The following is a 57,671-nucleotide window of genomic DNA, read 5'->3' as shown; positions in this document are numbered from 1 at the left end:
CGCAATCATCAAATGGCAAAACGGGGACCATCGCGTCCCCGTTTTGATCGGCCAAATTCTTGATTTACTCTGCCGTTTGCATCCCCAAACGTTTCAGCACCCGGCGTTCGAGAACCACCACCACCTGATAAAACAGCACCGATAACAACACAGAAAATACCGCCACCGTCCAGATCATGCCGTAATCCAGATATCCGCGCGACTGGTTAAGCAAATTGCCCAACCCGCGCCCGGTCGCCAGCCATTGCGCAATCATCACCCCAAGCAAGGCCCGTGGCACGGTTAACCGGGTTGCGGCGAACAAATATGGCAAGGATGCCGGGATGGTCACAATGCGCATTTCCTGCCATGCCGATGCCCCATAAGCCTGCGGCAATTCCCGGGCCCCTTTAGGTACCATGGCAATGCCCTGTGCCAGCGTCACAAAGGCCGGAAAAAACGTTACCGAGATAGTCACCCACAAAGTCAGCGACACCCCACGCCCCAGCACTAAAACCAGCAATGGTGTTAAAGCGACCAACGGCATTGTTTGCGTTACAAGGGCAACGGGCATAAAGGCGTTCAGTATTTTGGGAAACAACCGTGTGGAAATGGCCAGCACAAAGGCAAAAAGCAACCCTGCCGCCATGCCGACAAAGGTAATGGGCAAGGTTTCATAAATGGCAGACCACAGCCGTTGCTGCGCATTTTGCGCCGCTGGCGACAAAAACAGATAATCCACCACGCCCCACGGGGTTTTCGAAATCATGGTCGGCACATTAAGCAAACGAATAAACGCCCACCATAAAACAAACGGCAAGGCAATCGTCGCGATACGCAAGAACAGCTGGCCCACAGGACCTGTATTGTTGGCCCCTACCGCATCGGGAATGGCTGTATTAAGGGTGACAGCACGGCTTGCGCCCATTAACCGTGTTGATAGCATGGCAAAGATAAAATAACTCAGCCCGGCAATAGAAGTGGCGACCAGACCAATGCCCCACAACCGATCAGGTTCGGCCCGGCCAAGCGAGCCCAGCAAATAAGCGCCCAGGCCCCAACGGCCCCCGCCGCCAAATTCGGCCAGAATAGCGCCGAGCACCGCATTGGGGGCCGCCACCCGAAACCCTGAAAGAATGGATGGCACCGCCCCGCGCAATTGCACCAGCCGCATGATCATCCATTTATTGCCGCCATAGGCCCGTACAACATCGGCGGCCCGGCTGTCAACCTGGCTAAGCCCCACAACGGTTGCCGTCATGGTTACAAAATAAACCCCCAGCGTTGCCAGTACCACCCGGGGCGTCATCCCCGACAGCGTCAATGCCAGAATGGGGGCAATTGCGATGGGTGGCAGGGCGAAAATAGCAATATTCACGCCGCGAAAAACGCGCAACGCCGTGGGCGACAATACAAAGACCACCCCGGCCAGCACACCGAGAAGATTGCCAATGACAAACCCCATGCCAGAGCCATAAAGCGTTGCCATAATATGTTGTGGATAATCGGCCCGGTCCCCCCATAAGCGGATCAGAATTTCCGAAAATCCCGGCAAGGCACCGCCCGCCACCAGATCGTAACGGCCGACAATTTCCCACACCACCAGCACGATAATTGTCGTGCGCAGCCCCCTTAAAACACTGTATCTATCCGACATGCAAAACCTCGGCGACGTGATCGCACATAAGATGAAAGTCGGGGTCGGAAAAAAGATTGGCCTGGCGGGGGCGGTCAAACGGCACATCCAAGATTGTTGCAATTTGGCCCGGTTTGGCATGCATGATTACGATGCGATCAGCCAGAAAAACCGCTTCATCAATACCATGTGTCACCAAAAACGCGGTCGATCCGGTTTCCAACCAGATGCGCTGAAGTTCCAAATTCATTTGCCGACGCAAAATCTGGTCCAGCGCGCCAAATGGCTCGTCCATAAACAATACGCGCGGATGCGTCACCAGGGCGCGTGCAATGGCAACGCGCTGTCGCATACCGCCCGAAAGCTCGCCAGGCAGCGAATTTTCAAATCCTTTCAGGCCAACCAGTTCAATCATGGCCTGCACCTGGTCCTTGTGGTCCTGTGGTTTTTGACGCAAAACCTCTAACGGGACTTCGACATTTTTGCGCACACTGCGCCATGGCAGCAAGGCGGCATCCTGGAACGCCACGCCGGTTAAACCGGCCCGGCTGGCCGCAGCAGGTGCCTGCCCTTCGATCAGGACCTCGCCGCTATCGGCGTCCTCAAGCCCCAGTGCAATCCGCATCACCGTTGATTTGCCGCAGCCCGATGGCCCAATGATGGCTGTAAAAGAACCGGCCGGGCAGCTCAGGGAGACATCCCTGAGCGCCTCGACCGTTTTGCCACGGCCCCGAAAGGTTTTGCTGACACCTGAAAGTGTAATCCCGTCGGGGGCCATGATCAGATCTCCTCAAGCAGGGTCGTATCAAACATGTCGCGATTGCCCTGAATGCCAATTTGGCCCAATGCTGACAGGCAGGCGTCAATGTCATTTTCAGACATGCTAAAAACGCCGTTCGGGCTTTCGATCAGCGGCTTTTGGGCTTTGTTGAAATAAATTTCATTGTCAATGGTCCGGCCGGTTCCTTTAAACCAGCTATCTTTCCATTGCGGCGGCCACGCTGCCGGGTCGGACAGGTTTTCGTCCCATCCCTTGCGCGATGCGCGTAACCACGCAACCAGTTCCTTGCGCTTTTCCTTCAACACATCTTCTGTTACCACAACGGTATCGTTGAAAATGGTGAAACCAAAATCATAAAGCAGGAATGAATGGGCCTCGTGTCCCTGCTGGGAAATCGTATAGGGAACGTTGGTGGTGAAATCGAGGCTGGCATCGATCTCGCCGCGCAAAAGCGGGGTTGGATCATAGGCATAAGGCACGATGTTAACGTCCGCCTTGTCAATCCCGTTCAGCTTCAACATGGCTTCTACCGAAATCACATTCACCGGCGGTACGGCCAGTGTTTTCCCCACCAGATCAGACGGTTTGGTCATCGGGTTTGATTTAAGCGAGACAATGCCAATCGGATTTTTCTGATATTGTGCGCCAATAATTTTAAACGGTGCGCCCTGTTCCGAAATCGCCTTGATGGTCGTATCGGGCGTGGTCAGGGTTAAATCAGCGCGTTTGGCAATGATGGTGCTTTCAGGGATAACATCCGGCCCCCCCGAAAGATATTCAAAAGCCAGCCCCTCATCGCCGTAATAACCCTGATCCATTGCCAGAAAATAACCGCAAAACTCGGCATCATTGATCCATGATGCCTGCAGGATCAGCGGCGACGCGGCACGGGCAGCAAAGGGACGAAAAGACATGGCTGATGCGGCAGTGGCAGCCGCACCCGCCGCAGCAACGCCCAGAAAACGGCGGCGATTCAATCTTAAAGTCATTGAAAGTCTCCTTGATAAAACGCTCAGGCTAAACCCTGAATGCGTTGAAGCTCCAAAAGGGGGGGCGTTTGCTCGATTTGTTTTGGGTCCAAAAGCGGCCATTTCACGCCGCTTGGGCGTTTCGCCCGCCGTCCGACCTCCAGCATGCGGGTCGGTGTGGCAATTCGATCGACAAGAATGTCGGTTTCAGAGGGCTGAAGCTGGTCTTCAACAACCTGAACATCATGCACAACCGCAGTAACTGGCGTTGTTTCATCCACCAGGCCAAGGTCGGTAAACATGCCCCATTCAAGGTCAAAAAAGCCATGCCCCTTGCCAAAGCGCACACCGTTGACCGACACAGCCGAAGCCCCGGTTACCATGAAATCAAACCGGGACCGCCGGGCGATTTCTTCAAGGGTGATCGGGCGGCCAAAATGCTCCATTCCGTCAAGCCAGGATGCATAAAGGGCGGCCCCCTTGGGCACCATGCCCGGTTCGATCAACAGAAAACCGCGATAAATGCCATAGGTTGACATGACAAAGGATTTGCCATCCTCGATCATACGGCGGCGCAAATCGGCCAGGCAATTATCTGGCGTGATGAAGGCAAATTCCGATTTCCGGTAGGCTTCTTCGGCAACCACCCGTTCCACAGCGGCTTCTGATCCTTCAAAATCCGGGATCACTTCAGCGAAGTTCAAATGAAACCGTGTGTCCGGTCTGGCTACGTCGCGCAGCTTCGTCCATATTCTTTCGCGTATCACCTTGGAGGTTGACATCTTGCAATCCCGCATCGTTTCATTGATTGTCGTTTCAGTGTTTCAAAAATAAGAAACTGTTGTTTCAAACGTCAAGCAAAATTTACGATGCCCCCCACAACAAGAGACAAAAATGGCCTCTCGACTGATCCTTAGAATTCATGAAAAACAGGCGAAACTGACCAGTGCAGAAAAGAAAATTGCGCAGGTTATCCTTGAAAATCATGATATTATCGAAACGCACACCGCGACAGAGCTTGCCAATCTTGCCGGTGTTTCAAAGGCGTCGGCGGCACGTTTTTTCCGCACCCTTGGTTATGCCGATTTCGAAGAAATCCGGTTACAAGCGCGCGACGAACGCAACCGAAAACAACCCTATCGTCAAACAGTTGTTTCAGGTGTGCCAACGACTCTGGGCCGCTCGATTGGCGACCATCTGGAACTGGAATTACGCAATCTGACCCGCAGTTTCGAAGAATTAAGCTCGCACAAGCTGATTGAAACAGCTGATATTCTGTCATCCGCACCGCGGGTCTGGTTTTTGGGCTTTGGCGCAGAGGATGGCGTCGCCCGAGTCGGTCGCGCCATGCTGTCGCGATTGCGCCACGACGTTCACTATATTTCCGGAATTGGTGAAGACTGGTCGAGCGACCTTGCGATGGCAGGCCCACGTGACGCGCTGATTTTGCTGACCCTCGACACCCGACCCAAAATTTTGCGCGCGATCATTGCCTATGCCCGCACATCACGCATGCGCATTATTACCATTACCGAACATGGTTACGAACAACAGGCCGCGCGTTTCTCCGAAGTTGTGCTGCCCTGCCACGTTGCCAATTACGGCCTTTTGCCCACCCATGCCACCATGCTGTCAATGTTACGTCTGGTTGGCATTACCTATGCTGGCAAACATCCCGACGCCGTCAAACAACGTGCCGAAACCCTTGATGCCATTATCGAAGAACTCGACATGATGGAATAAAGCATTTTTCCTTTAATATGACCCATTTTGCCAGCTCAGTCTGACGCCTGGCAAGGAGAAGCCCGCCGGGCGTAACGGGTTTACGGACAAGGATTTCGACGCGGCCAGGCGGCAGACTGAGCTGGCCCACAGGGTTTGTTTTTGGCGGTGTTTGGCGGCGTTACACCGCTCGCCCGATGCGCCGCATCGCGCAGCGCGCTGTGCCTTGCCAAACGACACGCCAAAATCAAACAAAATGGGTCATATTAAAGGAAACGTGCTTTAGAAACAAAAAAATCGGTCAGGCGCATTGGCACAAAAATGCTAACACCTTGGGGGAACCTGACCGGTTTGCGATCAGTAATGCCACTGCTCGCGATTGATGACTCACAGGGGATGCAGCAACGGCGCGTCCAAGCCGGGATAAATTCGCCATCAGGATCAGCCTGCAAACGCTGCGTCATGAGCTTTGCGCCATGGAATATCGCAAACTGTCGGCACAGCCACGCCATCATGCACAGAATAATGATGATGCCATTCCGACAGACAAAACCCCCGAAGGTTGATGTCCAACTTTCGGGGGTCCGTTCATTGTGCAAGGCCACTTTCGAATCAAAACGTTTTTGGTCAGCGTTTCTTTTTCTTGGCAAACGGGTTTTCACTACTACGCACAAAAATGCGGATCGGAACGCCCGGCATGTTAAAATCGTCGCGCAGCCCGTTAATCAGGTAACGGGTATAGCTTTCGGGCAATTCAGCCGCCTTGGAACAGTTAATGAAGAAACTTGGCGGGCGCGATTTGGCCTGGGTCATATAGCGCAGACGAATGCGGCGGCCACTAATCACCGGCGGCAAGTGACGTTCGGTAATTTCTTCAAGCCAGCGATTAAGCTGGGATGTCGGGATGCGGCGGCTCCAGATATCGTAAATATCAAGAACGGTCGGCATGATCCGGTCTGAGCCGCGCCCGGTCAGGGCCGAAAGCGTCACAACAGGAATGCCGCGTGCCTGCGCAAACGAGCTTTCCAGCGTGTCGCTAAGGTGCTTCATATAGGCGGGCTTGTCTTCGACCAAATCCCACTTGTTGACCCCGATGATCAACGCCCGGCCTTCTTCAAGCACCATACGCGCAATCGTCAGGTCCTGTTTGTCGATGGTGTTGGTGGCATCAATCATCAAAACCGCAACCTGCGCATAGCGAATAACACGCAAGGTATCGCTGACCGACAGTTTTTCAACACGATCATCGATTTTCTTTTTACGGCGCATCCCGGCGGTATCGACCAGCCGGATCTCGCGCCCGTCAAAGCTCCAGTCCACGGCAATCGCATCGCGGGTCAACCCGGCCTGCGGCCCGGTCATAACGCGGTTTTCCTTCAGAAGCTGGTTCATCAACGTCGATTTACCGACATTGGGGCGCCCGATGATAGCAAGCTGGATTTTGCCCTTGTCGCGGGGCAAATCGTCCAGATCTTCATCGTCTTCTTCGTCAAATTCGCCATCTTCTTCGGCCACGGTCAGAATGTCGCCCATGTCATCGGGCACATCGTCGTCGTCGAAATCGCTGTCGACATCATCATCGCTGATATCGTCGCCAGTGTCGTCTTCATCACCGCTGGCATCCGTCGTTGAACGCACCAGTTCTGCCTTGGCTGCCTTGCGGGCATCGCGTTCTTTCTGGCGGTCGTCTTGCCAGTAAGGCAGCAAAATATCAATTAACAGTTCCATGCCCTGGCCATGTTCCGACGAAATCGGCGCAACATCGCCCAAGCCCAGTCCATAGGCTTCGTACAGGCCCGGGTCCTGTGCCTTGCCTTCATGTTTGTTGGCAATGACATGAACCGGTTTTTTGCGCTTGCGCAGCCAATCGGCAAAATGATTATCAAGCGGCGACAGACCCGCGCGCGCATCAATCAGAAACAGGGCGACATCGCAATCTTCAAACGCGATTTCACTTTGCTGGCGCATCTTGCCTTCGATAGATCCGTCAAAGGCTTCTTCAAGGCCGGCCGTGTCGATAACGGTAAACGTCAAATGGCCAAGCCGGGCCTTGCCATATCGACGGTCACGCGTGACACCGGGCTGGTCATCGACAAGTGCAAGCTTCTTGCCCACCAGGCGGTTAAACAGGGTCGATTTCCCGACATTCGGGCGACCGATAATGGCAACTTTCAGGGTCATCTGACTTCAGACTCTTTATAAAAACGGCGATGTGCGCCACGATACATATATCGGTGGCGCACCCGCAAAAAACAGGGAAAGGCAAAGCCTTTCAAAACTTATTCTGATCGACGCTTTAGCGATAAGCAACCAGCGACGCATTTGCCGTCAAGAAATACAATGTATCCCCGGCAACAATCGGCGGCAATGTCAGCGGCCCTGGCAACGTATCGGTTCCGACAACTTTACCATCATAGGGTGAAATCGTTTCAACATCACCCTGCTGGTTTCCGACGATCAACCGATCCCCCACCAGAACCGGTCCGGTCCAGACCATCGCTTCGCTTTGGTCTTCCGGGTCAACATAGCGCGGCAATGACGACACCCATTTAACCCGTCCCGAACGCCGCTGCAAGGCAATCAGGTCGTTGGTATTCGATATCAGGAATACATAATCGCCAGCCACCCACGGGGATTGAATACCACCTTCTTCAACTTCCCACAAACGAACACCGGTCCGAAGGTCGATACCAACGGTCAAACCGGAATTGCTGGTGGCAATCACAAGGTCATTGTCAATCACGGGCAGGCCGCGAATATCGGCAATCGCAGAAACCGCATCCGTCCGTCCGGCTGACGCCAGAGTATCAGACCAGATCACCTGGCCGTTTTCGACCCGCAAGGCATAAAGTTCGCCGGTGCTATAGGCCGAAATCACCACACCCTGATCAACCGCCGGGCTGGCACCGCCCATAAAGCTGGCCCCTTCGGCAGCCCCGCGATGGCTCCACAGGATTTCGCCGCTATAGGCATTTAATGCCACAGTCTGGTTATCAACCGTGACCACAAAGACCCGGCCACCGCGAACGGTGGGGGCTGCGCGCATCGGCGCAGTCAGGCGTGTGCGCCATTTGACTTCGGCACTGGCGGCATCAATGGCAACGACTTCGGCAAAACCGGTGGTGGCATATACCATGCCATCGGCATAGGCCACGCCAGACCCCAAAAGCGAGCTGTCGTCTTCCTGATCGGGGGTGATATCCACGCTCCAGATCTGCTTGCCGTTTTTGGCACTAAAAGCACGCACATCAGCGTCGGCATCAATGGTAAAGACAACGCCTTTGGCAATCACAGGCTGATTAAGCAGCAAATCCTGATCAAGCGACCCTGTGCCAATACTGACATCCCACTGCTTTTTCATCGTTGCGTTATCAAACGCCAGATGTTGCAGTGAATGGCTCGGCACCCCGCCGTTCTGGGTCCAGTCTTCCTGCACCTGGGGCTTTGGCAGCACAACTTTCTGATCGCTCAAACCGGGATCAGGTACCAGCGTGCTTTGCAGCGACAGAACCGCCAGCCGTTCGCCCGGTAAAGGCGGATCTTCAGTTTCACCCATCCAGCTCGAGCACCCCGAAACCAGAACGGCAAAGCCCAATACGCAAAAAATGGATTTAAAACGGTCCAGACGGTGTAATTGCAAAACCATATCCTTTTAATCCTGTCCCGGCAGGCATTCCACAGGAACGCCCCTTGTCAGCCATCAGGCCTTGATCGCCTTCAAAAGCTCGCTCGCACGGCCACGCATGTCCGTTGGTGCTGTTTTATCATCGGCCAGCTCTGTCAAAAGCGATTTTGCTTCATCTGTCTTGCCAGCAGCAATATTTAACACAGCCATCATTTCACGGGCAGAATGATACCACGGGTTTTCCGGCACAGCGATCGGCTCTAAACGGGAAATCATCGCCTCGGCATTATCGGCATTGCCACTGTTCATGGCAATTTGCACCACGGCCAGGTCACGATAAACCTTGTCCACTTCGCTGTCCGCCGCAATTGCCTCAAGTTCCTTGACGGCATTCGCGGTATCGTTCTGGCTTAAATAGATACGTGCCTTCTGGAAGTGCCCCAGGGCGACAAAGCCGTCATTGCCCTTGGCAATGATGGTGTCGAACGCATCAAGGGCAGCCTGGCTTTTATCGGGGCCAGCATTGACCAGTTCCAGCGCATTGGCAAAACGCGTACCGTTTTCAAGACGGGTGGAATGTTCATAACTTTTCCAGCCTTCACGGCCCGCCACACCCAGTACAACAACGGCAGCCACCGCGATGACGATCTTGCCGTATTTGTGCCACAGGCGTTCTGTGCGCTCGCGCTTAAGGTCTTCTTCGACTTCCTGGAAAATATCGACCACGAAACCCGCTCCAATTCGATCAAAATAAAGCGGGCCACATGCCCGCCAGTCAGAATAAAATGACGGCAAGGATTTAACGCGCCACGGCCCAAGGGGTCAAGGGTGCTGCATGGTTCAGGTGCATTTTAACGGTTCTTGATGCCAATTTTCGCCAATTTCTCTGCCCCGGGTGCCAAATTGCCCGCTCTGGCAAAAATTTCGTGGTCCAAACATACCTGTTCGCCGTGGCCCTGCGTAAGGGCAGACTGAATATTGAACATCGCAATCATTCCCCGTCGTTCCGATATACGGTGAACCACCCCGGCAACATTACTGCGGCCATCCCCGTCATCAGGTTAATACCCTAACGACACTTAACTGTGTAAACGGCATAAAACTTGCTTTATCACCACAGAAGACCCTGGGGATCAGATCATAACAACCGTAACCCGGCAATTTTGTCCGGATTGCAAAGGGATTAAACCGCATGACCGGCAAATATTCACCCGCAGCCCTGATACAAGCCTGGCAAAAACACATGGCCGGTTTAGGCGCGCGGTATTTTCGCCCCATAACGGTTGCATGTGGATTATCAATCGCCCTGGCGGGTACAAGCGGCTGTTCCAACCTCGATAGCTCGGTTGCATCCGCCACCGGCACCGAGCTTTTGACCGCCGCCCAATGGTTTGTCGCCCTTGATGTTGTTTCAATCATCAATACCGATAAAACCATTGTCGATCATATTGTTTCCGCCTCGACCGGGCGCGATTGCTCGACCGTGCGATCCAGCATGGGCGAACCCTATTGTAAAACAGATCCGATACCCGAACCGCCGCTTTATTGCTATCGCACCCTGGCCTCTGTTACCTGCTATGCAACGCCTGATCCCTATAACACCGGGAAACGCACCGTAGATTGGCCGCCGACCCGCGGGCGCAGCCTGTAACCGCTTGTACAACACCGTTTGGCACCTGCAAACAAGTGCCGAAAATTTGCCGCCAAAATGGCCTTTGCGACTTGAGGGGCTTTAAAAACCGCGCTACCGTATTGATCGGTTGTAAATGCGAAATGACAATCGACAATTTCCACAGCCCGGAGTCCGGCATGGGAACACTTCTCAATCTGACACAATACCGCAAAGGCAAAACATTTGTTCATTTCAACCGGCTTGAATTGCAAAAATTGATGAACATCTATTCCCGGCAGGTTGCCGGTGGTGCCTGGCGTGATTATGCTATTGACCAACTAGACGGTATGGCGATGTTTTCCATGTTCCGCGCCACCCACGAAAACCCGCTTTTTGCCGTTATCAAACTGCCCGCAGACCAGAAAAATGCCGGTCAATATGTGGCCCTGCACAGCGGTGTAAAAATCAAGCAAAGTTCACAGCTTGAAACCATCCTTGAAGCCATCGAAAAACGTGCCCGAAAGGTTGTGCCGCTGTTTAAAAACCGTTAGACAAGGGGTCTAACCTCAACCGGTCGGATTAAAGCATTTTTCCTTTAATATGACCTATTTTGTTTGTTTTTGGCGTGTCGTCTGGCAAGGCACAGCGCGATGCGGCGCATCGGGCGAGCGGTGTAACGCCGCCAAACACCGCCAAAATCAAACCCTGTGGGCCAGCGCAGTCTGCCGCCTGGCCGCGTCGAAATCCTTGTCCGTAAACCCGTTACGCCCGGCGGATTTCTCCTTGCCAGGCGGCAGACTGAGCTGGCAAAATGGGTCATATTAAAGAAAAAGTGCTTTAATGTTGCAAAAATGTCTACGCCTTGCCCGCCAACGCCGGTCCCTGACGGGAAAACCCGGTCGACCTGTCGTGCGGGCACTTGTTGCCCTGCCACTGATGACCCTGTTTTCCATTGGGATGCCCACACCGGCCCAGGCGGATTACAAAGCCGGTTATCTGGCCTATAAGGCAGGCGATTTTAAAATCGCACAGCGCGAATGGCAAAACGCCGCCCCGACCGATCCACGATCCGCCTATGGGCTGGGTTTGCTGTATTATCGTGGTGAAATGGGACGTTCGGATTACGACAATGCCGCCAAATGGTTTTTGATCGCTGCCCGTGCGAACCATCCCAATGCCCTTTATTACATGGGGCTGCTTTATCTGAATGGCTGGGGCGTAGCCTATGACCAGTTCAAGGCCACCGATTTTTTAAAACGCGCATTTGATGCCAACAACAAAAACGCCAACGCGGCTTTTTTGCTGGGACAACAATATATGCACGGTCTTGGCGCCATTCAGAACTATGTCGATGCTGCACATTATTATCTTAAGGCCGCCCAAATCGGCCTGCCCGCCGGGCAATATATGATTGGCGCCCTCTATGAACGGGGCTGGGGTGTTACCCAGGATATGGCAGAAGCCTATTACTGGCTGCGTTTATCTGCACTTCATCCCATCAGCACACCGCCAGGCACCGAACTTGAAGCCGACCCGGGCAAGGCCATTGCCCTGCTGGAACAAAAGCTCAGCCCCGAGCAACTGCGCCATGTTGAAGAACGGCTGGAATCCGCAATACCTTAAATGTTTATATCAGCTCTCTATGAGACTAAAAGCATGTTTCCTATAATAATGGTTGGTCAGTGCCCCGTTCGAAGAATAATATTCTCCGCAAGGGGGATAAAACAAAAACCGCCCACAATCCGGGCGGCCTTCATCATTTCAAAATCAACGGGCAGAAACCGTCAGATCAATCAAAGGCCTCGCCCCAGGTGCCACGGGTTGCAGCCTTTGAATATTCGGTTGCCCGGTTTTCAAAGAAATTGGTGTGCTCAACCGCATTTAACATCGCATCCATCCATGGCAGCGGATTGTGTTCAATGTGATAAATCGGGTCCAGTCCCAACTGGGTCAGGCGACGATCGGCAATATAGCGGATATAAAGTTTGATATCCTTGGGGGTTAACCCCTCGACCGCACCAGCTTCAAACGCCAGGTCGATAAAAGCATCTTCATGCACAACAATGGTTTCGCAAGCTTCGAGCAAATCGGCCCGCATCGCGTCATCCCAGATTTGCGGATTTTCGCGGGTGAAGGTTTTAAACAGGCGAATAACGCTTTCGCAATGCAGGCTTTCATCGCGCACCGACCATGTCACGATCTGCCCCATGCCCTTCATTTTATTAAAGCGCGGGAAATTCATCAGCATGGCAAAGGATGCAAATAACTGCAAACCTTCGGTAAAGGCACCAAAAACCGCCAGGGTTTTTGCCATTTTGCGCATTCCGTCTTCGGTCAGGCGCAAATCACCGCAATCATCAATATATTCATCTTCGGCGGAAATCCCCCAAATCTGCATATAGTCGTATTTGTCCTTCATTTCCTTGTACTGAAAGAAGGCCTCATATTCGGTTTCGGGCATGCCGATGGTATCAAGCAAATGCGAATAGGCCGCAACATGGATGGTTTCCATGTTGGAAAAAGCCGCCAGCATCATCTGCACTTCGGTGGGTTTAAACACCCGCGTATAGTGACGCATATAGCAGTTATTCACCTCGATATCGGACTGGGTGAAGAAGCGGAAAATCTGGGTCAGCAGATTGCGCTCGGCATCGGTAATGGTGTGGTTCCAGTCTTTCACATCATCGGCCAGCGGCACTTCTTCGGGCAACCAGTGAATTTGCTGCTGTGTCAGCCATGCCTCATAGGCCCACGGGTAACGAAACGGCTTGTAGACCGGATTTTCGGTCAAAAGGTCCATGATTTTTTCGTCGGTCATATCAATCTCTTTTTCCAACCCCGGCCTTATTGGCACGCAAGGCATTCTTCATATTCGGTCTGGGTGCTGCCCTGATCGGCAACGGCGCTACCTGCGGCACGGGCGGCGGCAAGAACGGCCTCGATATCAAGATCGGCAGCTTTTTCCTTGCGCGCCACATTGGCGACCACTTCGGCCCGCTGGATCGATTTCGACCGGCAGTAATAAAGGCTTTTGACACCCTTTTTCCATGCCTGGAAATGGATCTGGTGCAAATCACGTTTATGCACGTTGGATGGCAGAAAAATGTTCAGCGACTGGGCCTGGTCAATTTTCGGCGCACGGTCACCGGCCAGCTCGATCAACCAGCGCTGATCCATTTCAAAGGCGGTTTTAAACACGTCCTTTTCGAGATCGCTGAGGAAGTCCAGATGCTGGACCGAGCCTTCATTCACCGTGATCGACGTCCAGACCTGTTCGTTATTCTGGCCTTTTTCTTCGAGCACCTGCGCAAGGTATTTGTTGCGCACATTAAACGACCCCGACAGGGTTTTGTGGGTATAGGAATTGGCCGCTGTCGGCTCGATCCCCGGCGAAGCACCACCGCAAATGATCGAGATCGATGCGGTGGGCGCAATGGCGGTTTTGTTGGAAAAACGCGCCTTCATGCCATAGTCGGCGGCATCCGGGCACGAGCCCCGTTCATCGGCCAGCTTTTCCGATGCCGCATCGGCGTGCTTTTTCACATGGTCAAAAATCTGGTTGTTCCAGACCTTGCTCATCACGCCTTCAAGCGGAATACCCTGCGATTGCAGGAAGGAATGGAAGCCCATGACCCCCAGCCCGACAGAACGTTCGCGCATGGCCGAATATTTGGCGCGCGCCATGCTGTCCGGGGCGTTTTTAATGAAATCTTCGAGAACGTTATCAAGGAAGCGCAAAATATCTTCGATAAATTGCGGCTCTTCTTTCCAGGTCTGATAATGTTCCAGATTAAGCGAGGACAGGCAGCAAACCGCTGTCCGATCGCCACCATGCTGGTCACGCCCGGTCGGCAGGGTAATTTCAGCACACAGGTTCGATGTCTTAACGCTAAGCCCGGCCATTTTGTGATGCTGCGGCACCGCACGGTTTACGGTGTCGATGAACAGCATATAGGGTTCACCGGTTTCCACCCGTGATGTCAAAATACGGATCCACAAGGACCGTGCGCTAACCTTGCGCACCACATGCCCGTCTTTCGGCGAGGTCAGTGCCCATTCTTCATCATTTTCTACCGCACGCATAAACGCATCCGATACCGACACCCCCTGATGCAGGTTGGGTGTTTTACGGTTCGGGTCGCCCCCGGTCGGGCGGCGCATTTCAGAAAATTCTTCAATTTCCGGGTGGCTGATCGGCAAATAAACCGCAGCAGACCCGCGCCGCAAAGACCCCTGGCTAATCGCCAGCGTCAAGCTGTCCATCACACGGATAAACGGCACAACACCGGATGTTTTGCCGTTTTTGCCAACTTTCTCACCAATCGAGCGCAAATTGCCCCAATAAGACCCGATGCCACCGCCGCGTGCCGCCAGCCAGACATTCTCGGTCCACAAATCAACAATACCAGCCAGATTATCGTCGGCTTCGTTCAAAAAGCACGAAATCGGCAGGCCACGTGTGGTGCCCCCGTTTGAGAGGATCGGCGTTGCCGGCATGAACCAATGCCTGGACATATAGTCATAGATGCGCTGAGCGTGATCGGCATTGTCGCCATAATAGCTGGCAACACGGGCAAACAGGTCCTGATAGCTTTCACCGGGCATTAAATAACGGTCGGTCAGAACCGCCTTGCCAAAATCGGTGAGCAATTCATCGCGGGTGCGATCAACAATAACCCGCGCGCCTTTTTCATGCTGCACGACATCTAGCATTTTCATGCTGGTATCCTTCAAACTGGACGTTCATTGGCCCAACGCCAATACGTCGCTAATCTCATCGCGACGGGCCACACCGCACGGTCTTGACCATGCACAAAATAATACTGTATCCGCCGACAAATGCCGCAGATGACATATTTTGATACCAGATCTGATCGTGTCTTACGGGTGTGTTCCCGTGTCCCATTTTCTTTATAACCGAAGTTTATGCCCGTTCTGGCCGACTTTGAAAACACTATATCTGGTGCATGAGATGAATTTTTTATCCATCAATTGTATCTGCTCCGCAACAAGCCCGGATAACCGGTGATTCGGGAGACATATGTAAATTTGCCCTGACCCGGTCAAGCAAAACATCAAAAAATCACGTCGCGCCATTTTATACGCGCACAGGCACAAAACCTGCCCGCGCCCGCAACCATCAAGATCAGATTCTCCCCGCATTTACATTGGAAAAATCAAAAATAGTAAACCATATCAAAGAATTACAAGAAAACATCATCACGCCCGCGCTAAAACCCCACAAAAGAATCGTATTTCGCGGCAAATCGATGCCACGTTGCCACGCCAACAAGCCCCGTTTACAGGCATGCGATACCACACCACCATAAAAACAGGCACCCGCCGCATGGCCGTGGTGCCTGTTCTTTAACGGTCATCCTGCCGGTATCGCAATGGTCCAGAAACCGGCAAGAAACGATTATTTATCTGGCAATTTATACGCCATCACATAATCGCCGGGCCTGGTGCCGATAGAGCCATGCCCCCCCGCAACAATCACAACATATTGTGTGCCATCGTCGGTGGTGTAGGTCATCGGCGTTGACTGGCCCCCGGCAGGAAGGCGGGCTTCCCACAATTGTTTGCCGGTTGTCAGGTCATAGGCGCGGAAATAGTCATCAACAGCCGCGGCAAGGAAAGCCACACCGCCCCCCGTGATGATCGGCCCGCCAATACCGGGAACCCCCAGCTTGATGGGCAATGGAAGCGGCGTCATGTCATAGACCGTACCGTTTTTATGCTTGTAAGCAATATCGCCGGTGCGCAGATCGGCCCCGGCAACATAACCCCACGGCGGTGACTGGCACGGCACGCCAATCGGCGACAGGAACGGCCCCATACTCACGGCGTAAGGTGCGCCTTTATTCTGATTGATACCCATTTCACTGGCTTTTTTCGAGCCCTGCGGCGGTACTTCATCGCGCGGGATCAGCCTGGATGTAAAGGCCAGATAGGTCGGCATGCCAAACATCACCTGACGTTTGGGATCAACCGCAACACTACCCCAGTTAAAGGTGCCAAAATTGCCCGGATAAATCAGCGATCCCTGCAAGGATGGCGGGGTATAGCGCCCTTCATATTTCAACTGATGAAAAGCAATACGGCAGGCCAGCTGATCAAACAGCGTAATGCCCCACATATCCTTGCCCGTCAGTTTGGGGGGCATGAAGGTTAAATCCGATAGCGGCTGGGTTGGCGCACTATGATCTTCAGGAATGGTGCCCCCCGGTGCCGCAACTTCGCGCACCTTGATCAAGGGTTCGCCAGTGCGACGGTCCAGCACATAGATATCACCCTGCTTGGTCGCGCCGACCAGGGCTGGCGTTTTGTTACCCATTTCGTCGGAAATATCGACCAATACGGGCTGGGCCGGCACATCCATATCCCACAAATCGTGATGAACGGTCTGGCGCACCCATTGCACCTTGCCGGTATCAATGCGCAACGCGACGATGGAGGATGAAAACTTTTCAACATTTGCGCTGCGGTTCATGCCCAACTGGTCTGGCACCTGGTTGCCCAGCGGGATGTAAACCATACCCAGATTTTCATCGACGGAAAAAACCGACCAGCTATTGGGGGAATTGGTGGTGTAGGTTTCCCCTTCGCCCAGGGGTTCGGTTTCTGTCGGGTTGCCGGAATCCCAGTTCCACAGCAATTCGCCCGTATGAATGTCAAAGGCGCGAATAACGCCAGATTGTTCCTGGGTCGAATAATTGTCGTTCACGGCCCCGCCAATGATGATTTTGCCGTCCACGGCAACCGGCGGCGATGTCGAGTAATAATACCCCGCCGGATCATACTGCATTTTCTGTTCAAGATGCAGCGTGCCATTATCGGCAAAACTTTCGCAAACACGGCCATCCTTGGCATCAAGTGCAATCAGGCGCGCGTCTGATGTTGGCAAATATACCCGTTCCGCACAGCGGTCCCCGGCCTGGGCCTGCGGATCGGCATAATAGGTCACACCCCGGCAGGTTTGATGCTGACGGTCGCTATTGGCGCCCACCTTGGGGTCGAACTTCCATTTTTCCGTGCCGGTTTTGGCATCAATGGCAATGGCCCAACTATGGGGCGTGCACACATACAGGGAATTCCCCACCTTAAGCGGTGTGACCTGATAGGTGGTTTCGGGCACATCACTTGATTGGCGCACATCACCGGTCTGATAGCGCCAGGCCTCGGTCAGCTGGCTTACATTCTGCGCGGTAATCTGGTTTAGCGGCGAATAACGCTGCCCATACTGGGTGCGCCCATATTGATGCCAGTCCCCATCGGGAATGGCATTACCCATGTCGGGGTCTTGCGCCACAATTGTGTCGTTGAGCTGACCGGTAACGGCATGTGGATCGTTGACCATCGCGCCAACGGCCACCACAACAGACGCCACAACAGCCATACTCAGACCAAAGCCGCCTGGATGTTTTACTTTACCACCCAAATCGGCATCACCGCTTGAACGGACAAGACCGCTTCGGACCCACGGCGTTAACAGCCACATGCCCAGCAACACCGGGATGCCGCCGCGCGGGGCCAGTTGCCACCAGTCAAATCCAACTTCCCATACCGCCCAGGCCAGGCTTGCGATCAGAAACGCAGCATAAAACCACAGAGCCATGGCCTTGCGACGGTGCAAAAGCCACGCGACGAGCAAAAAGACAATGCCCGCAATGGCGTAATACCAGCTGCCGCCCAACGCAATCAGCCATACACCGCCCGCAGCAAGTGCAACACCAATCAGCGCAAAAACGACAACACTCAGCAGATTAATCATCTATCTGTTCCATTTCGTTTTGCAACAACACAGCACACTGTTTACCCGCCCATGAAGACAGACCGTCAGATCGCCCCTATAAGGTCGCCAAAGGCCAGCATACCGTGCAAAATCCAGACTTCCGGCCCTATTTCGCAACGGCAAAATCATACCCGGCCCTGTCGCCTGCCAACCTTCATGCCTGTACTGACCAAAGGAAAGGGCAACTCCCCGTCCCCAAACCAGATCACAAACACAGAAAGCCGGGCACCCCGATCAAAAAAGCAAGGGATCACCGGTAACAGACGAAACAGGAAATTCGTTTAATAAAAAAACGCGAAACAGGGGGTTAGGTTCCATAGAAACCACATGATTTTCACATCACGCCCACAATGACGGCATCCTCCAAACCGCAGCACGGCCTTTGCACGATCATGGTGGGTATTTCAAACAGATGGCACAAGCAATCAGGTCAGAAAAATACGGTCACATATGGGAAGAAACACTTGTAAAACAGCAACATAGAACCTGAAAATGGATTTCCCGGTTGCTTAGTGGTGAGTTTCAATCACCATACCCGCTTTGATAACCTCGGTAATGGTCACGCCAAGCCGGTCATCAACAACCACAAGCTCGCCCCGGGCGACCAGCCGGTTATTGACGTAAATATCAACCGGCTCACCAACCTTGCGGTCAAGTTCCAGCACAGCGCCGCGCGTCAGGCGCATCAGTTGTGACACCTGGATCTGGCTTTTGCCAATCACGGTCGAAACCCGAACCGGAATATCATACGCCGCGCCGATTTCGCTTTCGCCGTGGCGTTTTTCGTAATGGTCTTTTTCTCTATCAGCCATATCGGTGAACCATTCCTGAAAATCCGGACATACAATGGGCAGTGGTAAGGGTGTTACTATAGCCTATCGCTGAAAATTTGGTTAGCAAACAGTTTTAAAAAACTACGGTGGATTTTTGTATAATTTTACCCTAAACAAAACCGCAGACCGCCGCCATTAAACAGCCCTTTATGACAGTTACAGGATTATCATGCCGCAAGATCGCCATTGGGTGGCCGATGCCATCGCCCGGATCGAAGCCGACTTCACCCGCTCCGCCGACACCCACCTGATCAAGCTCGATCTGCCGCAACTTGGCGACATTGGCCTGTATCTGAAAGATGAAAGCACCCATCCCAGTGGCAGCCTGAAACACCGGCTGGCACGTTCGCTGTTCTTATATGGCCTGTGCAATGGCTGGATCACAAAGGATACCCCGATTATCGAGGCATCAAGTGGCTCGACGGCGGTATCCGAAGCCTATTTTGCCCGTCTGCTCGGCTTGCGTTTTATTGCGGTCATGCCCAAAACGACCTCGCCGCAAAAAATTGCTAAAATCACCTTTTATGGCGGCGAATGCCATCTGGTTGATAATGGCGGGATGATTTATGACGAATCCCACCGCCTGACCCGCGACCTCAACGGCCATTACATGGACCAGTTCACCTATGCTGAACGCGCCACCGACTGGCGTGGCAACAACAACATTGCCGAAAGCATTTTTGAACAACTGGGTCGCGAACCCCACCGTGTCCCGCGCTGGATTGTCGTTGGCGCGGGGACCGGCGGCACGTCATCAACCATTGGCCGCTTCATTCGTTATGGCAAAATTTTGGCCGACGGGTGCGAATTGTGCGTTGCCGACCCGGAAAACTCCGTCTTTTACGATGCCTACGCCACTGGCAATTGCGACATTACCGGCACCTGCGGGTCGCGGGTCGAAGGTATTGGCCGCCCCCGGGTTGAACCCAGCTTTAACCCCACCGTCGTCGACCATATGATAAGGGTGCCCGATGCAGGCAGCTTTGCCGCCCTGCATTACCTTGAAAAACACCTTGGTCGCCGCTGTGGCGGATCTACCGGTACCAACCTTATCGCGACCCTGGCCCTGATCAGTGAAATGAAACAGGCGGGTGAAAGCGGCTCTGTCGTGACCTTGCTGTGCGACAGCGGTGATCGCTACAGCGACACCTATTACAATCCGCAATGGATCGCCGACCAGGGCATTGACCTTGCCCCCTGGCGCAAAGCCCTTGAAACTTTCGATCAAACCGGAATTTTCGATGTGAAGCTGGACCGGCACAGTGCCTGATAGCGGCATTCCCGCCGCTGCTATACATAGGCGAACCCGACCTGTCGGAATTGCAGATACCAGATAATGAAACGGGCGGGGAAAACCCCGCCCGTTTCATTATCAGATGCGTGTCGGTATGCTGTTATGCACCCGCAACCTCAATCTTGCGCGGTTCGGGCTTCTGCTCTGCAACCTTTGGCAGAGAAAGCGTGAGAACGCCGTTTTTAAATGTGGCCGCAATATTGTCGGCATCGACATTTTCAGGCAGACGGAAAGACCGGGTAAAGCTGCCATAACTGCGTTCAACAACACGGGCACCTTCATCGCTTTCGCGGACTGATTTCTTTTCACCCTTGACGGTCAGAACACCTTCAAGCACGGAAACATCGACATCGCCCTGTTCTACACCGGGAAGTTCGGCGCTCAGTTCAATCGCGTCTTCGCTTTCATAAACATCGATGCGGGGATTAAGGATTTTGGCGGCGTCGAATGCCTGGGCATCCCCTTGCACTTGTGCCGGGCGCATCGCACCACGGCCAAGGAACGACCCCAGCACGCGGTCAAGATCGCGGGAAAACACACCAAAAGATTCGCCAATTGCCGGAGCATTGGCAATACGACGCGACACACCGTTTACGTTTGAAAAACCGTTCATAATTACTCTCCATATAAGACGAGCATTCTTGCGCTATTGGTCCAGCCAGGCTGCAACCCTTGCGCGATCAGGGCCACCATGGCCCCTTCAGTTCAAAAGATAATTCGCCCGCCAAAAGTCGCAAGGGCATGAGGCATTTTTTTTCGATTTTCTTCGATTTGTTCCGCATTGCACGAAACACATTGGCGTTTGCCCCGGCCCCTCGTTAGGATTGCCCCATATGCAGGTACCACCAATGTGGCACCCCCACCTTTTGACTGGAATATAATCCCATGAGTCACCTTTTCACCCCGCTTGCCCTGGGCAAGCTAGAACTCGACAATCGCATCATCATCGCCCCGATGTGCCAATATTCGGCTGATAATGGCAAAGCCACCGACTGGCACACCATCCATCTCGGCAATCTGGCCCTGTCAGGCGCCAGCCTGCTTATCCTTGAAGCTACCGCAGTGGCGCCCGAGGGCCGCATCACCTATGCCGATCTTGGCCTGTGGGATGATGAAACCGAAAATGCCCTGGCACACACATTAAAGGCTGTTCGGGCCAATTCGGACATGCCAATCGCCATTCAACTGGGCCACGCGGGGCGTAAAGCCAGCACAGCCAAGCCGTGGGACGGCGGACACGCCCTTCGCCCGGATGACGAAAATGGCTGGCAGGTTGTTGCCCCCTCGGCCGTTCCGTTTCTTGACGGCAACCCGGTACCCGAAGCACTCAGCAAGGACCGCATTGCCGAAATCGTTGCCCGCTTTGCCAAGGCAGCAAAGCGCGCCGACCGCCTGGGCATTGATGCCATCGAATTACACGGCGCGCACGGCTATCTGATCCATCAGTTCTTATCTCCGCTCTCAAACCGGCGCAGCGACGAATATGGCGGCAGCCTTGAAAATCGCATGCGGTTTGCGCTGGAAATTTACGATGCCGTACGCGCTGCATTTGGCGCGGATAAACCGGTCGGTATTCGCATTTCCGCCAGTGACTGGGTAAAAGACGGCTGGGACATCGAACAAAGTGTGGTTCTGGCCAAGGCCCTGAAAGAACGTGGCTGTGATTTCATCCATGTCTCATCAGGTGGCCTTCATGCGGCCCAGCAAATTCCGGTTGGCCCAAGTTATCAGGTTCCCTTTGCCCAGCGCATCAAGGCCGAAACCGGGCTGACCACCATCGCCGTGGGCCTGATCACCGAAGCCGAACAGGCCGAAGCCATTATCGGCACCGGCCAGGCCGACGCCATCGCCCTGGCGCGCGGCATTCTTTATGATCCGCGCTGGCCGTGGCACGCTGCGGCCAAACTGGGCGCCACCATCACACCGCCCAACCAGTATTTACGCTGCCAGCCACACACCCTGAAACAGCTTTTCAAATAATCTCTCATGCGGCCCGAAGGCTTTTGTCATCGGGCCGTTTTTGTGTCTGCACCGGCTCAACAATCCTTCTTTTTCCCCAAGCGCCGAGTCGACTAACTATTTGCAATAAAACTATTTTCGCAAATATTCCGGCTGTTTGGCCTGTTTTGGAACGATAATATTCTTTAACCTAACACCCCGCTCCCAATAACGTTATCGGTGTCATCAATTCAAAGTGTGATCCATATGACACTAAAAAATTTGACCCTACCGACTGGAAAGCGATAGGCTTTTTCTACATCAAATGCAGTGTATTTATAAGGTGTCATCCGTACAAAAGCAGGCCAACAAAACGGCTCTCGAAAAACATCAAGTCTATACACCCCTCCCCCCAAATAAAGGAAACTCCATGAAAGCGCTTACATATCAAGGTCCGGGTAAAAAAGGCTGGATTGAAAAAGAAAAACCCGGCATTCAAAAACCGACGGATGTGATCGTCAAAATCACCAAAACAACGATTTGCGGGACCGATCTTCATATTCTTAAAGGCGATGTCCCCGCTGTAACAGAAGGACGCACCCTGGGCCACGAAGGGGTTGGCATTGTTGAAGAAGTCGGGTCTGCGGTTCGCAATTTCAAAAAAGGCGATGCCGTCCTGATCTCCTGCATCACATCTTGTGGTTCCTGCCCGAATTGCAAACGCCAGCTCTATTCCCATTGCTCCGATGGCGGCTGGATCCTGGGCCATTTGATTGACGGCACCCAGGCCGAATATGTGCGCATTCCGCATGGCGACAACTCGCTTTATCCCATCCCCGAAGGTTCAGACGAAGAAGCATTGGTCATGCTGTCTGACATCATGCCAACCGGGTTTGAAATCGGCGTTCTTGCCGGTCACGTCAAACCGGGCGACAGCATCGCCATTGTCGGCGCAGGTCCGGTGGGCATGGCGGTTTTGCTAACCGCACAGTTCTATTCACCCGGTCGCATCATCATGATCGACACCGACGAGGCACGCCTGGAAATGGCCCGTCAATTTGGCGCAACCGACACACTGACCGTCGGCAAGGATGACGTCATTGCATCGGTGATGGACATGACCGACGGCTTGGGTGTTGATGTTGCCATCGAGGCCGTTGGCGTTCCGGCAACCTTCGATACCTGCCAGAAAATCGTTTCCGCAGGCGGCAACATTGCCAATGTCGGCGTTCACGGCACCGCCGTAGAGCTGCATATCGAAGAGCTTTGGATTAAAAACATCAATATCTCGATGGGTCTGGTTAACACCAATACAACCCCGATGCTGATGAAGACCATGCAATCAGGCAAGGTTAAACCCGAACAGCTGATCACGCACCGCTTCAAACTTGACGAGATTGAACAGGCCTACGAAGTCTTTGGCAACGCATCGCGTGAAAAGGCGATGAAGGTTATTCTCGCCCAATAACCGGCACAGCCTGCCAGTTAACGCAAAGCGGGTACCGGAAGGGCATATCTTTATAAAAGGATGTGCCCTTTCTTCGTACCCTCATCAGGCAACATACCAGCCCTTGCCTTGTGACAGGCAACGACCGGCAAGATTATGCCAAACACCCATATGGCAAAAAAAAGGGCCCCGCATTGCTGCGAGGCCCCCTTCCTAACTGTAAGGTCGCGTGGTTGGTCTGGCTTAGAAGCCCATACCGCCCATGCCACCCATACCGCCCATGCCACCCATGTCAGGTGCACCGCCAGAAGACTTGTCTTCTGTTTTTTCAGCGATCATGCATTCGGTGGTGATCAGCAGACCCGCAACCGAAGCGGCATCCTGAAGGGCAGTACGAACAACCTTGGCCGGATCGATGATGCCAGCTTTGATCAGGTTGGTGTATTCGCCTTTCTGGGCGTCGAAACCGAATTCGACGTCGTCCTGTTCGAGCAGCTTGCCCGCAACAACGGCACCGTCAACACCGGCATTCTGTGCGATCTGGCGAACCGGAGCCTGCAGGGCGCGACGAACAATGTCGATACCGATGGTCTGGTCGTGGTTAACGCCTTCAAGACCTTCAAGCGCGCGGGTTGCGTACAGCAGAGCCGTACCACCACCAGCAACGATGCCTTCTTCAACAGCTGCACGGGTTGCATGCAGAGCATCGTCAACGCGGTCTTTACGTTCTTTAACTTCGATTTCCGAAGCGCCACCGATCTTGATCACAGCAACACCGCCAGCGAGTTTCGCCAGACGTTCCTGCAGTTTTTCGCGATCGTAATCAGAGGTGGTTTCTTCGATCTGTGCACGGATCTGGCCAACGCGGGCTTCGATCTGTGCTTTTTCACCAGAACCGTCAACAATGGTGGTTTCTTCTTTGGTGATGGTGATCGATTTCGCGGTACCAAGCATGTCAAGCGAAACGCTTTCAAGCTTGATGCCGAGATCTTCGGAAACAACCTGGCCACCGGTCAGGATGGCGATGTCTTCAAGCATGGCTTTACGACGATCACCAAAGCCCGGAGCTTTAACAGCAGCAATTTTCAGGCCGCCGCGCAGCTTGTTGACAACCAGGGTTGCCAGGGCTTCGCCTTCAACGTCTTCAGCAATGATCAGAAGCGGCTTGCCGGACTGAACAACAGCTTCAAGCAACGGCAGCATCGGCTGCAGCGAGGAAACCTTTTTGTCGAACAGCAGGACGTACGGTGCGTCCAGTTCGACAATCATCTTTTCCGGGTTGGTCACGAAGTAAGGTGACAGGTAACCACGGTCAAACTGCATGCCTTCGACAACGTCGAGTTCAGTGTGCAGACCTTTGGCTTCTTCGACGGTGATAACACCTTCGTTGCCAACTTTTTCCATGGCTTCAGCGATCATATCGCCAACTTCACGGTCACCGTTTGCCGAAATGTTACCAACCTGTGCGATTTCATCGCGGCCGGTGACTTTACGTGCACGGCTCTGGATCGATTCGATGACTTTGTTGGTCGCAAGATCGATACCGCGTTTCAGGTCCATCGGGTTCATGCCCGCAGCAACAGACTTGTTGCCTTCACGCACGATCGCCTGAGCCAGAACGGTTGCAGTGGTGGTGCCGTCACCCGCCATGTCGGCGGTACGTGAGGCAACTTCACGCAACATCTGTGCGCCCATGTTTTCGAACTTGTCAGAAAGTTCGATTTCTTTGGCAACGGTAACACCGTCTTTGGTCACGCGCGGTGCGCCAAAGGATTTTTCGATAACAACGTTACGGCCTTTCGGACCGAGGGTCACTTTGACAGCATCAGCAAGGATGTCTACGCCGCGCAACATTTTGGCGCGTGCTTCTGTCGAAAATTTTACTTCTTTAGCCATTCTATTCTTTCCTCTCTATGAGACGGATGAACATCGAACCAAAATCACCCAAATGGGCTGACTTAGGCCAGAATACCCACAATGTCAGATTCTTTCATGATCAACAGCTCTTCGCCATCAATCTTGACTTCAGTACCTGACCATTTGCCAAACAGAACCTTGTCGCCAGCTTTGACGTCAAGTGCGATGAGCGAGCCATCGTCTTTACGAATGCCATTGCCAACAGCAACGACTTCGCCTTCCTGCGGCTTTTCTTTTGCGGTATCAGGAATAATGATGCCACCAGCAGTCTTCTGGTCGGATTCGACACGACGTACCAGTACACGATCATGTAACGGACGGAACTTCATTTTCGACAACTCCGTGTAAAAATCTAGGGCTCGATTATTGAAACACTAACCGGGATGAGCCCACGTTAGCACTCACCCCCGGTGAGTGCTAACAGCAAGTAAGGGAATGGTCGGAAATTGTCAATAGCCCAATGGGGTAAGTCGCAAAAAAGTCATATTTTCCGCCGGTTTTTTCATGCCGTAGCAACGCCTGAAACGTCCTCGGACAAACACCCACCTTAAAATGCAGCATCCCCGTCATCATCACGGCGGAAATAATCATAGGGCATCGGGCCAAAGCGGTTTGGACCCAACTGGGTTGGTTTGCACCACCACACAATCAGAACAATAAGACCAATCAATGGCACCAGCGTTAAGAGCATCCACCACCCGGAACGATCTGTATCGTGCAGGCGGCGCACCGCCAATGCCAAACCGGGAACAAACGTGATCAAATTAAAAATACCCTCAAGCGTCCCCTGATCGCCCATACCCCATCCATCGATGGCGGAACACACAATCGACACCGCCAGCACAAACAACTGCCACCACCAAAAGGCAGACCGCGACGCCCGGTCGCGAAAATTAAAAAAGTTGTTAAACCCCGAACTAACGGCTTCCCCAAATTTCATGTCGTGTGTCCCGCCTGCCTTTAAGTATCCATCACATTCCTGTTTGTTTTACGGGATCAACCGGAGACTGAAAACCGCTTTCACATGCTCTATGCGGTATGATTTAATTATTTTTCGCCCTCGCAACCGATCTGCACTTATTTGCGCAAAACACACAAGAACCGGCGCTGTGCTTTCTTTGCGCCGGTTCTTGTCTCAATGCCGTCGGTTACTGGCGGGCAATACCGACCCTGCCGGTATCGACCAGTTTCAAGGCCCAGTTTTCCGCTGCCGTATCCTCAAGGTTCAAATACTGCGCCAGATAGGCCAGCCGGTCGGTATCATCACCCTCGGCCGTACAAAACCGGTCTTGCAGGTAAAACGGCGGCGTTGCCTGATAATAAAGCCGCGCTTGCACCTTGGCCGGTTCACCGGGGATGTCGGCCAGCTTGACCTCATAACGCAGGCTGTCGCCCCCGCTTTGGGTTGGTCCGCCATAGTCAGGATCGGTGCCAACGGCGGTAAACCCGGCATCCTCGGCCAAGTCGCTTCCGGCTCCCAGTGCCTGTGAAATCGCTTCACGTTGTTCCAGCGCCAGATAACCCGGTGGCGGCAGGCGGTTATCTTTGACCTCGGCACAGATCGACAGGAAACTGGTGGTCAACTCCCCTTGCGGGCGCACATTATGCCCGCAGGAAAACTGCGATCCATCACGCGGCGGCGTGCTGACCAGTTCCTGATAAATCTGGGTCTGGTCCTGCGCTGTGATCACCTCGAAATGGGGTTGATGCAGGCGCTTTTCCGGCGCGATCCGGTGGGTACAGGTATCATCCCACCAAAGCTCGCCTTTCAGCGGTTTGTTATGCTGGTCCACCAGCAGCCCGGCCTTGTTCACCCGGCCAGACGCCCACAAAACCTTATCATTGACGTCAAGCACCTCGAACTGGATAAAGGCACGGCGAAACCCGACCCCGGAGGGAAATTTATGCCCGGTATGGCTGTCAATTTTCACCACCGCGCTCAGTTTGCCGTCGGCAATGACCGGTTCATCGGCAAGGCTGATGCTAACAGTATCGTTTTGCGCCTGTTCCGTAATGGCGCGTGCGGTAAATTCCAGCGGATCAATCGCCATTTTCGAATTCATCATCGGGTCGGCGGTTGGAACCCCCATAATATCGGGGAATTGCTGGAACATTTTTACTAAAAACAGGTTCAGTCCCACCAGCGTATGGCGGGCAAATCCGTCACGCGGTTCCAGGTCAATATCTTTTGGTTCAAAGGTATTGGCCGCCGCCGGGAAGTTTGAATATTCCTGAATACTGGCAATTTTGCTTTTGAACGTGCCGCCAGCATCGCGTGATGGCATATGACAATTCTGGCAGGTTTGCGGCATATCCCCTGCCCCGCCGGGTAAAGCTCCGTCAATGGTGGTGCCGGTGCGATATGAACTAAACGCCCATTCGGCATAGGTCGTTTGTTCATAAATATGAGCAATGGTTTCGCCTTTGTGCAACACGGGCAAATGCACGGTATGGCAGGTGCCACACATTTCCGATGTCGAAATGGCGTCACCTTTTTCCGGTTTTATCCCCAAGGTGTAATCCATCGGGTGGGTTTTAGGTTTGTCAAACGGCCCAAACAGCTTGCCCGCAGGCCCGACCAGAAAACTGCCGGTAAAGGTTTTGCCAAAACCGGTGTTTTCCGCGTTCAACTGTGCCTGACGTTGCAACACACAGGCATTTTGCGGGTCATCGGCGTATTTCTCGTTCGCTTCTTTGCCCAGCACCATTTGATGGCAGGCCATGCACGAAATACCATCGCGTGCCAGCGCGCCATAGGATGCATGGGCCGCCGTCGGGTTCCCCGGTGGATAAGGCACCGCATTAACAATATCGCGGTCAAACACGCCGCAATCACCCGCATTTGCGGCAGCATGATCAATTTGAAACTGCCTTTGCCCCAAAATGCCATGGCAGCCAAGGCAGGTGGTTTGCACCAGATCGGCCTGATCGGGATGAAATGTCTGGGTTTCGCTGGCCATTTGGGCAAAGAAAATCGGATCGCGGCCCGCAAGCCCCATCGGCGAGGACCGCCACGTGGCATAGGGCGACAAATTAAGCAGCTTGTCGCTTTGCGGGTCCGGCATTGTCATATCAAACTGCAAACCGGTACTGCCCGCATCATGGCACCCGGCACATTGATCACTGGTTAAATACTGGCTTTCGGGCGACGGCCCGGCGGCAGGCATCCAGACATTGTCATAGGTTTGCGATGGCATGATAAAGCCATGCTCGGGCACCGCGCCAAACCGGTCGGCCCTGGTAACAAAAGCCAGTAAATCGTCCAGCGGCTTGATGCGCGGCTGGCCATGCGGCACCGGCTTTTTCTCCATATGCGCGCGCACGGCATGAATATCATCGGCCAAATCATCAGGCGCGGTTGCCACCATTGGGGCCTTTGCCTTGCCCGCCGTTTTCGGCGCAGCACCACCAAGATATTGATTGGCGAAAAAATCCTGCGATAAAAACACTTCAGGCTGGCCGGGATGGCCCTGCAAATTACGTTCCTCGGCAAAGGTCAAATCATGGGCCGAGCCATGGCAATTGACGCAATATTGTCCGAACCCCATATTGGGCGGGCCGTTGCTGGCACTTGCCGGCCAGTCGGGCGCCCACCCTTCACCGGGCCAGCCATACCAGCCCCAAAACCAGCCATCCTTCGACCCTTGGGCATCGCGCACCATAATTGCAGCGCCGCTGGTGGGAAACAAATAGTCCGGGTCATATTTCGCACAGGCCGATGCGGGCTGGGGAAACATTTCCTTTACCATAATCGCGCCATCGGGAATGGCGTGTTGCCGGTCCGGGTGGGCCTTGTCGCTGGGCCGGTTTTTTGCCAGCCACTCCACCATATCGGGCGAATACCAGATCACAACCGGGGAATGCGTGCCATGATAGGTGCCGTCCCACAGTGCCCCTTTTTCCCCGGCAATCCGGGCGGCAGTATAGGGGCCGGTATCGCGCACATATTTATCGCGCACCCAGCCCGATTGGGTATCACGATGGCACCAGTTATTAAAAAACTGCGATAAGGCGGCTTCATATTCACTCAACGGCAATGCTGCGGGATGGCGCACCGTTTCGCTTAATGACTGGCACAGCGCCAGATCGGTTGGCACCATTGGTTTGTCGCGCAAAGCTTTTTCGCATGTTTGTGCAATGGCAACTGTGGCAACACAGCTTGCGATTGCGGCAAACATAAAGGCTTGTAATTTACCCCGGATCGTCATGGCCCCTCTCTCCCCGTCCCCGGCGGCACCCCTGCCGCCAGCTCCATTAAAAAGTGTAAGGGGCCAGGAAAGTCTCATCAACTCATAATTGATAAAATTAAACTAAATTTCAATCTTTGCAGAAAGCGCGTCACATGCCGCCCGGTAAAACGTCAGCAATTTCGTGGCTGGTTTTTACCGGCCCCAACCGGACGCGCCATGACATCAGACAGGTGTAAAACCGACCGCGAGCACGCCGACAAGAACAACAAAAAATTTACCCCGCAGCCAAACCGGCCACGGGGTATTCATTTTATGAACATTTGACAGCAACAAGCGCCGTAACGCCTATTCCACTGTCACCGATTTTGCCAGGTTGCGCGGCTGGTCCACGTCCGTGCCTTTATGCACCGCCACATGATAGGCCAGCATCTGCACCGGAATCGTATAAAGGATAGGTGCGACGAAATCGGCGACCTTTGGCAATTCGACCGTGGCCGAGGCCATATCGCCCACCATTGCCAATCCTTGTGCGTCGGACAGGAAAATCACCCGGCCACCACGGGCCGCGGCTTCTTGCATGTTCGATGCGGTTTTTTCAAACAGTTCGTCCGACGGGGCGATTACGATAATCGGCACCGACTGGTCAATCAGGGCAATCGGCCCATGTTTCATTTCACCCGCAGCATAGCCTTCAGCATGGATATAGGAAATTTCCTTAAGCTTTAAGGCCCCTTCCATCGCAATCGGATACCCAAGACCGCGCCCCAGATACAAAACATCCCGCGCATCGGCGATGTTAAGCGCCAGCTGGCGAATTTCTTCGTCATGATGCAGCACTTCGGCGACCTGCTTGGGCAGTTCGGTCAGGGCATTAACGATGGCGGATTCTGCTTCCTTGCCGAGCGTGCCGTTTTCACGACCGATGGTCACCGCAAGGCAGGCCAGAACGGTCAACTGGGTGGTGAAAGCCTTGGTTGATGCCACACCAATTTCCGGCCCGGCATAAGTTTGCAACACAACGTCGCTTTCGCGTGCAATCGTGCTTTCGGCGACGTTAACAATGGACAAAATCTTTTGCCCCTTCGATTTGGCATACCGAAGGGCGGCCAATGTGTCGAGGGTTTCGCCAGACTGCGAAATGAACAGGGCAATGCCGCCCTTGGGAAGCGGCGGGCAGCGATAGCGAAATTCCGATGCCACATCAACATCAACCCCCAGACCGGCATAACGTTCGATCCAGTGTTTTGCCACCAGCCCCGCATAAAACGAGGTGCCACAGGCAACAATCGTCAGCCGGGTGGCCGCCCCAATGTTAAACGGCATGTCGGGCAGCTTGATGGTGCGGGTTGCGGGGTTGATAAAGGAATGCAGCGTGTCGCCGATCACGGCGGGCTGTTCGAAAATTTCCTTTTGCATGAAATGGTTATAGTTGCCCTTGCCCATCATGGCACCCGACACCGCCGAAAGTTTGATCTCGCGGGTGACATCATTGTCATGCTCGTCGCGGACCTGAACGTGGTCGCGGGTCAGTTCCACCCAGTCGCCTTCTTCAAGGTAAATCAACCGGTTGGTCAGGTGCGACAGGGCCATCGCATCGGACCCCAGATACATCTCGCCCTCGCCCAGGCCCACCGCCAGCGGTGTGCCGCGCCGCGCCCCAAAAATCACATCATGAAAACCGGCAACAATAATCACCAGGGCAAACGCCCCCTCAATCCGGTGCAAGGTTGCCTGAACCGCTTCGCGCGGGGTTTTGCCCTGGTCCAGAAAATCCGACACCAGATGCACAATCACCTCGGTATCGGTATCGGATTCAAAAACACGGCCCTTGGCCGTCAGTTCGGCTTTAAGGTCGCGGAAATTTTCAATGATGCCATTGTGAACAACGGCAACCTTGCCATCGGTGTGCGGGTGCGCATTATTTTCGGTTGGCACCCCATGGGTGGCCCAACGGGTATGACCAATACCAACATCACCGCCCAGCGGCTGTTCCGTCAGGCGCTGGCTTAAATTCACCAGCTTGCCTTCAGCACGGCGACGTTCGATTTTACCATTGATCAGGGTCGCAATACCGGCTGAATCATATCCGCGATATTCCAGGCGTTTCAGCCCTTCAAGAATGCGTTCACTTACACTGTCTTTGCCGATAATACCGATAATGCCGCACATATGCTGTGTCTTTCCCAAATTTAACTGTGCATCCGCCAATAGCGGACCTGATTGCACCAAAGATTTTATCCCAGGTCGCCATCAGCCGACCTCGTAAAGACCTGATATTACCCCTTGCCGGTCAATGCCCGCATTTTTTCGCGAAACCGGGCGGCCCAACCGGCCTTTTCCGTCCGTTCGGCGCGCACCAGCACCAGCGCATCGGCGGCAACATCGCCGCTGATCGTGCTGCCAGCACCAACAATGGCCCCATCGCCCACCGTAACGGGGGCGACCAAGGCACTGTTCGAACCAATAAACGCGCCAACACCAATGTCGGTCTGGTATTTCTGGAAACCATCATAATTGCAGGTAATGGTCCCCGCCCCGATATTGGCTTTCGCCCCAATGCGCGCATCGCCGATATAAGATAAATGGTTGACCTTGGCCCCGGTTTCGAGCGTGGCCTTTTTAATCTCGACAAAGTTGCCGACCTTCGCGCCTTCGCCAATATCGGCACCGGGCCGCAGGCGCGCATAAGGGCCAATATCGGCCTGGCTGGCAATGGTGCAGCCTTCCAGATGGCTAAAGGCCTTGATGGTGACGTTATCGCCAATTTTAACCCCCGGGCCAAACACCACATGGGGTTCAATCACCACATCCTGGCCAATTTCGGTATCGGCACACAAAAACACCGATGCCGGGTCGACAAGGGTCGCGCCATTGGTCATGGCGGCATCACGCAGACGGCTTTGCATCAGTTGTTCGGCAGTGGCAAGCTGGGCGCGCGAATTAACACCAAGGGTTTCTTCCTCGGCGACCTCGACGGCAATGCAGGTTCTGCCCTGATCGCGTGCAACGGCCACCGCATCGGTCAGGTAATATTCGCCTTTGGCATTTTTGTTGTTAATCGCATCAAGCAAATCAACCATGCCCTCGGCGGCAAAACACATGACACCAGAATTGCAAAAACCGATCCGGCGTTCGGCGTCGGTGCATTCCTTGTCTTCGACAATCGCCAGCAATTCCCCGGTAAACGGGTCGGTCGCCAGGCGGCCATAACCGGCAGGATCATCAGGGGTAAAACCCAGAACCGCCACCGCGTGCGGCCCATTCTGGCGTGCCGCAATCAGGCGTTCCAGCGTTGCGGGGGTGAAAAGCGGACTATCGCCATATAACACCAACACATCGCCCTTGGCCTGTTCCAGCGCATTGCGCGCGGCCAAAACCGCGTGCGCGGTGCCAAGGCGATCGGTCTGTTCAAATGTCGGATGCGGGGCCACGGCCTTTGCAAGGGCAGGCATATCGGGGCCAACCACAATCAGGGTTTGCTCGGCATGCAGGGAACGGGCCGCGTCGATCACGTGGTTTACCATCGGCTTACCTGCAATTTTATGCAGTACCTTGGGCTGCGCGCTTTTCATCCGCGTTCCCATACCCGCCGCCAGCACAACAACACTCAATGATCTCGACATTTAAAATCCCTTATTTCCGAACACATAATGATATGGCCCGCGATCCGATACGGTAAAGCCCCATCACCACCGCACTCCTAACGCAAATCGGTGCAATGCAAAAGCCCCGCACGAATCACGTTTTGTAACCTGATGTTAGCAGATGTTACAGATTGTTAATGCCCTTGTTATTGGCACATATGCTGATAAATTCATCTTATAAAATTCTGTGTTTTTATCATGACAAAAGGCGCCCCCATGACCAAATTCATCCTGTTCGACCTGGACGGCACCCTGATTGACGGGGTCGAGGATCTGGTTGTGGCGATGAACCATTTGTTAGGCCAACACGACCTGGCCCCCCTTACCCGCCATGAACTGGAACCGATGCTGGGCGACGGGGCACGGATGTTGACCCAACGCGCCTTTGCCGCCCGAAATGCCGATTTGGATGAAGCTGCCCTGTCGGCAGCATATGACAAATTTATATCGCTGTACGAGGCGACAGGATACCACGACACATATTTGTATCGCGATGCCGAAACCACATTACGCAGCCTGCATGACCAAGGCTGGAAAATTGGCCTGGCTTCAAACAAACCCACCCGCCCGTGTTGCGAAATTTTATCCCTGCTGGGCATTGATGACCTGTTCACCACCATTGCCGGGGGCGATGCCACCCACGTTCGCAAACCCGATGGCGGCCATTTGGCCTTTGCGCTAAATGCCATGGGCTATAACCGCGATACAGGCGATACCGCCGTTATGGTCGGCGATCACGCCAATGATATAAATGCGGCGCGCGCCATTGGCATTGCCGCCATCGCCGTTGCCTTTGAAGTGGACGATACCAAGGCCCGCACACTGGGTGCGGATGCCGTTTTAACCCGCTTTGCCCAACTGCCTGACGCCTTGAAAGAAATTGCCTGAAAACGCGGCTTGACACCCCCGTCGGTGGCCCTTATAAACCGCGCCACCGACGGAATACGAAGCAGTCACCGACGCACTGTTTCGCCGTTTCGGGCGTATAGCTCAGTTGGTTAGAGCGTTCCCTTCACACGGGAGAGGTCACAAGTTCGAATCTTGTTACGCCCACCATTTCCCCAATCCCCCAACGATCTCTGTTAAAGGCTGAAATCTGGCTTTAAGCATATCTGCCTGTTATTTCTTTTGGTGCCCCCCCTGCCCAAAAGAAAAGGCACCAATGCAGCCGGTGATTGCATTGGTGCCTGATATAATGTTCCGGCGAGCACCACACCATCTTGCCGTTTAACAAGCTGGTGTGGCGTTTTTAGCCCCGATTTTAGTGACTATCCTTCGGGATCTCCTTGCCGCGACCGCCCAGCAAGAAGTCAAAATCAGCCCCTTTATCGGCGCCAATGACGTGGCTGTAATAAAGGGATGCATAACCGCTTGCCGGTATCGGCACCGTGGTTTGCCAGGCAGCCAGACGGCTGGCGATTTCATCGTCAGGCACATCAAGATGCAAGCGGCGGTTCGGCACATCAAGTTCGATCATGTCGCCATTTTGCACAATCGCCAGCGGGCCACCGGCGGCGGCTTCGGGGGATGTGTGCAAAACAACGGTGCCGTATGCCGTGCCGCTCATGCGGGCGTCGGAAATACGCACCATGTCGGTAATGCCTTTGCGCAAAACCTTGGGCGGCAGGCCCATATTGCCAACCTCGGCCATGCCGGGATAGCCCTTGGGACCGCAGTTTTTCAAAACCATGATGCAATTTTCGTCAATATCGAGGCTTTCATCGTTAATCTTGGCCTTGTAATCGTCGATATCTTCAAACACCACGGCGCGCCCACGGTGGGTCATCAGGTGTTCTGACGCGGCAGATGGTTTAAGCACCGCGCCGTTCGGGGCCAGGTTGCCCTTGACCACGGCGATGCCGCCATGCTGGGTCAGGGCTTTTTCAAACGGCAAAATAACATCGTCGTTCCAGTTGCGCACCTCGGCGACCTGGTCCCACATGGTTTCGCCCGAAACCGTGATGGCGTCTTTGTGGATCTGCCCGCTTTCGGCCAGCGCCTTGATCACCACCGGCAAGCCACCGGCATAGAAAAATTCTTCCATCAGATATTTGCCCGATGGCTGCAAATTAACGATGGTCGGAATATCGCGTCCCAAACGGTCCCAGTCATCAAGGGTCAGATCAACCCCCAGGCGCCCGGCAATCGCCAGAAGGTGAATAACCGCATTGGTCGAGCCACCAATCGCGCCATTGACACGAATGGCGTTTTCAAAGGCATCCTTGGTCATCACGTCAGACGGTTTAAGGTCATCCTTAACCATTTGTACAATGCGACGCCCGGTTAAATGGGCCATCACCCGGCGGCGACTGTCAACAGCAGGAATGGCGGCATTGCCCGACAGGGCCATACCCAGCGCCTCGGCCATGCTGGCCATGCTCGATGCGGTGCCCATGGTGTTGCACGACCCGGGCGAACGCGACATCGCCATTTCAGCATCGAGGAAATCCTCGGTGCTGATCTTGCCGGCCTTGCGATCTTCGGACAATTGCCACAGCGACGTGCCCGAGCCAATATCCTGCCCGCGCCATTTGCCATTCAGCATTGGCCCGCCGGTCACGACAATGGCGGGAATATCAACGCTCGATGCCCCCATCAGCAATGCCGGTGTGGTTTTATCGCAGCCCACCATCAACACCACGCCATCGAGCGGGGTGCCACGCAGGGCTTCTTCCACATCCATGGCGCACAAGTTGCGGAACATCATGGCCGTGGGGCGCAGCGTGCTTTCACCTGGTGAAAACACCGGAAATTCCAGCGGCAGGCCACCAGCTTCGTAAATGCCATGTTTGACCCGCTCTGCCAAATCGCGCAAATGCGCGTTGCACGGGGTTAATTGCGACCAGGTATTGCAAATACCAATCACCGGGCGGCCGTCGAACAGATCGGCAGGCAGGCCCTGGTTTTTCATCCAGCTGCGGTGATAGATATTGTCCTTGCTCGTACCACCAAACCATCCTTGCGAACGCAATGTGCGCGGCCAGGCTGCGGGTTTAAAGTTGATCATGCCCGGTCTCCTGAGTTTATGTTGAACGCGGTGTATTTTACCCCCGCGGTCCGGGCGCAAAACGCACCCGGATAGATAGTCAAACGGGTCAAAGACACGGATTTATGGGCGCAAAATGTGCTTTCACATCCCCGCCCTTGCCCGGTTTTCGCGCCGTTTTGGTATGTCATCACTTCGTTAGGCCTTGTTTTTGTTATAGACATCGAAAATCACTGCGGCGAGCAACACCAGGCCTTTAATCACCTGCTGCCAGTCAATACCGACACCCACAATCGACATCCCGTTATTCATAACGCCCATGATCAGGGCGCCGACGACAGCGCCGATAATTTTACCAACACCACCAGACATGGACGCGCCACCGATAAAGACGGCTGCGATCACGTCAAGCTCAAAGGCAAACCCGGCTTTCGGGGTTGCGGTATTTAAACGGGCGGCAAAAACCAGCCCGGCCAGCCCGGCCAGCATGCCCATATTGGCGAAAGTCAGAAATGCCAGTTTGCGGGTATTGATGCCGGAAAGCTGAGCGGCCTTTTCATTGCCCCCCATCGCATAAATGCGCCGTCCGATTGTGGTGCTGTTGGTAATAAAAGTGAAAATCGCAATCAGCACGGCCATAATGATCAGCACATTGGGCAAACCACGATAGGTCGATAAAAGATAGGCAATATACAATATCGCAAGGCCCGCAAGAGCATGTTTGGCGGCAAAAAACGCCATTGGTTCTTCAACTGCGGCAAACCGGGCTTGCTTGGCCCGTGCCCGCAGCCCCAATACAGGTAGCAGCACGGCAACAAAAAGACCCAGCGCCATGGAAAAAACGTTAAACCGGCCATCAACCAGCCCGCCGAAAAAGTCCGGCACAAAGCCCGACGACATCAACTGGAAATTGGCCGGAAACGGACCAACCGATGCCCCGCCCAGCAAGGCCAGCGTCAAACCGCGAAAAACCAGCATCCCGGCCAAAGTCACAATAAAGGACGGAATGCGCCAATACGCCACCCAATAGCCTTGCGCGCAGCCAATAAGACCACCCGCGATCAGACACACCGGAACGACAACAATGGTTGGCAGGTTCCACTGCACCGACATCACTGCGGCCAGCGCCCCGATAAAGCCCACAACCGAGCCCACCGACAGGTCAATATTGCCCCCGACAATCACCAGCAACATGCCTACAGCCATGATGATGACATAGCTGTTTTGCAAAAACAGGTTGGTCAGGTTGACCGGCTTCATCAAAACGCCGTCGGTCAGATATTGAAAAAACGCCATGATCGCGATTAGCGCCAGAACCATGCCATATTCACGCATATGGGTGCGCAGGTAGTAGCTGATATTTTTGCTTGAAGTATCACTCATTGGTCTGTCCTCACCCCTTCAGGATCATGTGCATGATCTTTTCCTGGCTGGCATCGCTTGCGGCCAGCTGCCCCTTGATTTCGCCCTCATTCATCACGTAAATGCGGTCGCACATCCCCAGAAGTTCCGGCATCTCCGACGAGATCATGATGACCCCTTTGCCATCGGCTGCCAGCTGATTGATAATTGAATAAATCTCGTATTTCGCCCCCACATCAATACCGCGGGTCGGCTCGTCGAGGATCAGCACTTCCGGCCCGGCAAACAGCCACTTGGACAACACAACCTTTTGCTGGTTCCCGCCCGAAAGGTTAACAACCTTCTGGCCGACATTGGGGGTACGGATGTTGATTTTCTGGCGGTATTCCTCGGCAATGCCGCGTTCGGCCCCGTCATTAAGCACCCCGTATTCCGACACACCGGGCAAATTGGCCAGGGTGATGTTGGTGGTAATGCTTTCATCAAGGATCAGGCCCATTTCCTTGCGGTCCTCGGTCACATAGGCCAGGCCCGATGCAATGGCGCGCGGCACGGTGGAAACATCCACCTGTTTGCCATGGATGAAAACCTCGCCACTGATATTATGGCCGTATGATTTGCCAAAGATGCTCATGGCAAGTTCGGTCCGTCCGGCCCCCATCAAACCGGCAATCCCCACAACTTCGCCTGCCGCCACATCGATATTCACGTTCTTGATCAGCTTTTGGGTGGGATGAAGCGGGTGATAACAGGTCCAGTTGCGCACCTCCATCATGGTGGTGCCAATTACGGGTGTGCGCTCGGGATAGCGGTGCGCCATGTCGCGCCCGACCATATCCTTGACGATATCGTCCTCGCTAATTTGGCCGTCATGGCAATCCAGCGTTGAAACGGCCTTGCCATCGCGGATCACGGTAATCCGGTCGGCAACGCGGCTGATTTCATTTAATTTGTGCGAAATCAGGATCGAGGTAATGCCCTGATTGCGAAATTCGATCAAAAGATCGAGCAATTTCTGGCTGTCATTTTCCTGTAAACTCGAGGTCGGCTCGTCAAGGATCAGCAATTTCACCTGTTTGGACAGGGCCTTGGCAATTTCCACCAGTTGCTGTTTACCAACCCCGATATTGGTCACCAGCGTTGTCGGGGCTTCGCGCAGGCCAACCTTGCCCAGAAGTTCGGTGGTGCGGGCAAAGGTTTTGGGCCAGTTGATCACCCCGTTTTCGGACAATTCATTGCCGAGAAAAATGTTCTCGGCAATCGATAGCAACGGCACCAAAGCCAGTTCCTGGTGGATAATGATAATGCCGCGTTCTTCGCTGTCGCGAATATGCTTGAATGACTGAATGTCATCATCAAACAGAATGTCGCCTTCATAGGTTCCGTGCGGATAAACCCCGCTCAGAACCTTCATCAAGGTTGATTTTCCAGCGCCGTTTTCTCCGCACAGGGCATGAATTTCGCCCCGTCGCACCTTAAGATTAACATCATCAAGCGCCTTCACACCGGGAAAGGTCTTGGTGATATTGCGCATTTCCAGGATGGTATCCATCCGGTCCTCCCGAATTCCGGCCGTGCTGCCGGCTCCCTTTTGCAAAACGGCCCGTCTGACTTGCCACAGCGGACCGACCGCCACCTGGTTTGATCCGGCGGCTTTCGGCTTTGTCAGAAAAGCGGGCGGCGACATATCCCCGCCCGCTTTCATGTTCTTGCAAAACCGTGCTTATTTAACCTGGTCAGCCGTATAGTAACCGGAACCGAGAATAATGCCTTCCCAGTTGGATTTATCGACCAATACCGGTTCCAGCAGATAGGACGGAACAACCTTGACGCCATTGTCATAGGTTTTGGTGTCGTTCACAGTCGGCTCGTTGCCTGCCAGAACGTCATTGACCATGCTGACCGTCACACGGGCCAGTTCACGGGTATCTTTAAAAACGGTGGAATATTGTTCACCGGCAAGAATGGATTTGATCGACGGCAATTCAGCGTCCTGCCCGGTGACGATCGGCATTTTCATATCGCCCGATCCATAACCAACGCCTTTCAGCGAGGACAGGATACCAATCGACAATCCATCATAGGGCGACAAAACACCGTCAACCTTTTCATCGGTGTAATACGCCGACAGAAGGTTATCCATGCGGGCCTGGGCAACCGCGCCATCCCAACGCAGGGTGCCAACCTTGTCCATGCCCATCTGGCCGGATTTGACAACAACGGTGCCGTTATCGATTAACGGCTGCAAAATCGACATTGCGCCATTATAGAAGAAATAGGCGTTGTTATCGTCGGGTGAACCGCCAAACAGTTCAACATTATAAGGGCCGTCGCCGCGTGATGCCAGACCATCTAACAGCGAGCTTGCCTGAAGAACACCAACCTTGAAATTGTCAAACGTGGAATAATAATCGACATCGCCACTATCGCGGATCAAACGGTCATAGGCAAAAACCTTGATCCCGGCTGCCTTGGCATTTGCCAGCGCATTGGACAGGGTCGATCCATCGATGGCGGCAATCACCAGCACATCAACGCCCTTCACAATCATGTTTTCAATCTGCGACAGCTGATTGGGAATATCATCTTCGGCATATTGAAGGTCGGTTTTATATCCGGCTTCTTCAAACTGCTTGACCATCGACTCCCCATCTGAAATCCAGCGCGCAGAAGATTTGGTCGGCATCGCAATACCGACATAGCCCTTGTCAGCCGCAAAAGCCGGACTCATGCCAAGGCCCCCTGGCATGGACGGGGCAAAGGTCGCGGCCGCGCCAAAGGCAATGCCGGCCAATACAGCACTAAAACGTTTCATTATGTTTTCTCCCTAATGACACAACAATTTCCGGCATTCGCCTGTTTGGTTAAGGCACCAGGTGCCCGTCCTTGTTGTGTCGCATTATTTTGCGTAACGACTGCCATTCTTTAATGACACCAACGGCGCAATATTCTGTTGCTTTGCCATAACATTCAAATAATGAAAACTGAACGTTTCATATCAAAAATGATATGATGTTATATTCAGCCATCGCACACCCGTCACGAAAGCCCGCAACCCATGGTTCAACTACCGCACCCTCCTGTTATGACGCCGTCGCAAACCCTGCTTTTGGGGGCCGGAAACCTGTTTAAACGCGGGCTGAAAATCAGCCATTTGCGCATGGTTGTGGCGATGGAGGAAACCGGCCAGATCAGCCTGGCCGCTGCAATGTTAAAAACATCGCAACCCGCCGCATCGCGGTTATTGTCCGAGATGGAAGAAATGCTGGGCACCCGCCTGTGTGAGCGCGGCGCACGCGGGGTGGAAATGACCAATGCCGGGCGCGCCCTGGCCCAGCGGGCGCGCACCATGCTGATTGAAATGCGCGAGGCCGAACGCGAAATTGAAGACATCAAAAACGGCGGCGGCACGGTTTTTATTGGCGCGGTGACGGCGGCGGCCGTTGATCTGGTCGTACCGGTGGTCCGCGACATTCAATCGCGCAACACCCTGTTTGAAGCCCATGTTGCCATCGGCCCGTCGCATGTTCTGATCAAAAGCCTGCTGGCCGGGGAATATGACTTTATCATTGGCCGCGTGCCACAGGATATGGACCCGCGCCTGTTTCATATTCGCCAGATCCGCAGTGAAAAAATCCGCTTTCTGGTGCGCAACGGGCATCCGCTTTTGGCACATAACCCGGTGACAATGGCCCAACTGGCGCAATATGAATGGATCTTGCCGCCGCCGGGCAACCTGATGCGCCGCACCATCGAGGATGTTTTCATCGCCCAAAACCTGCCGCTGCCGCGATCAGGGCTCAATACGGCATCTTTGCTGGTCACACTGGCATCGATCAGCGACAGCGACGCCATTGCCCCGATGGCCGAAGAAGTGACATCGCTGCTCACGCGTGGCGCAGCAATTGCCGAATTGCCGCTCAGCGAAACAATCGAGATCAAACCCTATAGCCTGCTGACCGCCGCCGGGCACCGCCTGTCACCTTCGGCACAATTGGTATCAGATCATATTCTGGCCCGGATCGAAGGCCCCAACAGGTAACATCCCGCCAAGATGCCAGCGCGGCCCAACGGCGCGCCGCCGGTTTCGCAACGGGCAAAAACAACGAACCCCGACAGGTGATAAAACCGGCGGCATCGGGGTGTGTAATCAGCATATTGACAGCCTTCGACCTTGCGATTAATGCCCTGCATCGCTTGACATGCCGGGTTTCGCCCTCTCAACACAATCCTTTCATTTCGCCATCAGCTTGCCGCAAAGCGCCGCCATATGGTGCCGCCTTGAGCAGGGAATATCAATGCAAGTGCCTTATCCATCGAACCTTATTGTCATCACCGGCGGCCCCGGTGCGGGCAAAACCACACTGATCAATCACCTAAGTGAACGTGGCTATGACACCAGCCCGGAGGTTGCCCGCAACGTTATTGAAAACCAGCAAGAACGCGGCGGCAATGCCCTGCCGTGGGATGACAACGATGCCTATAGCGGCCTGATGATGCGCGGATCAATCCGCGCCTGGCAGGACGGCATGGAACAGGACCCCTTACCTGTTTTTTTTGATCGCGGCCTGCCCGATACCCTGGCGCATCGCCGGTTATCCGGCCTGCCCGACGACCCGGCCCTGATGCGGGCGATTGAAACCTATCGCTATCGCCGGTCGGTTTTTATCCTGCCACCCTGGGCCGAGATTTACAAAACCGACAGCGCAAGAACACAAAACTTCGCCGAGGCCGTCAGAACCTATGTGATTTTGTTTCGCACCTATCTTGAATGCGGGTACGCGCCCATCGAAATACGTAAAGGCCCGGTCGAACAACGGGCAGAGCAAATATTGTCGCGGTTAAAGCTGTGACCCTTAAAAATAAACACGATAAAAAACGAGCAAACAATGCCTGCACCTTTTTATTTCCACCGCGCCGCCTTTGTGGCTGCGGCACTGGCGGGCTGTGTGCTGCCGGTGATGGCCGCAAACGCCGCCTGTTATGATTGGCCCCTGCGGGAACGCGCAGGCGAATATGCCTATGACGGCGACACAATTTATATCCTGATCCCGGGCTTGCCCGGAGAAATTGCCCAAATGTCGGTGCGCGTGCGCGGGGTGGATACCCCCGAAATGCGCGGCAAATGCCCGATGGAAAAAGAACTGGCCAGCAAAGCCCGTGACTATGCACGGCAAAGCCTGAAACACGCGCAAAAGGTTGAATTTTGCGAACCGGAATGGGGCCGCTATGGCGGGCGCGTTGTGGCATCGGTCCGCATTGATGGCCGCGCCCTTGATCAGGAACTGATCAATAATGGCCTTGCACGCGCCTATGATGGCAAAACAAAACGTGCCCCCTGGTGTGGTTAGGGCCGCCCCCACGGCACGCCCAAAACAAAACCGGCGGTATTTCCTGCCGCCGGTTTCCCATTTCCGCCCAAATATAAAATCAGAAATTGCCCGGTGCACATTGCAGGCAGGTCAGGCCAAGGTCGCGCCATTTATCGACCACCGATTGGCGGTCATCGACCACCAGCCACGGGGCAAAGCCATCGGCCCGGATTTGGTGCAACAAATCTTCTTTGACCTCTTCGTCACTGCGGTGATCGGCATCGACCGGGCGCAAATAAACCCCGTCAAACGGAATTTCATGTGCCTTTAGCCACCCTTCGGTACGGTCACGCCAACCTTCGGGGCGGCCCGTACAAATGACAATGGCCTGCCCGGTGCCGTGCAAAATACGCAACAGCCGTTCAATATCGGCCACCGGAGCGGTCACATCCATCGCATCAAAAAATGCATCCCAGTATTTTACCGGCCCATGCACCAGATGGCCCAAGGCATCGGCATCAAATTCGGCCAGTGTGCCATCAACGTCAAAGACCACCGCCGGACGCGGCTGGCTGGCGGATCCTGGCACCAGCTCGTTATTTTCAAAGGTCATTCCATATCCTGTCTGGCAGCATTTGCCTGTTCTGATAGCATTTCATGGGTCCAGCGACCGTCTTGGGGGGTAAATAAAAATGGCGTGGCATTCATAATGCGCGGGCCGTCGGCATCAAACCCGGTCAGGTGTAAAATGCAGCGCATCACCCCCGAATGACCGACAATCACGGTCAGGCCTTGCGCATCACCATGCCCGGCAAGGGCAATTTTTAGCGCCTCGCACACCCGCTTACACATATCGTTAAAGGGTTCGCCGTTTGGCGGGGTTTCATAACGCTGGCATAATTCGGTTATCGGTCGCCCTTCCAGATCGCCCCAATGGCGTTCGCGCAAACCGGGCAGAATTTCGGCCTGGTGGGTAGGCACGGCCAGTTCGGCTGTGCGCTGCGCCCGGGATTGGGTGCTGGCATATACCGCCCGCCATTTATATTGCGCCATTAAGGGGGCAATCGCACGTGCCTGTTCTTCGCCGGTGGCATTCAAGGGCACATCGGTGGACCCGGCAATAATGCCGGTGCGGTTGGCTTCGGTTTCGCCGTGGCGCATAAAAACAAACGGTACCGCAGGCATGTCATAGTGCCAATAGGGGGAAATCATGTGAAAACCTTACAGATAAAACCGGTCCGATAGCTGTAACCGGCCTTCAAATCCTTCGACAAGGCCGAATTCTTCGGGACGGGTACAAAATAACGGAACGATCTGTAAAGCATGGCAGTTTTGAACCAGTTCAACCACATCGCACAAACGCGGATGCACGTTCCAGCGATGAAACTCGCCCTTGCCCTCGCTGACCAGCCTCCGTGCCGTTTCGGACATATAACCGGTATAAATCACCTTGGCATCCTGCCCCAAACGCCCCTGTTCCTGCCACTTGCGGGTAATTTCACCCGATGCGCCCCTGGTGCCGCACGGGGAATGGCACAATAACAGTTTGGCATCGGGGTTAAATTCGCGGGCCTTGGGGGCAAGGCGGCGTAAATCGGCAATGGCTTCGGGGTTTACAAAATCCTGCCCGCCTGGCGTCAATACCTGCTGAACACGGCCATAACAGCGCATATCCATTGTCCAGTCGGTTAGTCCGTGGCGCTCAAACAGCAGGGCCATTTCGGCGGCCCGGCCACTGGGCGGCACGGGAAACATAATTTGCCCGTCAAACCCGGCAACGGCACCTAACAAACCATCAATACGATCACGCTGAGATACATTATCCATGCCATAGGATGTGTCGCACAAAACCGTCGCGGCGTCAGGGGCCGGATCATACAAAAAGTAATCCGATTCCGTGCAAATATCGCCAGTATAAAGCATCCCGCCACCGACATCAAAATGCAACCACACCCCACCAAAGGCATGACCGGTGCGCCCGGTGGTTACGGTTACGCCATCAACCTGAATTTCGCCAAAAGCAGGCAAAATGTTCACATCAGCCCCTGGCGGCAAGGCCTTGGCAGTAACGGCGGTGCAATAAATTGGCAAGCCTGCCTCAACGGCATAATGCGCCGCACCGATATGATCAACGTGATCATGGGAAATGAAAACGGCGTTCACTTTGGTCAGCCATGCCGGATCGAACCCCGGTTCATTTTCCAGCCCGTCGCCACAGTCAAGCAGCCAGCGCCGGTTTAAAAAATCCAGCCGGATACAGGCCGGGGCTTTTTCGCCCAGGCCCGATAACACACGAATACCCGCCGCCATTATACCGCCTCCTGGCGTGAAAAGACCCAACCATCGCGGATCGACAATGAAATTTGTTCGCCAATGCGGGCCCGCTGATCGGCGTAAACCGGCACTGAATGCTGCCCGTCAAGGCGGACTGACAGGCGAAACCGCCCGCCCAGATACACACAGTCATCAACCATCCCGGTTAAATTCCCCTGCATATCGACCCGCACATCTTCGGGCCGCAAGCACAGCCCCAGCGATGTTTGCGGCTGTGTTTGCCCATCAACAACCACCGCACCATCATTTGACGGCACCATGCTGGCCCGGTGCGCGCGGCAATGATGGCTGGCTTCAATGCTGATCCGGGCGAACACATCGGCAGTGCCAATACGCACGGCACATCGGCCATCGCCCTGCATCGTCACCCCGCCCACCGGCAACACTGCCCCGGCCCCAACAAAACCGGCAACCATATGGTCATTCGGTTCGCGATAAAGGGTTTCAGGGGCGGCCATCTGGCGGATATGCCCCCGATCCATCACGGCAATCCGGTCCGCCATCGCCATGGCTTCCGCCTGATCATGGGTTACGTAAATCATCGTTGCCCCGGTCCGGCGGTGAAAATCTAAAAAGGCCTGCTGCATGGTTTCACGCAGATGCACATCAAGATTGGCCAGCGGTTCATCGAGCAACACCGCACGCGGCTCCATCACAAGGCAGCGGGCCAGGGCCACACGCTGGCGTTGCCCGCCGCTCAGCTCGGTGGGGGAACGATCAGCATAATCGTCCAACGATACGATCGCCAACGCATCACGAATGCGTTTATCACGATCCGCGCGCGATAATTTACGCACTTCCAGCGGATACCCCACATTGCGCGCCACCGACATATGCGGCCAAAGCGCATAGGACTGAAACACAATACCCAGATTGCGGTCTTCAGGCGCGACCATGATATTTGCGCGCGGGTCGGCCACCGCCTGCCCGGCCAGCGAAATCACCCCGCCATCGGGTTCCTCGAACCCGGCCAGCAGGCGCAACAATGTGGTTTTGCCACAGCCCGACGGCCCCAGCAGGGCCACAAATTCGCCATCGGCAATGTTTAGCGACACATTATTAACCGCATGATAGTCACCAAATGTTTTGGTGACATTGCCCAGATTTATGTCTGCCACGGTATTACTCCCTTGGGCAAATGGCGCGATGCCAGTTGAAACCCTGTCATCAGGGCAACAACAACACCCACCACCATGACAGCCACGGCCGATGCCAGAACGCTGTCGCCGCTATCATCAAGATTAAAAATCAGAACACCCAGCGTTTCATTACCTGCCGACCACAGAAGGGCGGAAACAGTCAGTTCGTTAAACGCGGTTAAAAACACCAATAATGCACCGGCTGCGGCCGCGGGTGCGGCAAGGGGCAACAATATATCGCGCAACCGCCGCCCCACCCCGGCCCCACAGGCCTGGGCGGCTTCTTCCAGTGCCGGGTCAAGCTGCAAAAAGCTGTTCATTACCGGGCGCAAGGCAATGACCAGGAACCGCGCCAGATAGGCGACAAAGATAATCGCCAGCGTGCCATACAAACTGACATTCAAAACCGGAATGCGGATAAACAGCAAAATGCAGGCAATGGCCAACACCACACCGGGCAAGGCATAGGGAATTTCGACCAGCAAATTAATCACGCGGGTTAACCGTGTCGGACGGCGCACAATAATATAGGCAAGGGGTAAACACACCCCGACCAGCACAATCGCCGCCCCAACCGACAATACAAGGCTGTTATGAAAGGCGCGCATGGTGGCGGGCTGTACAAACAGCACCTGATAAAAGGCATCGAAACTGAAATTATCCAGTCCAAGGCGCACACCAAACGCAGGCACCAGCGACGTTGCCATCAACGCCATCAGCGGCACCACCAAAATGGTGACCAGAACCGCCCATAACACAATTTCAATGACAATACGGCGGTTGCCCAGCTTGATGTCCAATGGCCTTCCGACCACCCCCATCAAACGATAATCGCGTTTGCGCAGCAAACGATGGTGCAAAATCACACCAGCCACCGCGATCAGGCCAATCAGCATGGCCAGCACCGACACCTCGCCCAGCGCCGCCGGGCCAAAACTGGAAAGTTTGCGATAAATAAGGGTGGGCAGGGTAATGTAATTGCCCGGAATTCCCAGCATGGCCTGAATGCCGAAATTACCCAGTGCCGTCACAAAAGCCATGGCTGTGCCCGCGATCAGGCCGGGGCTGGTCAGCGGTAAAATCACCTGCCACCATAGCCGCCCGCCCCGCGCCCCGGCCAACCGTGCGGCCTCGATCTGTTCGCGCGGCAACAGGCGCAAGTTGGCCCGCAGGGTTAAAAATACGATTGAGGCGTGCTGAATGCCCAGCAACAGGGCAATCCCCTCGGCTGAATAAAGCGGCTGGGACGATCCCATTGCCGGGGCCATGCCGATGGCATTTAAAAGCGCACTGCTGGGCCCGGTTAACTGCACCCAGGCAAGGGCGGTAATTTGCGGCGGGATCATCATCGGGATCATGAAACAAAACACCAGTGCCGCCTTGGCCCGGATATCTGTCAAGGCCACCAAAAAGGCAAAGGCCCCGCCAATCAGCACGGATATAAGGGTTCCCAGTGCCGCCGTATAAAGACTGTGCGCCGTTGCCCGCCATGTCTGGCTGCTTTGCGCCACATCGCGCAAATAATCCAGGCTGGGCGTTCCTTGCACAAACAGGCCCTCGACCGCCAGGCGGATCATGGGCAGAACCGAAATAATGATCACCGGCACAAACAGCAAAGGCAGCAACCGGCCTGAAAACCGGTTGCTTCCCATTTGCAGGCCGGATGCTGCTTTCGCGCGTCCGACAGCCAACATTATTCTGCCCCGAACATCTCGGCGAATTTCTTTTTGTTCACGTCGGCATTTTTCAAGGCCACAGCCGGGTCAAACGCCATTAACTTGATATCCTTGCGCTCCGGGAAACCGGCCGGCAGGTCCATGTCGTTGCGCGCCGGGATATACCCCATATCCTGCACCAGCTTCTGACCTTTTTCCGACAGAACAAAGTCAACAAACTTGTGCGCAGCTTCAACATTTTTGGCCGTTTTCAAAATTGCCACCGGTTCGGTCACATAGGTGACACCTTCGCTCGGGAACACAAAATCAACCGGCGACCCTGCTGCCTTGCCCCGCAGAGCAAGGAAATCAACAACAACACCATAGGGCTTTTCACCCGATGCCACGGCCTTGAACACACCGCCATTGCCACCCTGCGCCCGGGCATTGTTGTCAGCCAGGGCCTGGTAATAATCCCAGCCGAGATCGGGGTTTTCAGTCAGGGTTGAAAGATGGATCAGGGCCGCACCGGAATAAAGCGGGCTGGGCATCACAATCTGGTTTTTAAGGGCCGGATCAGCCAGGTCTTTCCACGAAGTCGGCTTTTTTGACACGCCGGTATTATAGACAATACCGGTGGTGATCAGCTTGGTCGAATAATAATACCCTTCGGCATCATACAGGGCCGGGTCATAGGCGCCCGCTTGCGGCGATTTATACGCCTGAAGCTGACCTTGCTGCTTCATGCCTTCCAGTGTGACGGTATCGGCAATCAGCAAAACGTCGGGGCGCGGGTCACCTGCGGCAATTTCGGCACCCAGTTTCGCCATCAATTTGGTGGTACCGTCGCGCACCCAGTCAACTTCAACATCCGGATAGGCCGCCTTGAAGGCATCAACGGTGGTTTGGGCATCCTGGTTGGGCTGGCTGGTATAAAGAACCAGCTTTTCAGCAGCCTGACCCACGATTGGCAACATCATTGTGGCCGACGCCACGGCAGCAAGAAGAACTTTACGCATCATCAACATTCCTTGGACCGGTTGAAACTTTTTGACGGTTTCGTACGAAAACAACGTGAGGGGGACGCTACCGATATTTTCATAACAGTTGTGTGACAAAGCTAAGAATTAATTGTTTCAACAGCGAATATTGGGTTTTCAGCCGGATTTTTGCGTCGCTATAATCAGGGGCAAGCGAAATGGAAACTTTCGTGCGAAAATAGAAAAGGTCTTTAAATGCCCCGTCCCGTGCCAATTGAAAACCGTCGCGACCGCATTGTGTCGCTGGTAAAATCCTGTGGCTTCATGGCTGTCGCGGAACTCGCACGCCGGTTTGACGTTTCTGTTCAAACCATCCGCACTGACCTGCGCGATCTGCAGGAACAGGGGCGCATTTTTCGCCGCCACGGCAAAGCCGGGCCCGCCCCGGTGCCCGATAATACCAGTTATGAAAAACGCGAGGTCTGGAACCGCGATGGCAAACGCGCCCTTGCTGCCAAACTGACCGGCATCATCCCCGAAGGCTGCACCATTGCCATTGGGACGGGCACCACCGCCGAACTGGCAGCCCTTAACCTGGCGCAGCATCGCAACTTAACGGTGTTAACCAACAACCTGCATGTGGTGCTTACCCTGCAAAATGCGCCGGGCGTGACCTTGCGGCTGGCGGGGGGCACCATCCGTACGCGCGATCTCGATGTGATCGGGGCGGACAGTGCCGAGTTTTTCGGCTGTTATCGCGCCGATTTTGGCATTGTCAGCGTGGGCGGCATGGGGCCGGACGGCGATTTGATGGATTTCAACATGGATGAAGTACGCGCCCGGCGGGCCTTGGTGCAATGTTGCGACCATGCCATTTTACTGGTCGATGAACGCAAAATGGGCCGCAAGGCCCTGTGCCGTGATGGTCATGCCAGCGACTTTGACACGGTTATTCTAAACGCCGCCCCGTCAGACACATTACAAAAAAGGCTGGTGCAAAACCGCACCAGCCTGATTGTTGCTTCATAATAGAAAAATACCGCCAAAACCCTTTGCAATATCAGATACAGGCTTGTTGCATCATGCCCTTGGAAATGGTCAGATCGCGCGAAACATGCAGGCTTTGATTATGGTCCAGTGCTATCCAGCTGGCACTTTCGGCATCAAGTGGTTCGGACACAACAATAACCTGATTGCCGCGCTTGCGGTAATAAAGCGACGGTGGTTTGTCGTCACTGGCATAGCGCACCGCGCACAGGCTTTCACCATCACTTAAACAAGCCGTAAAGCGAAACGGCGCTTCAATATCGTGGCGGCGCATGGCGGCTTCCACCACGTCAATCGCCTTGCGAATAGCACCGTGCACATCAAACTCCAGCCCGAAACTTAGCATTAAATAAAAGATCAGTTCGCTATCGGTGGTACCTTGGCGGGAACAGTAATATTTATCGTCAATCAGGGCTTCAAGCTCGCGGCGCACCAGCTTGTAATCGCCAATCTGGCCATTATGCATGAACAGATATTTGTCATGGGCAAAGGGATGGCAATTCGACCGGCTGGTGCCTGTGCCGGTGGAGGCACGAACATGGGCAAAAAACAGGCCCGATTCGATGTGATGTGCCAGCGATTGTAAATTCGCATCGTTCCAGGCCGGCAAGATTTCACGATACAGCCCAGGTATTTGACGATGCCCATACCAGCCAAGGCCAAATCCATCGCCATTGGTTGGCGTCTTGGCCTCTTCGGCATGCAGGCTCTGCGCAACAAGGGAATGCTTGGGTTCAAAAACCAGACTGTCGAGGTAAACAGGATCCCCGATATAGCTCAGCCAACGGCACATAGATGACTTCTCCCCGATTTTGCCCGGCATCGCCAGGATCAGGAGCTTATCTATGCCGCCAAACTACAGCATGGTCAATGTTCTATAACAGATCAAAACAGGGTTGCCCTGCATGGCTGCCATGTGACGACAGGAACATTGTTGTCGTCGATGCACGCAGCCCCTCACTGCCTGTGCAATCGATAACTAGGAATGAGATAATTGATTAACGTTTTTACGCATCACAAACGGACGCGCAAGAAAAATTCCCAGCATCAACCAAAATACACGCTGATACATAAGCTCATGCGCCATCCCCATAATTGACGCATTTGCCAATATCAGCAAAAACCCGCAAAGATATGGATCTGTACGCCATTTCATATTCAAAAACGTTCGCACACCCCAAATTATCGGTGGACCAAATATAACGATGAAACCAAACAGACCTGCTTCTGCCAGTATCCACAAAAACGAGTTATGAATAATAAGTGCTCGCTCTGCAAGCGGGAGTGCCAGATCCGACTGACTTTTATAAAAGGCCCCCAATCCTGCGCCAAACAATGGATGGGCGAGAAACATCCTCCAACCTTCAACCATACTTAGAATTCGGTCATTTTGAACAATTGCGAAGTCTTTCGAGCGGGCGACAGACATGAGATGTCCATCCCCAATCAAAGTTAAAACCTCGGTAAGACCGTACAAGAGAAGAACGCAAGACAACCCAAACAGCAGAGAAAAAATAGTTTTCTTTTTATCGACATAGAAAAAGAAAAAGATGAAAAATGCTGCTGCACCAAAAGCCGCGCGGGAGGCCGTTAAATAAATAATCGCAAAAATCATGCCTGGGACAATCGCATATTTCCATGTTCTATGGCCATTGGAATTCCTGTCCCCAAGAAATAAAAATGGCAACGGCAAGATCGAAAGTAAGAAGAAGGCATAACTATTAGGATTAGCTAAAAAACCGGACCAACGAGGCCCGCTCCAATTTAAGGCCACTAAAACAGAACTATCAAAATATAACCGCAGCCAGTATTCAAAGATGAAAAGAACGACAACAGCCGACACAACAGATTTTGCTGCGGTTCTGATCCCGAACTCACCCCATAGTGCGGTCAGAAAGGCACCGACCACAATGTAGGAAAACAAAATGCCAACGCCGAGAAGACGGTTATACAACGCCCATGCCAAATAACCGAACTGCAAATACCCTATGAAATAGCTTAGCAAGATCACGAATGCTGACCCTGCAAGCCACCAGTTCACTCTCGGATCAAACCAGATATCCCGCCATGCGCCACGCTGTATGATAACAAATACAAACGTCATACCTGCGACGATTGCCAATGGGTCTGCAAGATTTACGGTTAGGTTGCCTGCGGATATAGGTACAGGTAACTGCACCATCATCAAAACAAGAACAACAGGTGCAACAACCCACCCAAGGAATAATATCAGTCTCCGGCTATAACCACTATTAGAACGTTTCCGAGCAAACTTTTCATCATTTTGCGGAATAAAAAAATTCAGAACCCAAATAATAAAAAAGTTAAGTGCCAAGGAAATAATTGTCAGCAAACCGACGCCTATTCCAGCGCCAACACCAAGCGCAGAAGAAATATTTGCTGTGCGAAATGCAAACCCCGCCGAAACTTCCCGGACTCCCCACCCCCCAAAACTGATGGGAAACGAAGCACCAAGCATGGTTAAAAGAGCGGCAAAAACAGCCTTGGCCGTCAAGACATCCAAACCGGCCATGCCAACGATTAATGCAATATAAGCTCCCAACATAAAACTATGCATAAGCATAATAATAAATATTATAGTAATAAACCCTCGGCCAAACCCGCTTGAAAAAACTAATCGAAGTTCATTTTTTTGGCTTTTTGTGAGAAAAAAAAGATAAACCCCAGCCAGACTCATGATGACAAACAGAAACATGGATAAAAGCATCAAGCCGGGAGCATAATCAAAACTGATACGTCCCAAGACAAAGAACGCCGCCGACATTGATGCGATTACCAATATCGCAAGTGAAAAAACGCGTTCCAGGGCTGTTACAAGCACCGACGATTCCGTGTCAGCAATACCTTTTACGAGGACAGTCCTTGAAACACTTTGACCAAAGAAATTAAAAAATGCCATCCCGGCCAATATAGAATAAACATTCACCGCATGTGCGCGACGCAAATCCAGTTCTTGACCGAACATACGTAAAAATACTTTAAACCTGATACTGCTTAAAAACTGATTCAAGAAGACAAAAACTAAAGAGATGAAAAGCCAAAAAAAATCGATTCCCGATATGTATTTCAGAGACTCCCCAACATCTACAAATAGAAATACGGCAGAAATGGCAATCAAAATAACTAAAATTTTTATAGACTTAGCCAAAAAAAATCACCACCTAAAAAAGTAAATAAACCAAAATTAAATTTTTTGAAAATTGAAACAATTAACATCTAATTTATTTTTGTCGCAAACGTTTTTTTTCATACAATAGAATAGCTATTTCAACAACTTCAATTTTCATGTTCCTATCTGACAATGACCTTCACAGCTTGCCTGCCGCATGAGTTCGAAAATGCAACCACACTGCAAAACAGCTCTACTCTTTTTCAGAAAATTGGCAACATCATGGACAGGCAAGATTTTAACTCGCAACCGGATCAACTTTATTGCCTCTATATCGCTGAAAATCCCGGTAGGTATGATATGCTATCGCTGAGGACTATTTTCCTGCCCCAGATCATACCACAGCCACCACGGCCCAGACACGATGCGGAATTGTCAGCATATCAACAGGAAAGAGGGTCTCCAACATGTTGAGATGTTCAATGTCAAATTGTACGACTTGTTCATTTCCTAGGCTGGCAACAACACCGGCACTTGCCCGAATACGGCCACGCCATTGCGCTGGTGAATAAGGAACATCAACATCAAAACTGAAGGTTTCAAGTTTGCCAAAACCGCCGAGCAATAAATCCTGTAACCAACGCGCGTAAAAGCCGCTTCCTCCCGCCATCGGCCAAGCCGGATTATATTGCAAAATCAATTTTTCGGTCACCTCGACCGCATTTCCCGGCAAAGGCCGCAAATCAAAATGGCAAATAACAACCTTTCCTTCGGGCGACAAAACCCGGCGAATTTCGGCTGTTGCCCGCTCCGGATCAAACCAGCGCCAGCATTGCCCAGCCACAACAACATCCATGCATTCATCTGATAGCGGAATATCCTCGGCAGCACCAGCGAGCCAATATTAAATGCCCGTAACCGCACCAGAAGTTTGCGAGGAAAACCGGCACGAAATGTACAGTAATCCTGCGCTGTTCTGCCAAAATCCGCTGCAAATGCCACGATGACCATCCTTTCCAGTATCTGCCCAAAATAGGGACGAAAACGGCGGATATTGCCTGTTGGCGTCGAACCTGACGGCAGCAGGATTGTGCATTGCGCCAACAATTAGACCATCATTGAAGAAAACACAAATAAAGCACTTGCCATATAGCCATATTATCCGTATTTTCCGCGCCACAAAATGATTTGTGCTGGTGTAGCTCAGCTGGTAGAGCGGCGCATTCGTAATGCGTAGGCCGTAGGTTCAAATCCTATCACCAGCACCATCTTTTGTACCCAAGACCCGCCAATATGCAGTGATGCTGCATTTCGGCGGGTTTCTTTTTGCCCGGATCGAAAAATTGGTCCCCAGGCCCAGGCACCGCAGCCTCCGATGCCATGACGAACAAATTACGAATTTCACTCGCATCAAAAGTACCGGGACCGATTTGGAATAATCCGTACGGCAAACGTCAACCGCTACTCCCCCGCAGGCCCCCTCGTTCGATTATTTTTTCACACCTGCGCGGCATCACCGTCATCTGTGAAAACCTTTTTTGCCAGTCTTTTTAAAATAACATCCGCCCGCAAAAACAAAGGCCAAGAGAAACGAGAGCACAGACCGAAACACCCATTAACAGAGTCGGCTTGAAACGTCCCTATCGCGAAAACAGGTGGTTATTGTGATCCCCCTGCCTGATCTCGAAAAAAACCACCCCAAAATGACAACCTTAGCGTGTAAATAATAAAAAATATCACAACCAAAACTCTGCGACGTCATACTTGAGTAAGAATGCATCAAACAACTTTTAGTTGCATTTCAAATCAGGGGAGATTTCGTGGTGGGTAACCTTAGCCGTAACAAGTTTTTAGTTCCTTTGACGAAGAACGAAACCGCCTTCGCCGAGGCATTGCAAGATGCCCTGATCAAAGCCTTTGACCATGGCGAGAAAAAAATCACCTCAATCTGGGCATATCTTGAACCGCCGACACGCAACCGGCTGGCACGCGATTTCGTTGCAGGTGTCAGTACCTATGCTGACAATCATTTTAAAGCTGCCAGCAAACCTTCTTTGCCGACAGCTATCACCACACCACCCGCCATCGCCATCGACACCGTTGCTATCACAACACCCTGCCCGCCAGTTGGCGTATTGGACATCATCGATCAAAACAGGCTGCTTTCGCGACAACAGCTCGACATTTCTCCTTTGGTTCCAAATTCCTTCCTCGACGAAGGCGGAATTGTTATCCCCGCCCACTGTGACAACCATTCACAGGCACAGGAACATGACATTGCCTTGCCGCGGGCGGCCGCATACCGATGGCCGCATCAGCAAGACACGCCCGATACAGAAAATGCCGATACAATTTCCACAGCACAGGCTCAGACCGCGGCTGTTGCACACAGGGGTGCCAATCACCAATCCCCAATGGCGCCCAATTTCTGGCCATTATGGATTGACCAACAGGATGGCCTGTTGCGCCAATGCCTCAAACTGATGTCAGGAAATATGGATGACGCGCAGGATGCGCTGTCGGAAGCGATGGTCAAGGCGTCGGTCAAATTTGAGGATTCGATGGATCAAATTCGCAATCCCCGGGCGTGGCTATCGCGCATTGTTCATAATGCCTGTATCGATTTGCACCGCCAGAACAAGCGCAAGGCCGAATATAACGAAGACGCGCATAGCACGGCCGACGAAGCCATGCCGGAAATTACACGCCGCGATAGTACCACCCCGGAACAAAACGCCCTGACCGGCGAAATGTTTGCCAATCTGGACAAGGCCCTGGCCGACCTGCCCGAAAAACTGCGCCGCCCGCTTTTGATGCGCTGTGTGCAAGACCAAAGCTATGACGAGATCGCCGAAAACCTGGGGCTAAGCAATTGTGCTGTGCGCAAACGCGTGCAATTGGCCCGCGACCAGCTGCGCGGATGCGAAATTCGCTAATCGTAAAAGGACACGGAACCCAAAAATCAAACCCGGGCACAAATATATGCCCGGGTTTGGTTATTTCACTTCCAGGGACGGATGATTTGCGCCGCAGACAGGATACCGCACAACCATCCCAACCCGGCACTAAAGCACATTTAGCTGGCGCGCAATAATTCCAGGCGCTGACATGCCTCGCGGAAATCAGGCGCAAACAGGGTCAATCGCGTTCCCGTTCCCTGCAATTCATATTCGCCAATATTTTCAGTCGGACAGGAAATATATTTGGCAACGGCAGCACTCACCAATACCCGTTTGCCCAGTTGTTTGGTCAGTTTTTCGATCCGCGAGGCCTCGTTGGCCGCCCGCCCGACCACAGTAAAATCAACCCGTTCCTTAACCCCGACATTGCCATACACAACATCCCCAACATGCATGCCCAGGCCATAATCAAACTCGGGCAGCCCCTGTTCCTCGCGGCCAAGGTTCAGGTTTTCGATATTCATCTGTGCTTCGGCAGCAGCATAAAGGGCGGCATGACAGGCCTGTTCAAGGTCGCCTTCGTCATCACGGATCGGGAAAATCGCCAGCGTCGCATCGCCAATATAGCGTAAAACCTGCCCCCCATGCCCCAGAACGGCCCCGGCGGTTGCCGCAAAAAAAGCATTCATCTGTTCAAGAAAGGCATCATCGCCCACATGAGCGGCCATGGCGGTCGAATTGCGCATATCGGAAAACCAGATCACGGCCCGGGTTTTGGTACTGTCGCCCAATTTGATTTGCCCATCGCGAACACGATGCCCCGCATCGGACCCAAGATAAGTTTCAAGGATGGTTTTGGTTTCGTCATGCATAATACGCATTTTGCAGGTGACGGCAAAACGACGTTGTATGGCCGAAAGAACAGCCAGATCCTCGTCGGTAAAACCACTGGGACGACTGGTAAGATAAGTCATGAAAATACGGTTTTCACCCTGTTCGCTATCGCGATCCGTGGTAAAGGGCGTTACCAGCGCCAGATAATCGGTGCCGCTGAGTTCCCGAAACGATTTAAGAACCGGAAAATCAAGGATGGCACCAGGACCGATCAGATGGCGGCGCAAAAACGTCACACCATTGTCGACCATCCATTTCATCGGACTTTCAATCCAGTCAGGATTGTTTTCGCGAATGCCAAGATGGAACGACCGTTCAACCTGGCCTGTCGCCTTTGACCAGATATAACTTACCCCTTCATACAAGGGGTGAAGGGTTTTAAAACCGACCATGACCCGGTCAATCGGCACCCCCGCAGCAACAAGACGCGACACCATACCGGAAATAACTTCGTCAACATCGGTATCTTGTAAGGCACTTTCCATCAGCCAGTCATTGACCGACCGCACAAACCCGCTCCCTGAAAGGGCCGAATTTGTTCCCGGCAATGA

The 57,671-nt window shown here is 53.6% G+C and carries 45 protein-coding genes and 2 tRNA genes (1 of these 47 running past the window's edge); 15 read left to right on the top strand and 32 right to left on the bottom strand.

The window, feature by feature from the left end:
* Positions 1-64 precede the first annotated feature (64 nt).
* Genes AAC086_RS10875 through AAC086_RS10860 form a run of 4 tightly spaced genes read right to left on the bottom strand, consistent with a single transcriptional unit; the run spans position 65 to position 4,146 of the window.
* Positions 65-1,636 (bottom strand): ABC transporter permease subunit, encoded by a 1,572-nt coding sequence (locus AAC086_RS10875; RefSeq protein ID WP_339778651.1) that lies wholly within the window; start codon positions 1,634-1,636, stop codon positions 65-67.
* A complete protein-coding gene (locus AAC086_RS10870; protein ID WP_339778649.1) occupies positions 1,626-2,393 on the bottom strand; it encodes an ABC transporter ATP-binding protein in 768 nt (255 codons plus the stop codon). The genes AAC086_RS10875 and AAC086_RS10870 overlap by 11 nt, the downstream gene beginning before the upstream one ends.
* Positions 2,394-2,395: 2 nt before the next feature.
* Positions 2,396-3,385 carry an ABC transporter substrate-binding protein gene (locus AAC086_RS10865; protein ID WP_339778648.1) on the bottom strand — a complete coding sequence of 330 codons (990 nt, stop codon included), beginning with the start codon at positions 3,383-3,385 and terminating at the stop codon, positions 2,396-2,398.
* Positions 3,386-3,408: 23 nt separating this feature from the next.
* Positions 3,409-4,146, bottom strand: coding sequence for a 5-formyltetrahydrofolate cyclo-ligase (locus AAC086_RS10860; RefSeq protein WP_339778646.1), 738 nt, complete (start codon positions 4,144-4,146; stop codon positions 3,409-3,411).
* Between the two features lie 112 nt (positions 4,147-4,258).
* Between AAC086_RS10860 and AAC086_RS10855 the strand changes: the two genes are divergently transcribed.
* Positions 4,259-5,107, top strand: coding sequence for a MurR/RpiR family transcriptional regulator (locus AAC086_RS10855; protein ID WP_339778644.1), 849 nt, complete (start codon positions 4,259-4,261; stop codon positions 5,105-5,107).
* Between the two features lie 606 nt (positions 5,108-5,713).
* Here the strand turns inward: AAC086_RS10855 and der are convergent.
* The 3 genes from der to AAC086_RS10840 form a co-directional block, all read right to left on the bottom strand.
* Positions 5,714-7,267, bottom strand: a complete 1,554-nt coding sequence (der, locus tag AAC086_RS10850) for a ribosome biogenesis GTPase Der (RefSeq protein WP_339778642.1) — start codon at positions 7,265-7,267, stop codon at positions 5,714-5,716.
* 115 nt (positions 7,268-7,382) lie between these two features.
* Positions 7,383-8,726, bottom strand: a complete 1,344-nt coding sequence (locus tag AAC086_RS10845) for a PQQ-binding-like beta-propeller repeat protein (protein ID WP_339778641.1) — start codon at positions 8,724-8,726, stop codon at positions 7,383-7,385.
* A gap of 60 nt (positions 8,727-8,786) precedes the next feature.
* Positions 8,787-9,437, bottom strand: coding sequence for a tetratricopeptide repeat protein (locus AAC086_RS10840; RefSeq protein WP_339778640.1), 651 nt, complete (start codon positions 9,435-9,437; stop codon positions 8,787-8,789).
* A 466-nt stretch (positions 9,438-9,903) separates the two neighbouring features.
* On the opposite strand from AAC086_RS10840, the gene AAC086_RS10835 reads away from it, so the two are divergent.
* The 3 genes from AAC086_RS10835 to AAC086_RS10825 all read left to right on the top strand — a co-directional run bounded on the left by AAC086_RS10835 (position 9,904) and on the right by AAC086_RS10825 (position 11,946).
* Positions 9,904-10,362, top strand: a complete 459-nt coding sequence (locus AAC086_RS10835; protein ID WP_339778638.1) for a hypothetical protein — start codon at positions 9,904-9,906, stop codon at positions 10,360-10,362.
* Between the two features lie 158 nt (positions 10,363-10,520).
* Entirely contained in the window at positions 10,521-10,874 is a 354-nt protein-coding gene (locus AAC086_RS10830) for a DUF2794 domain-containing protein (RefSeq protein WP_339778637.1), read from the top strand.
* 289 nt (positions 10,875-11,163) lie between these two features.
* A complete protein-coding gene (locus AAC086_RS10825; protein WP_339778635.1) occupies positions 11,164-11,946 on the top strand; it encodes a tetratricopeptide repeat protein in 783 nt (260 codons plus the stop codon).
* A 166-nt stretch (positions 11,947-12,112) separates the two neighbouring features.
* Here AAC086_RS10825 and AAC086_RS10820 read toward each other — a convergent pair whose 3' ends face one another.
* From AAC086_RS10820 to fliN, 4 genes are all read right to left on the bottom strand, one after another.
* Positions 12,113-13,141: a ribonucleotide-diphosphate reductase subunit beta gene (locus AAC086_RS10820; protein WP_339778633.1), complete on the bottom strand. Its 1,029-nt coding sequence runs from the start codon at positions 13,139-13,141 to the stop codon at positions 12,113-12,115.
* Positions 13,142-13,167: 26 nt separating this feature from the next.
* Positions 13,168-15,036, bottom strand: coding sequence for a ribonucleoside-diphosphate reductase subunit alpha (locus AAC086_RS10815; protein ID WP_339778821.1), 1,869 nt, complete (start codon positions 15,034-15,036; stop codon positions 13,168-13,170).
* A 706-nt stretch (positions 15,037-15,742) separates the two neighbouring features.
* On the bottom strand, positions 15,743-18,097 hold the full coding sequence (locus tag AAC086_RS10810; RefSeq protein WP_339778631.1) for a glucose/quinate/shikimate family membrane-bound PQQ-dependent dehydrogenase: 2,355 nt from the start codon (positions 18,095-18,097) through the stop codon (positions 15,743-15,745).
* Positions 18,098-18,627: 530 nt separating this feature from the next.
* Complete coding sequence (gene fliN, locus AAC086_RS10805) at positions 18,628-18,930, bottom strand: flagellar motor switch protein FliN (RefSeq protein WP_339778630.1); 303 nt, start codon at positions 18,928-18,930, stop codon at positions 18,628-18,630.
* Positions 18,931-19,120: 190 nt separating this feature from the next.
* On the opposite strand from fliN, the gene AAC086_RS10800 reads away from it, so the two are divergent.
* Complete coding sequence (locus AAC086_RS10800) at positions 19,121-20,221, top strand: PLP-dependent cysteine synthase family protein (RefSeq protein ID WP_339778628.1); 1,101 nt, start codon at positions 19,121-19,123, stop codon at positions 20,219-20,221.
* Positions 20,222-20,345: 124 nt separating this feature from the next.
* Here AAC086_RS10800 and AAC086_RS10795 read toward each other — a convergent pair whose 3' ends face one another.
* Positions 20,346-20,858, bottom strand: coding sequence for an Hsp20/alpha crystallin family protein (locus AAC086_RS10795; protein WP_339778627.1), 513 nt, complete (start codon positions 20,856-20,858; stop codon positions 20,346-20,348).
* 272 nt (positions 20,859-21,130) lie between these two features.
* On the opposite strand from AAC086_RS10795, the gene AAC086_RS10790 reads away from it, so the two are divergent.
* Positions 21,131-22,225, top strand: coding sequence for an NADH:flavin oxidoreductase/NADH oxidase (locus AAC086_RS10790; RefSeq protein WP_339778625.1), 1,095 nt, complete (start codon positions 21,131-21,133; stop codon positions 22,223-22,225).
* 388 nt (positions 22,226-22,613) lie between these two features.
* Positions 22,614-23,651 (top strand): zinc-dependent alcohol dehydrogenase family protein, encoded by a 1,038-nt coding sequence (locus AAC086_RS10785; RefSeq protein WP_339778623.1) that lies wholly within the window; start codon positions 22,614-22,616, stop codon positions 23,649-23,651.
* 222 nt (positions 23,652-23,873) lie between these two features.
* Here the strand turns inward: AAC086_RS10785 and groL are convergent, their stop codons facing one another.
* The 6 genes from groL to glmU form a co-directional block, all read right to left on the bottom strand.
* Positions 23,874-25,526: a chaperonin GroEL gene (groL, locus tag AAC086_RS10780; protein WP_339778621.1), complete on the bottom strand. Its 1,653-nt coding sequence runs from the start codon at positions 25,524-25,526 to the stop codon at positions 23,874-23,876.
* 62 nt (positions 25,527-25,588) lie between these two features.
* Positions 25,589-25,876, bottom strand: a complete 288-nt coding sequence (gene groES / locus AAC086_RS10775) for a co-chaperone GroES (protein ID WP_339778620.1) — start codon at positions 25,874-25,876, stop codon at positions 25,589-25,591.
* Positions 25,877-26,094: 218 nt separating this feature from the next.
* A complete protein-coding gene (locus tag AAC086_RS10770) occupies positions 26,095-26,487 on the bottom strand; it encodes a DUF805 domain-containing protein (RefSeq protein ID WP_339778619.1) in 393 nt (130 codons plus the stop codon).
* Between the two features lie 208 nt (positions 26,488-26,695).
* Positions 26,696-29,755 carry a hypothetical protein gene (locus tag AAC086_RS10765; protein WP_339778618.1) on the bottom strand — a complete coding sequence of 1,020 codons (3,060 nt, stop codon included), beginning with the start codon at positions 29,753-29,755 and terminating at the stop codon, positions 26,696-26,698.
* A 327-nt stretch (positions 29,756-30,082) separates the two neighbouring features.
* Complete coding sequence (glmS, locus tag AAC086_RS10760; RefSeq protein ID WP_339778617.1) at positions 30,083-31,906, bottom strand: glutamine--fructose-6-phosphate transaminase (isomerizing); 1,824 nt, start codon at positions 31,904-31,906, stop codon at positions 30,083-30,085.
* A gap of 107 nt (positions 31,907-32,013) precedes the next feature.
* Positions 32,014-33,360 (bottom strand): bifunctional UDP-N-acetylglucosamine diphosphorylase/glucosamine-1-phosphate N-acetyltransferase GlmU, encoded by a 1,347-nt coding sequence (gene glmU / locus AAC086_RS10755; protein ID WP_339778615.1) that lies wholly within the window; start codon positions 33,358-33,360, stop codon positions 32,014-32,016.
* A 237-nt stretch (positions 33,361-33,597) separates the two neighbouring features.
* On the opposite strand from glmU, the gene AAC086_RS10750 reads away from it, so the two are divergent.
* Positions 33,598-34,269 (top strand): HAD-IA family hydrolase, encoded by a 672-nt coding sequence (locus AAC086_RS10750; RefSeq protein WP_339778614.1) that lies wholly within the window; start codon positions 33,598-33,600, stop codon positions 34,267-34,269.
* A gap of 91 nt (positions 34,270-34,360) precedes the next feature.
* Positions 34,361-34,437, top strand: a tRNA-Val gene (locus AAC086_RS10745).
* A gap of 205 nt (positions 34,438-34,642) precedes the next feature.
* Here the strand turns inward: AAC086_RS10745 and araD are convergent.
* From araD to chvE, 4 genes are all read right to left on the bottom strand, one after another.
* Complete coding sequence (gene araD / locus AAC086_RS10740; protein ID WP_339778613.1) at positions 34,643-36,388, bottom strand: L-arabinonate dehydratase; 1,746 nt, start codon at positions 36,386-36,388, stop codon at positions 34,643-34,645.
* Positions 36,389-36,565: 177 nt separating this feature from the next.
* Positions 36,566-37,750: a multiple monosaccharide ABC transporter permease gene (gene mmsB / locus AAC086_RS10735; RefSeq protein WP_339778612.1), complete on the bottom strand. Its 1,185-nt coding sequence runs from the start codon at positions 37,748-37,750 to the stop codon at positions 36,566-36,568.
* A 10-nt stretch (positions 37,751-37,760) separates the two neighbouring features.
* The gene (mmsA, locus tag AAC086_RS10730) at positions 37,761-39,281 is read right to left on the bottom strand and encodes a multiple monosaccharide ABC transporter ATP-binding protein (protein ID WP_339778610.1); all 1,521 of its coding nucleotides are present in this window, start codon (positions 39,279-39,281) and stop codon (positions 37,761-37,763) included.
* Between the two features lie 171 nt (positions 39,282-39,452).
* Positions 39,453-40,544, bottom strand: a complete 1,092-nt coding sequence (chvE, locus tag AAC086_RS10725) for a multiple monosaccharide ABC transporter substrate-binding protein (RefSeq protein WP_339778609.1) — start codon at positions 40,542-40,544, stop codon at positions 39,453-39,455.
* Between the two features lie 270 nt (positions 40,545-40,814).
* Here chvE and AAC086_RS10720 point away from each other — a divergent pair, with 270 nt between their 5' ends.
* The 3 genes from AAC086_RS10720 to AAC086_RS10710 all read left to right on the top strand — a co-directional run bounded on the left by AAC086_RS10720 (position 40,815) and on the right by AAC086_RS10710 (position 43,080).
* Positions 40,815-41,771 carry a LysR family transcriptional regulator gene (locus AAC086_RS10720; RefSeq protein WP_339778607.1) on the top strand — a complete coding sequence of 319 codons (957 nt, stop codon included), beginning with the start codon at positions 40,815-40,817 and terminating at the stop codon, positions 41,769-41,771.
* Between the two features lie 256 nt (positions 41,772-42,027).
* A complete protein-coding gene (locus AAC086_RS10715; protein ID WP_339778606.1) occupies positions 42,028-42,582 on the top strand; it encodes an AAA family ATPase in 555 nt (184 codons plus the stop codon).
* A gap of 36 nt (positions 42,583-42,618) precedes the next feature.
* Complete coding sequence (locus tag AAC086_RS10710) at positions 42,619-43,080, top strand: thermonuclease family protein (protein WP_339778604.1); 462 nt, start codon at positions 42,619-42,621, stop codon at positions 43,078-43,080.
* A gap of 79 nt (positions 43,081-43,159) precedes the next feature.
* On the opposite strand, the gene AAC086_RS10705 is transcribed toward AAC086_RS10710, so the two are convergent.
* Genes AAC086_RS10705 through AAC086_RS10680 form a run of 6 tightly spaced genes read right to left on the bottom strand, consistent with a single transcriptional unit; the run spans position 43,160 to position 49,191 of the window.
* Positions 43,160-43,654, bottom strand: coding sequence for a polynucleotide kinase (locus tag AAC086_RS10705; protein WP_339778603.1), 495 nt, complete (start codon positions 43,652-43,654; stop codon positions 43,160-43,162).
* Positions 43,651-44,253, bottom strand: coding sequence for a histidine phosphatase family protein (locus tag AAC086_RS10700; RefSeq protein ID WP_339778601.1), 603 nt, complete (start codon positions 44,251-44,253; stop codon positions 43,651-43,653). Before AAC086_RS10700 ends, AAC086_RS10705 begins: the two co-directional genes overlap by 4 nt.
* Before the next feature lie 9 nt (positions 44,254-44,262).
* On the bottom strand, positions 44,263-45,351 hold the full coding sequence (locus AAC086_RS10695) for an MBL fold metallo-hydrolase (protein ID WP_339778599.1): 1,089 nt from the start codon (positions 45,349-45,351) through the stop codon (positions 44,263-44,265).
* Positions 45,351-46,493, bottom strand: a complete 1,143-nt coding sequence (locus AAC086_RS10690; protein ID WP_339778598.1) for an ABC transporter ATP-binding protein — start codon at positions 46,491-46,493, stop codon at positions 45,351-45,353. Before AAC086_RS10690 ends, AAC086_RS10695 begins: the two co-directional genes overlap by 1 nt.
* Positions 46,481-48,208: an iron ABC transporter permease gene (locus tag AAC086_RS10685; RefSeq protein WP_339778596.1), complete on the bottom strand. Its 1,728-nt coding sequence runs from the start codon at positions 48,206-48,208 to the stop codon at positions 46,481-46,483. The genes AAC086_RS10690 and AAC086_RS10685 overlap by 13 nt, the downstream gene beginning before the upstream one ends.
* On the bottom strand, positions 48,208-49,191 hold the full coding sequence (locus AAC086_RS10680) for an ABC transporter substrate-binding protein (RefSeq protein ID WP_339778595.1): 984 nt from the start codon (positions 49,189-49,191) through the stop codon (positions 48,208-48,210). Before AAC086_RS10680 ends, AAC086_RS10685 begins: the two co-directional genes overlap by 1 nt.
* Before the next feature lie 213 nt (positions 49,192-49,404).
* Here AAC086_RS10680 and AAC086_RS10675 point away from each other — a divergent pair, with 213 nt between their 5' ends.
* Complete coding sequence (locus AAC086_RS10675) at positions 49,405-50,178, top strand: DeoR/GlpR family DNA-binding transcription regulator (protein WP_339778593.1); 774 nt, start codon at positions 49,405-49,407, stop codon at positions 50,176-50,178.
* Positions 50,179-50,209: 31 nt separating this feature from the next.
* On the opposite strand, the gene AAC086_RS10670 is transcribed toward AAC086_RS10675, so the two are convergent.
* The 3 genes from AAC086_RS10670 to AAC086_RS10660 all read right to left on the bottom strand — a co-directional run bounded on the left by AAC086_RS10670 (position 50,210) and on the right by AAC086_RS10660 (position 54,038).
* Positions 50,210-50,989 (bottom strand): class II glutamine amidotransferase, encoded by a 780-nt coding sequence (locus AAC086_RS10670; RefSeq protein ID WP_339778591.1) that lies wholly within the window; start codon positions 50,987-50,989, stop codon positions 50,210-50,212.
* A gap of 186 nt (positions 50,990-51,175) precedes the next feature.
* Positions 51,176-53,365 (bottom strand): lysylphosphatidylglycerol synthase transmembrane domain-containing protein, encoded by a 2,190-nt coding sequence (locus AAC086_RS10665; protein ID WP_339778589.1) that lies wholly within the window; start codon positions 53,363-53,365, stop codon positions 51,176-51,178.
* 355 nt (positions 53,366-53,720) lie between these two features.
* The gene (locus tag AAC086_RS10660; protein ID WP_339778587.1) at positions 53,721-54,038 is read right to left on the bottom strand and encodes a hypothetical protein; all 318 of its coding nucleotides are present in this window, start codon (positions 54,036-54,038) and stop codon (positions 53,721-53,723) included.
* Positions 54,039-54,518: 480 nt separating this feature from the next.
* Here AAC086_RS10660 and AAC086_RS10655 point away from each other — a divergent pair.
* Positions 54,519-54,594 (top strand) — tRNA-Thr (locus AAC086_RS10655).
* A gap of 555 nt (positions 54,595-55,149) precedes the next feature.
* The gene (locus tag AAC086_RS10650) at positions 55,150-56,262 is read left to right on the top strand and encodes an RNA polymerase sigma factor (protein WP_339778585.1); all 1,113 of its coding nucleotides are present in this window, start codon (positions 55,150-55,152) and stop codon (positions 56,260-56,262) included.
* Between the two features lie 140 nt (positions 56,263-56,402).
* Here the strand turns inward: AAC086_RS10650 and AAC086_RS10645 are convergent, their stop codons facing one another.
* A protein-coding gene (locus tag AAC086_RS10645) for an adenylate/guanylate cyclase domain-containing protein (RefSeq protein WP_339778583.1) crosses the window boundary here: on the bottom strand, positions 56,403-57,671 show its 3' portion. 36 nt of this gene lie beyond the right edge of the window; only the last 1,269 of its 1,305 coding nucleotides appear in the window; the start codon falls outside the window, past its right edge; the stop codon is at positions 56,403-56,405.

Source organism: uncultured Thalassospira sp., from assembly GCF_963976115.1.
Taxonomy (GTDB): Bacteria; Pseudomonadota; Alphaproteobacteria; order Rhodospirillales; family Thalassospiraceae; genus Thalassospira.
The sequence above is the reverse complement of the archived record's forward strand: the minus strand, read 5'-3'. Positions and strand labels throughout refer to the sequence as shown.

What these genes read in the sequence shown, in the direction of transcription:
- AAC086_RS10875 (WP_339778651.1), bottom strand. Translation starts at nt 1,636, where the DNA reads ATGTCGGATAGATACAGTGTTTTAAGGGGGCTGCGCACGACAATTATC.
- AAC086_RS10870 (WP_339778649.1), bottom strand. Translation starts at nt 2,393, where the DNA reads ATGGCCCCCGACGGGATTACACTTTCAGGTGTCAGCAAAACCTTTCGG.
- AAC086_RS10865 (WP_339778648.1), bottom strand. Translation starts at nt 3,385, where the DNA reads ATGACTTTAAGATTGAATCGCCGCCGTTTTCTGGGCGTTGCTGCGGCG.
- AAC086_RS10860 (WP_339778646.1), bottom strand. Translation starts at nt 4,146, where the DNA reads ATGTCAACCTCCAAGGTGATACGCGAAAGAATATGGACGAAGCTGCGC.
- AAC086_RS10855 (WP_339778644.1), top strand. Translation starts at nt 4,259, where the DNA reads ATGGCCTCTCGACTGATCCTTAGAATTCATGAAAAACAGGCGAAACTG.
- der (WP_339778642.1), bottom strand. Translation starts at nt 7,267, where the DNA reads ATGACCCTGAAAGTTGCCATTATCGGTCGCCCGAATGTCGGGAAATCG.
- AAC086_RS10835 (WP_339778638.1), top strand. Translation starts at nt 9,904, where the DNA reads ATGACCGGCAAATATTCACCCGCAGCCCTGATACAAGCCTGGCAAAAA.
- AAC086_RS10830 (WP_339778637.1), top strand. Translation starts at nt 10,521, where the DNA reads ATGGGAACACTTCTCAATCTGACACAATACCGCAAAGGCAAAACATTT.
- AAC086_RS10825 (WP_339778635.1), top strand. Translation starts at nt 11,164, where the DNA reads ATGTTGCAAAAATGTCTACGCCTTGCCCGCCAACGCCGGTCCCTGACG.
- AAC086_RS10820 (WP_339778633.1), bottom strand. Translation starts at nt 13,141, where the DNA reads ATGACCGACGAAAAAATCATGGACCTTTTGACCGAAAATCCGGTCTAC.
- AAC086_RS10815 (WP_339778821.1), bottom strand. Translation starts at nt 15,036, where the DNA reads ATGCTAGATGTCGTGCAGCATGAAAAAGGCGCGCGGGTTATTGTTGAT.
- AAC086_RS10810 (WP_339778631.1), bottom strand. Translation starts at nt 18,097, where the DNA reads ATGATTAATCTGCTGAGTGTTGTCGTTTTTGCGCTGATTGGTGTTGCA.
- fliN (WP_339778630.1), bottom strand. Translation starts at nt 18,930, where the DNA reads ATGGCTGATAGAGAAAAAGACCATTACGAAAAACGCCACGGCGAAAGC.
- AAC086_RS10800 (WP_339778628.1), top strand. Translation starts at nt 19,121, where the DNA reads ATGCCGCAAGATCGCCATTGGGTGGCCGATGCCATCGCCCGGATCGAA.
- AAC086_RS10795 (WP_339778627.1), bottom strand. Translation starts at nt 20,858, where the DNA reads ATGAACGGTTTTTCAAACGTAAACGGTGTGTCGCGTCGTATTGCCAAT.
- AAC086_RS10790 (WP_339778625.1), top strand. Translation starts at nt 21,131, where the DNA reads ATGAGTCACCTTTTCACCCCGCTTGCCCTGGGCAAGCTAGAACTCGAC.
- AAC086_RS10785 (WP_339778623.1), top strand. Translation starts at nt 22,614, where the DNA reads ATGAAAGCGCTTACATATCAAGGTCCGGGTAAAAAAGGCTGGATTGAA.
- groL (WP_339778621.1), bottom strand. Translation starts at nt 25,526, where the DNA reads ATGGCTAAAGAAGTAAAATTTTCGACAGAAGCACGCGCCAAAATGTTG.
- groES (WP_339778620.1), bottom strand. Translation starts at nt 25,876, where the DNA reads ATGAAGTTCCGTCCGTTACATGATCGTGTACTGGTACGTCGTGTCGAA.
- AAC086_RS10770 (WP_339778619.1), bottom strand. Translation starts at nt 26,487, where the DNA reads ATGAAATTTGGGGAAGCCGTTAGTTCGGGGTTTAACAACTTTTTTAAT.
- AAC086_RS10765 (WP_339778618.1), bottom strand. Translation starts at nt 29,755, where the DNA reads ATGACGATCCGGGGTAAATTACAAGCCTTTATGTTTGCCGCAATCGCA.
- glmS (WP_339778617.1), bottom strand. Translation starts at nt 31,906, where the DNA reads ATGTGCGGCATTATCGGTATTATCGGCAAAGACAGTGTAAGTGAACGC.
- glmU (WP_339778615.1), bottom strand. Translation starts at nt 33,360, where the DNA reads ATGTCGAGATCATTGAGTGTTGTTGTGCTGGCGGCGGGTATGGGAACG.
- AAC086_RS10750 (WP_339778614.1), top strand. Translation starts at nt 33,598, where the DNA reads ATGACCAAATTCATCCTGTTCGACCTGGACGGCACCCTGATTGACGGG.
- araD (WP_339778613.1), bottom strand. Translation starts at nt 36,388, where the DNA reads ATGATCAACTTTAAACCCGCAGCCTGGCCGCGCACATTGCGTTCGCAA.
- mmsB (WP_339778612.1), bottom strand. Translation starts at nt 37,750, where the DNA reads ATGAGTGATACTTCAAGCAAAAATATCAGCTACTACCTGCGCACCCAT.
- mmsA (WP_339778610.1), bottom strand. Translation starts at nt 39,281, where the DNA reads ATGGATACCATCCTGGAAATGCGCAATATCACCAAGACCTTTCCCGGT.
- chvE (WP_339778609.1), bottom strand. Translation starts at nt 40,544, where the DNA reads ATGAAACGTTTTAGTGCTGTATTGGCCGGCATTGCCTTTGGCGCGGCC.
- AAC086_RS10720 (WP_339778607.1), top strand. Translation starts at nt 40,815, where the DNA reads ATGACGCCGTCGCAAACCCTGCTTTTGGGGGCCGGAAACCTGTTTAAA.
- AAC086_RS10715 (WP_339778606.1), top strand. Translation starts at nt 42,028, where the DNA reads ATGCAAGTGCCTTATCCATCGAACCTTATTGTCATCACCGGCGGCCCC.
- AAC086_RS10710 (WP_339778604.1), top strand. Translation starts at nt 42,619, where the DNA reads ATGCCTGCACCTTTTTATTTCCACCGCGCCGCCTTTGTGGCTGCGGCA.
- AAC086_RS10705 (WP_339778603.1), bottom strand. Translation starts at nt 43,654, where the DNA reads ATGACCTTTGAAAATAACGAGCTGGTGCCAGGATCCGCCAGCCAGCCG.
- AAC086_RS10700 (WP_339778601.1), bottom strand. Translation starts at nt 44,253, where the DNA reads ATGATTTCCCCCTATTGGCACTATGACATGCCTGCGGTACCGTTTGTT.
- AAC086_RS10695 (WP_339778599.1), bottom strand. Translation starts at nt 45,351, where the DNA reads ATGGCGGCGGGTATTCGTGTGTTATCGGGCCTGGGCGAAAAAGCCCCG.
- AAC086_RS10685 (WP_339778596.1), bottom strand. Translation starts at nt 48,208, where the DNA reads ATGTTGGCTGTCGGACGCGCGAAAGCAGCATCCGGCCTGCAAATGGGA.
- AAC086_RS10680 (WP_339778595.1), bottom strand. Translation starts at nt 49,191, where the DNA reads ATGATGCGTAAAGTTCTTCTTGCTGCCGTGGCGTCGGCCACAATGATG.
- AAC086_RS10675 (WP_339778593.1), top strand. Translation starts at nt 49,405, where the DNA reads ATGCCCCGTCCCGTGCCAATTGAAAACCGTCGCGACCGCATTGTGTCG.
- AAC086_RS10670 (WP_339778591.1), bottom strand. Translation starts at nt 50,989, where the DNA reads ATGTGCCGTTGGCTGAGCTATATCGGGGATCCTGTTTACCTCGACAGT.